Here is a 57,671-nt window from a genome sequence, read left to right as displayed (position 1 = left end):
GTCGTGCCGTAGATCGCCCAGGCATGAATGCCCCAGTTGAAATTCGAGGCCAGCAGTGCCTGTTCCGCCGCGATCGGAGCTGGGATCGTCTGGCTGGCGAGGTAATAGTGCGTGAGCGGTTCGGCGACGGCCCAGAACAACAGCCCGACGCCCATGCCGGCGGCGAACAGCATCGCGATCCATGTTGGCGTCGAGTATTCGGGCCTGTCCTCATCCGCGCCAAGACGGATGTCGCCGAATTTGGTAACGGTCAGGCCGAGGCAGAACAGCAGCATGATCGTGACCGACAGCATCACGAACCAGCCGCGGCTGATGAAATACTGATCGACGATGTCCTTGGCAATCGCCTGCAGGCTGGCAGGGTCGGCCACGCCCCAGATACCGATGACGGCGCAAAGAACGATCGAGGCTGCGAGGAGAACACGGGAATCGTTCATGAAGGCTCATCCTGACTACATTGCAACTAGGCTAATGGGCAAGTGAGCAGACTGCAATCTTGCTACAAACGACAAAGCGCAGACGAACATGTGGTTCGCCTGCGCTTAATGAGAGCTTGACGGCCTTATTCAGCCGCGTCTTTCACGGCCATCGGGTTGTTCGGGTGCGTGGTCCAGTTGGCGTAGTCCTTCTCGACCGGCTTCTTGGTGCGCGGGTCAATGCTGCCTGCGGCCATCGGTTCCATGGTGATGCAGTTCTCCACCGGACAGACATTGACACACAGGTTGCAGCCGACGCATTCCTCGTCGATCACTTCGAAGCGGCGCTCGCCGTTGACCATGCTTGTGATCGCCTGGTGCGAGGTGTCCTCGCAGGCAATATGGCAACGGCCGCACTGGATGCAGAGATCCTGATCGATCTTGGCCTTGGCGATGTAGTTCAGGTTGAGATACTGCCAGTCCGAAACGTTGGGAACCGCGCTGCCGACGAACTGGTCGACGGAAGTATACCCCTTCCGGTCCATCCAGTCGCTGAGGCCTTCGATCATGTCTTCCACGACCTTGAAGCCGTAGGTCATGGCCGCCGTGCAGACCTGAACGGACCCGGCGCCGAGCGCCATGAACTCGGCCGCGTCCTTCCACTCGGTCACGCCTCCGATGCCGGAAATCGGAAGACCGTGTGTTTCGGGATCGCGCGCAATCTCGGCAACCATGTTGAGCGCGATCGGCTTGACCGCCGGGCCGCAGTAGCCGCCATGCGCGCCCTTGCCGTCGACCGACGGCGACGGCGCCATTTCGTCGAGATCGACACCCATGATCGAGTTGATGGTGTTGATCAGCGAGACCGCGTCCGCTCCGCCTTCCTTGGCGGCGCGCGCCGGTTTGCGCACATCGGTGACATTCGGTGTCAGCTTCACGATGCAGGGCATGCGCGAGTGCTTTTTGACCCAGCGCGTCACCATCTCGATATATTCCGGCACCTGGCCGACGGCGGAGCCCATGCCGCGTTCGCTCATTCCGTGCGGGCAGCCGAAATTGAGCTCCACTCCGTCGGCTTCCGTCTCTTCGACGCGCCTGAGGATGTCGATCCAGTTCTGCTCCTCGCAGGGGACCATCAGCGAAACCACGAGAGCCCGGTCCGGCCAGTCGCGCTTGACCCGCTTGATTTCCTGAAGGTTGACCTCCAGGGGGCGGTCCGTGATCAGTTCGATATTGTTGAGGCCGATCAATTGTCGGTCCTTGCCGTGAATGGCCCCGTAACGCGGGCCATTGACATTGACCACTGCCGGGTCTTCCCCGAGCGTCTTCCAGACAACGCCACCCCAGCCGGCCTTGAAGGCGCGGACAACATTGTATTCCTTGTCCGTCGGCGGCGCAGAGGCCAGCCAGAACGGGTTGGGCGATTTGATTCCGATGAAATCTGTACGAAGGTCAGCCATTTTGCCTCTCCCCTAAATCCGAAACGCGGCGCGTTGCTTACGCGCTCAAGGCGGCGTTGATGCTTTCCGCGGCGATTTTTCCGTCTTCGACGGCGGTAACCGTGAGGTCTTCACCACCGAGCACGCAGTCACCGCCGGCCCAGACGTCGCCAAGGCTTGTCTTGCGGTCCGCACCGACAACGATCCGGCCCTTTTCAAGCGAAAGCGAGGCGTCGAGGTCGTCATGGACAAGCATCTGCCCAACAGCCTTGAACACCATGTCGGCGCGAAGCGACACGATCTCTCCCGTTCCCTGAAGCGATCCGTCTTCGCCGGGTTTCGTGCGCTCAAGCTCGATCGAATTGATATGTCCGTTTTCGGTCGAAAGCGCGTGTGGCTGGGCGTTGGTGAGGATCTTGACGCCCGATGTCTGTGCAAGGTCCTGCTCGAATTTCGACGCGTTCATGCGGTCCTGGCCGCGCCGGTAAACGATCGTCACGTCCTCTGCGCCCAGAAGTTTCTTTTGAACCGCAATATCGACCGCTGTCATACCCCCGCCGATCACCACGATGTGCCGCCCGACCGGAAGCTTGCCGAGTTCTTCCGCCTGTCGGATGTCGGAGATGTAGTCGACCGCGTTCAGAACGCCGCCATGGTCCTCGTTCTCCTTGCCGAGCGCATTGACGCCGCCGAGACCGATTGCCAGGAAAACGGCGTCATGGGTTGCCCGCAGTTCGGCAAGTTCGAGATTGTCGCCGAGACGCATGCCGGTTTTCAGCTCGATGCCACCGATCGTGAGAATGAAGTCGACTTCTCGCGCGGCGAAATTGTCAACCGACTTGTAGGACGCGATTCCATACTCGTTCAGCCCTCCGGCCTTGTCGCGGGCATCGAAGAGCGTGACATCGTGGCCATGGACGGCCAGCCTGTGTGCGCAGGACAGACCTGCCGGGCCTGCGCCCACGACGGCAACCTTCTTGCCTGTCGAAGCGGCGCGCGTGAACGGCGTCTCGTCGTGTCCGGACATGTAGTGATCCGTCGCATAACGCTGAAGCTGTCCGATCTTCACCGGCTTGCCTTCCGCAACCTCGCGCACGCAAACCTGCTCGCAGAGGGTCTCCGTCGGACAGACACGGGCACACATGCCGCCGAGGATATTCTGCTCGAAGATCGTCTTGGCCGAACCGTCCGGGTTTCCGGTCGATATCTGGCGGATGAACTGGGGGATGTCGATGCTTGTCGGGCACGCCTGCATGCAGGGCGCGTCGTAGCAGAAATAGCAGCGGTCGGCTTCGACCTGCGCTTCGTGCGGTTCAAGCAGCGGATGAAGGTCGCTGAAATTCTCCGCATATGCATCCTGGTGCAGGCGTCCGGCGGCAATATCCGGGCCGGCTTTGGTCTGGGTCATTTCGATCTCCGGAAGGTTGGCGATCACATATCGGTTTGGCCTCCTTCTTTTGAGGAAGCTCTAGGGGTATTGGGCAAAAATTTGAACAGTTAGTCAAATTTTTTTTAGAACAATTAAAAACTTGAAGGAAAAAGTCAGAAATAAAGCGCTTTAGTCGCAGGAAGTTAGGCCAAAAAATCAGCCTGCACAAATATATGGCACTGCGCCGGATTGAGTAGGAAAATCAGAGCCGAAATCACAAATTCCGGCTCACGCCGACGAGATCGGGTGCCGCAGCGGTTGCGACGCATTGATGTTGCGCCGGTTCGAAACCATTTGCGACGCCGCGGCAAGACGGGAAGGCAGAACACGGACGGTGATGACCAGCAGGCTCAAAGGCCAGAACACGGACACGAAGAACACCTTGGCGAGGCGGATATGCGTATCCTGGAAATCGTCCAGCAAATCCGATGTCGAAAGGATCAGAAACAGGAGTGTTACCGCGCCATAGAGAATGGCACCGGCCATAAAACCGATGATCATTTTGCTACCCACTTTCGGCTGAGACAGGATCGCGATCCGGGTTCTTGCCCACCGACCGGCCCACCGACCGGACTGCGATGATCCGCCCACCACTTTGCACCCGCTGACAATAACGCGGATCGGGACGCGCGCGTTGCGCGGACGTTTGTTCACGCAACTGATTCTGGTTTGTTCACAGGAAAGGCCGGTTTATTACAGCGGCGGGCCGAGAAACTCGACTTGCCAGTATCGGCTGAAGGCATTGAGCGCATCAGTGTCCGGATGCCCGTCTTTCATCACTTCGCCAAGACCTTTGAAAAAGCCTGTTGCATCAAGCGCCGGACAGATGACGATGAACTGCCGGGCCGGTTCGCCGCTGTCATTGCGGAAAGCGTGGGCGCTGCCGCCCGGGATTGTCACGAAATCCCCTGCCTCGGCGTAAAACCGTTTTCCGTCTATTTCATAGAGATACCGGCCCTCAAGCACGCGGAAGATTTCCGTTTCAGGATGACGGTGAAGCGGGGGGCCGTATCCCGGGGCGTTTTCGGTTTCGATGATGCTCATCGCACCGTTGCTCTGACCTGGCTCCATGCGAACCGTGAGTTTCAGTCCGATCTCAGGGATGGACAGAACGGGCTGTCGAGCACCGAGATCGTCAAATCTGGAATGGAGAAAACTGAAGTCCATCAGTGATTCCTCTGGCCGTTTTGTTTGCCGTTTCCTACTCCGGGTACCAGAGCCGGGCCTTTTCGGCACCGCGTTCGATGATGACATGACCATTGGCAAAGACACGGTAGGCATGGCTCCAGTCGCCGTCCGGCCACTTGATGCGGATATTCGCCCTTTCCGCAACGCCCAGGCCGAACTGAACGAATCCCATCTGCCCGGACGCGTGCCCGCCTCCGACCTGGATGTCCTTCACCATTGTGCGATTGCCCGTTTTCACGCTGATCTTCGCACCAACGGCGCGGGTGTTGGCCGCGCCCGGCTGCCGCACGTCAACGGCAAGCCAGTTACCGAGCGGCCGCGGACTGGCTTCCGTTCCCTGCCCGAGATTGCGGAACAGGCTGACGGGTGCGGCGCGATTGACCACCACGAGATCGAGCAGACCATCTGAATTGAAGTCGGCAAGCCCGGCGCCGCGTCCCCTGCGGTCCAGTCCGATGCCGGAAAGACCGCCAGCTTCCACGAATTTTCCGTTCCACTGACCGATGAGCAAATTGTCCGGATCGAAAGCCGCGAAATCCGGCATTGCCTCCACATTGCCCTTGGCGATGTAGAGATCCCAGAGACCGTCATTGTTGACGTCCTGAAATTCTGAATGCCAGCCGGTCGAGGGTTTAAGGTCCTCGCCCGCATAGGGACGGTGCGCGGTGACACCCAGATCAAAGGCGATATCCTGGTAAACAGGGACGGTTTCGTCCGTTTCCACATCCAGTTTCTGGAGCTTGGTATCGCCCATGCTGGTAAGCGCGTATTCGGGAAAGCCGTCCACGTCCAGATCGACGGACGCGATGCCCATGCCCCAGATCTTCAGGTGCTGCCAGCCGTCTGTTTTGCGATAGGGGCGTGGTGGCCGTTTGGCGGGAACGGCCCAAAGCTGTTCCTGGCCGCCGCGATAGTAGTGACGATCGTTGGAGACCCGCAGCGAAGGTTCTCCGGACCGGTTCCAGTCGGTGAAAAGGATCGAAAGCGCGCAATAACCGGGCGAAAGCCGCACGGGTTCCGGGTAGGAAAGCGCACCGTTGCCTCCGAGTTCCGGGCGGAACAGGAAATTGTCGTGACAGGTGCCCCAGGGCGCGCCGGGTTGTGAGCGATCCACATAGTTGCCGAAAGCGAGCGTCGGATAATCCAGATCCGCCTCATAGGTCGCCGAAAAGGCGGTTGTCCACGCGCGCCCGCCCTGAAATGAAAGGCTGCGGTTTGCAACTTCAAAGGTGCAGTCGCCCTTGCCCTTCAGGAGCAGGTTTTCCCCAAGCCGCAGCACAACCAGATCGAGAACGTCATCATTGTCGAGATCCAGCGGATAGGCGCCGAGAACCTTTGTCATGCTCTTGCGGTCAACGGACGTATCGACTGGCGAGAATTGCAGGGCACCGCCGGTCGGACTCCGGTTTTCGAACAACTGCGCCGGATTTTTTCCGCCGGCCAGAAACAGGTCGGGTCGCCGGTCGCCGTTGCAGTCGAAGATCGCGGAGCCACCACCGACGAAATACTCCCATGCGCCGTCGTAGCTGTGATCGATGCCTGCGCTCTGCGCTTCTTCTGCAAACTGCGGAACTGGGGCTGCGGATTCCGGCATGTCGTCCGCGTTCGAAGGGAGCGTCACCACCGTGCAGGCAGCGAGTGCCAGAAAGGCCGGGTGTTTCTGGGCAGCGCGTATCATGGCGCAATCTCCAGGCTTCGCAGGAAGGCGATGACCGATTGCCGTTCGCTTTCCGCAAGACCGGCATAGGCGTCGCGGCTGGCCTTTGCCGTCCCGCCATGCGCGCGGATGGCCTCGTCGAGCGTGGTCAGGTCACCGCGGTGTCCATAGGGCGCTGTGCTGCCGATGCCCCAAAGCTCAGCCGTGATAAAGACGTCCCTTGCAACGAACCTCTGTGCCAGCAGTTCGTTACCGAACGTGTCGTTTTGCGCATCCGCGATCCTGTGGCGTTTCAGGTCGCCAAAGAGAGGGACCAGGACGCGGCCCGTTTCGTCCCTTGGCAGCGCCTGCACCCAGTCAAGCGTCGCAAGATCGAGCGCAAGGGGTTGCTCGAGGTCGCTCTGGCGGAGTGTCCCGGCTGTGTCAAACGGACCGGGATCATGGAAAACCAGCGAGTCGAGCGGCAGGGAAGGCCTGTGGCACGACACGCAGCCGATCTCGCCGAACAGTCGCTCACCTTTTGCGCCGGCGCTTTTCCAAACGTCGGGCAGATCTTGCCTGCGCGTGGGAGCCGGTAGCGTTGCCTGCCATGCCACGAGCGCGGAAATCTGTCCGGCGGACATTTCAGCGGCAAAGCCGTCAGCGTCGAAATCGTCGGTTCCGGTCCACATCGGACCGAACCGCTCGGTCGGCTGAATCCCGTGGTGGGCATTCATGGCGTTGACGGTGAACTGGCGCAGCGATGCGAACACGCCCTTCTGGCTGAAGGGCCGGATTGTGAGGTCGTCGTCGACGCCGTCGAGCTTGGAAACGTCCAGCGTGCCGTCGGGAAATGCGGTGATGCTCCCGAACGAAACATCCTTCGATGTGAGCGAAACCGTTTCCGGCTCGCCGGTGGACCGTGCGGCGTTCAATGCGTCCCGTCGTTGCTTGCGAAGCTCGGTGGTCATTTCCCTGGCCAGCAGCTCGATCAGCCCGGCACCCTGGATCGCGTTGGTATTGCGCTCGTTTGAAAATTGCGGGTCGATCGTGTCGAAATCGGCGCTTTCGAAGCCCTCCGACACGAACACATTGGCGGTGAAGGATCCGGCACCGCCGACAACCGGTTCGTTGTGGCACGAGGCGCACGCATTGGCGTCAGGTCCCGCGAGCCGCTGGAAAGTGAGGTGCGACCGGCGGCGGACCTTTGTCGGTACGATGGCCCCGGTTGCATCCGGCCGGCCGGCCCCGTCAAGGCTGGTGAACTTGGCCGAGAAAAGATGTTCTCCGAGCGGCTGGAGCACCGGAATGGGGTCCTGGCCGGACGCCGCCAGCTGATTGATGTCGATATCCTCCTGGATCGCCTTCTCGCTCCAGGGCGGAAGATCCGGGTCGGCAATCGCTGGCATCTGCCAAACCGTTCCGGCAAGGGCGGCTGTCAAGGCAAGTCTCGAAAGGCCTGTCACGCCGATAGCTCCTCGCTGTCTGCACGCCCGACAGGATTCGTGCGGGTTGACGCCGCGCCGAGAAAATCCTTGTCCAGACGTTCCATCGATTGTGCGATCAGGCCGCTTCGAATGAAGTCCTCGTTCCAGGGCATGACATCAAGTGAAAAATTGTTCCTGAGGTCGGCGACGAGTGCCTCCTCGAGCCCTTCCCACATGGATTTTTCCATGTAGGAGAAGGCGCGGACGGCAGCGCCGGTGAGCACCAGCCGTTTGGGATCGATCATGGCGATGACCCGGGCAATCCCGTATCCAAGCACACGGCCTGCTTCCTGAAACGCCTTGAGAGCATCCTGATCGCCGGAACCGGCGCGCTCCAGAAGGTGCGCAAGGCCGCGTACTCCCGCCTTGATGCTGACAGGGTCCGTGTCTTCCGGAAGATGGCTCGCGGCCCGGACCAGAGCGTAGTCCGAGAGGTAGGCTTCCAGGCAGCCGCGTTTGCCGCAGCGGCAAAGCGCGCCGCCCGGAATGTGGTTCGCGTGCCCGAATTCAGCGGCGGTGCCGCTTGCTCCGGAGAACAGCTGGTTGTTGAGATAGAGCCCCATGCCGACACCGTAGTCCAGCATGATCACCGCGAAGGTACCGCTGTATCGATTGGGGTCGGACCAGTGCAGTGCCTCCGTTATCATGTTGGTGTCATTGGAGATATAACATTCGGCACCAAATGCATCCTGCAGCGGCGCGACGACGGGAATTCCGCGTCCGGCAAAGGCCGGGCTCCACGCAACCTGTCCCGTTTCCGTTTCAACCACCCCCTGCGCCGCGACACCGATCTCGCAGACATGCGAGGGATCGACACCCGCCTCATCGAGGAAGCTGCGGATCGCCGAAATGATGGTTTGCGGAAAACTGTCAGCGTCTGCCACCGTGCTGTCGAACTTGATGCGCCTGTCCAGGACAACCTCACCGGCAAAATTGACCAGCGAAAGATCGATATTGTTGACCGACAGGCGGGCACAGACGATAAAAACGGCGCCCGGAGACAGCTTCAGGAGAGTTCTCGGACGCCCGCGCGCCTGAGGCGCTTTGGGCTCTTCGCTCTCCAGACTGACAATCAGTCCCTGATCCAGAAGATCGGAGGTGATTGCCGTTACGGTTGCGGGGCTCAGACGCGTGATCTGGCCGAGATCAATCCGTGCCATCGGTCCGCTTCTGCGCAGCGCCTGGAGTACGATACTTCGGTTTTGCCGCCGGATCTGGTCCCGGTCCGCCTTGCGTGTCATGCTCGCTCAGCTCTTCCTAAGATGTTTCCTCTGCACCGGGTTTCTCCCGGTTTTTCTCTGTTTCGAGGACAATTTATAGCCTGTTCGAACAGAGTTTTGCAAAACCATGTTGACAGGAGCGACGCTTTCCTGCAACTTTTTTTCGGACACCAAAAAAAATAACAACAAGGCTGTCCCATTTGCGGCACTGCAACAAAGTGCCGACTGACAAAGTGCATTTTTCGGTGCGGCTGACACGCAGGCCGCGCCAACTGGAGGAAACATCGCAATGCGTAAAATTACCACTTTGCTGGCGGGCGCTCTGCTGTCCGCGACCGCTCTGACCGCCGCCCAGGCAGACGACATTGTTGTTGGCGTGAGCTGGTCGAATTTCCAGGAAGAACGCTGGAAGACGGATGAAGCAGCCATCAAGGGCGCTCTGGAAGCGGCCGGTGCGAAATACATTTCTGCCGATGCGCAGAGCTCTTCCGCGAAGCAGCTCTCCGACGTTGAAGCACTGATCGCACAAGGGGCTACGGCTCTGATCATCCTCGCACAGGACGCCCAGGCGATCGGCCCGGCTGTTCAGGCTGCCGCCGATGAAGGCATCCCGGTTGTCGGCTACGACCGTCTGATCGACGACTCGCGCGCCTTCTACCTGACATTCGACAACGTTGAAGTCGGCCGTATGCAGGCTGCAGCTGTTCTTGCGGCTCAGCCGAAGGGCAGTTACGTCATGATCAAGGGCTCCCCGACCGATCCGAACGCGGATTTCCTCCGCGGCGGTCAGCAGGAAGTCCTTCAGGCAGCGCTTGATTCCGGCGACATCAAGATCGTTGGCGAGGCCTACACCGACGGCTGGCTGCCGGCGAACGCTCAGCGCAACATGGAACAGATCCTGACGGCAAACGACAACAACGTCGATGCCGTGGTCGCATCCAACGACGGCACCGCCGGCGGCGTCGTCGCGGCGCTGACCGCACAGGGCATGGATGGCATTCCGGTGTCCGGCCAGGACGGTGACCATGCAGCCCTGAACCGTGTTGCCAAGGGCACGCAGACCGTTTCAGTCTGGAAGGACGCGCGTGAACTCGGCAAGGCTGCCGGTGAAATCGCCGTCGCTCTTGCTGGTGGCTCGGAAATGTCGGCCGTGGATGGCGCCGGCAGCTGGACGTCTCCCGGCGGGACGGAGCTGACCGCGAAGTTCCTGGCACCGCTTCCGATCACCAAGGACAACCTGAGCGCCGTTGTCAACGCAGGCTGGATTTCCAAGGACGATCTGTGCCAGGGCGTGTCCGGCGGTCCGGCTCCCTGTAACTGATAGACTTGCCGAAAACGCGGCCCCGGACGTAAGATCGGGGCCGCAGCAAAACGGGTGCATCAAGGCACCACGGGCAGACCACCCGGCAAACAGCGAAACGGTCTCCAAGCAGGAGTTACCCTGATGTCCGACACCGCTCTGCCCGGCTCAAAACGCCCGGCGGCCCGAAACTTGTTTGCGGCACTGCAGCTCGACACGAGACTACTGGGAATGATCGGGGCGTTTGTCGTCCTGTGCCTCATCTTCAACGTGTTCACAGACGGCCGCTTCCTGACGCCGCGAAACATCTTCAATCTGACGATCCAGACCGTCTCCGTCGCGATCATGGCGACAGGCATGGTGTTCGTCATCGTGACCCGCCACATCGATCTGTCGGTCGGTTCCCTTCTGGCGACCGTTGCCGCCGTCATGGCCGTGGTGCAGACGGATCTTCTCGCACATCCGGATGTGCTCGGACTTGGTCATCCGGCGATCTGGGTGCTCGCGCTGATAGCCGGTATCTGTGTCGGTGTCGCGATCGGAGCCTTCCAGGGCTGGATGATCGGCTACCTCGGCATTCCGGCGTTCATCGTGACACTCGGCGGGCTGCTGGTCTGGCGGAACGTGGCCTGGTTCATCACCTCCGGACAGACGATCGGGCCTTTGAACGAGACATTTACAATGCTTGGCGGCATTGGCGGAACCATGGGCGAGAGCGCGTCCTGGATCTTCGGGCTTCTCGCGGTCGGTATCGTGTTGTGGCTGCAGGTCGCTTCGCGCCGACGCCGCGCCTCGCATGGCTTTCCGGTCAAACCCGTATGGGCCGAACTTGCCCTCGGAGCAATCTCGACGGTGGCCATACTCGGGTTTGTGGCGATCCTGAATGCCTATCACATACCGCCCGCACGGCTGAAACGGATGTTCGAGGCCGTTGGCGAGACCATGCCCGAAGGGCTCGAGGTCGGTTACGGTATTCCCTATTCGGTCGTGCTTCTGATCCTCGTGGCGGTTGCCATGACGGTGGTTGCACGCCGGACGCGCCTTGGCCGCTATATCTTCGCAACGGGCGGCAATCCGGACGCGGCAGAGCTGTCGGGCATCAACACGCGTTTCCTGACGGTCAAGATTTTTGCGATCATGGGCGGCCTGTGTGCGCTTGCCGGGGCCGTCGCCTCTGCCCGTCTCGGCTTTTCGACAAACGACATCGGCACGCTCGACGAACTTCGCGTGATTGCGGCAGCGGTGATCGGCGGAACGGCACTCGCCGGCGGCGTCGGCACGATCTACGGCGCTATCCTCGGGGCCCTGATCATGCAGTCGCTGCAATCCGGCATGGCGATGGTGGGCGTTGACGCCCCACTGCAGAACATCGTGGTCGGCGTCGTTCTGGTCGTGGCCGTCCTGGTCGATATCATCTACCGCAAGCGTACGGGAGAGTAAGACATGGCAACACCTCTCGTAGAAATGAAGGACATGTGCATCTCATTTGGCGGGGTGCACGCAGTCGATCACGTCACGGTGGATCTTTTCCCGGGTGAAGTCGTCGGGCTTCTGGGCCACAACGGCGCCGGCAAGTCGACCCTGATCAAGATCCTCTCCGGAGCCTACAAGGCCGACAGCGGCCAGATACTGATCAACGGCGAGGAAGCGCATATTCACTCACCGCGGGATGCGCGCTCCTACAACATCGAGACGATCTACCAGACGCTCGCTCTGGCGGACAATCTCGATGCGGCGTCAAACCTCTTCCTCGGCCGTGAGCTGACGACTCCGTTCGGCTTTGTGGATGACGATGCCATGGAAGCGGAAACCCGCAAGATCATGGGCAAGCTCAACCCCAACTTCAAGAAGTTCCACGCGCCGGTGAAGGCACTGTCCGGCGGTCAGCGCCAGTCGGTTGCCATCGCGCGTGCGGTCTATTTCAACGCCAAGATCCTGATCATGGACGAACCGACCGCAGCGCTCGGCGTGCATGAGACGCAAATGGTGGCGGAACTGATCGAGGAGTTGAAGAAGCAGGGGCTCGGCATCTTCCTGATCAGCCACGACATCCATGACGTCTTCGCGCTCTGCGACCGGCTTGCGGTGATGAAAAACGGCCAGTTGGTCGGCAGCGCGAAGACGACTGATGTTACCGACGACGATGTCCTGGGCATGATCATCCTCGGCAAGTGCCCTCCCGGTGCAACACCGGGCCCGGGTGCTCTTGTGGAAGAAGAGGCGGCAAGCTAAACCGGACAGGCCTGCGCGCAAAAGTGCGCAGGCCGGTTGCATTCATGTATTTTCGAGCCGTGACCTCACGTTGGGGACCGGCTTTCCTTTGGGCGAATTCTGAGGAACGCACCTCATGTTTATCGGTCTCGACATCGGCACAAGTTCCGTCAAAGCCATTCTGCTCGGCGAGGATCAATCCCTGATCGCTTCGGCGACCGCTGACCTGACGGTGCAGCGTCCGCATCCCGGCTGGTCCGAGCAGGACCCGGACAGTTGGTGGCAGGCGTGCGAAAACGTGCTCGATGCCTTGAAGGTCGAGGCACCGAAGGCGCTCGCAGCGGTTAAGGGCATTGGGCTCTCCGGGCACATGCACGGAGCAACGCTGCTTGACGGCGAAGGCCGGCCCTTGCGTCCCTGTATCCTCTGGAACGATGGCCGTTCCGGTAAACAGTGTGAAGAACTCACGCGCAGCGAACCGAAATTCCAGACGCTCGGCGGCAATCTTGTCATGCCCGGTTTTACGGCTCCCAAGCTGCAATGGGTCCGCGAAAACGAACCCGAGACCTTCGGCAAGACGAAAATGGTGCTCCTTCCGAAGGACTATGTGCGCTTCAAGCTGACCGGCGATTTCGCCGGTGACATGTCCGACAGCGCCGGAACGTTGTGGCTGGATGTGGCGCGGCGCGACTGGTGCGACGAACTGCTCGCGGCAACCGGTCTCGACCGGAGCAAGATGCCCCGGCTCGTGGAAGGCTCCGAAAGCTCCGGAACCCTGAAGCCAAATCTCAGCGCGCGCTGGGGATTTGAGACACCGCCGGTTGTTGCAGGCGGTGGCGGTGACAACGCGGCATCGGCCTGCGGTGTCGGCGCGGTCGATCCGGGGTCCGCATTCGTTTCACTCGGAACCTCGGGCGTGTTGTTCGTGACCAATGACCGGTTCTCCCCGAATGTGGATGGCGCGGTTCATGCCTTTTGTCATGCTGTGCCTCAAACCTGGCACCAGATGGGTGTGATCCTGTCTGCCACGGACAGCCTTAACTGGCTGGCCGGGATCCTGAAGAAATCACCCGGAGAGCTGACCCAGGCGCTCGGGCGCGTGACCGAGCCCTCTGCAGTGTCGTTTCTTCCCTACCTTGGCGGCGAACGCACGCCGCACAACGATGTCGACATCCGCGCCGGTTTCGCCGGCATCTCCCACGAGACCGATGATGCCGTGCTGACCCATGCCGTTCTCGATGGGGTGGCCTTTGCGCTGAAGGACTGTCTGGAAGCGCTCAGCGTCGCAGGCACAAGGATTGACCGGGTGCTCGCCGTCGGTGGCGGGTCGCGGTCGCACACCTGGCTGGAGATCATCGCCAGCCTTTTGAATGTGACCGTTGATGTTCCTGTGGACGGTGATTTCGGTGCTTCGCTGGGGGCTGCGCGCCTTGGGCAGGCCGCCGCGCTCGGATCAACGGACGGGATCTTCGGCAAACCGGCGCTTTCTACAAGCATCGATCCGGTTCCATCCCTGAGCGGACACTATGCCGAGGCCTACGGGCGCTGGCGCAAACTTTATCCGGCATTCAAGCAAGCCGGCTTCTGAGGAGCAAGACATGAGCACTGGGTTCTTTGGCGATCTGCAGCCTATTCAATATTCCGGACCAGACAGCCGCGATCCGCTGACCTACCGGCACTACGACAAGGACGAAGTCGTTCTCGGCAAGCGGATGGAAGACCATCTGCGCCTGGCCGTCTGCTACTGGCATAATTTCTGCTGGCCGGGCGGCGACCCGTTCGGTGGGGAAACCTTCATGCGTCCGTGGATGGCCCCGGGCGGGGACCCGATGGAACAGGCGCGGTTCAAGGCCGATGTCGCCTTCGAAATGTTCCGGATCCTCGGAATGCCGTTCTTCACCTTCCATGACCGCGATATTGCGCCGGAAGGCGCGACGCTGGCCGAAAGCAATGCCAACGTGAACGCGATTGCCGATATCTTCGAAACCAAGATGGCCGACAGCGGCATCGGGCTTCTGTGGGGAACGGCGAACATGTTCTCCAACCGCCGCTTCATGGGCGGTGCTGCGACCAATCCGGACCCCGACGTCTTTGCCTATGCCGCAGCGCAGGTGAAAAACGCCATGGACGTCACCTACCGTCTGAAGGGTCAGAACTACGTGCTCTGGGGTGGCCGTGAGGGCTATGAAACACTCCTCAATACCAACGCGAAGCAGGAACTTGACCAGCTTGGCCGTTTCCTCAACATGGTCGTGGAATACAAGCACAAGATCGGTTTCACCGGCACCATCCTGATTGAGCCGAAGCCGCAGGAACCGAGCAAGCACCAGTACGACTACGATGTCGCGACAGTCTACGGGTTCCTCCAGGCCTATGGGCTTGAAAACGAGGTCAAGATGAACATCGAGCAGGGCCATGCCATCCTGGCAGGCCATTCCTTCGAGCATGAACTGCACATGGCGCGCTCGTTCGGTATTCTCGGGTCCGTCGACATGAACCGGAATGACTACCAGTGCGGCTGGGACACCGATCATTTCGGCATGAACGTGCCCGAGCTGGCACTGGCCTATTACGAGATCCTGATGGGCGGCGGCTTCACCACCGGCGGCACCAACTTCGATGCCAAGCTCCGCCGGCAGTCGCTTGACCCGGTCGACCTGATCCAGGCCCATGTCGGATCGGCGGACGCGATCGCACGCGGCCTGAAGGCGGCGGCGGCAATGATCGAGGACGGACGGCTGAAGGGTTTCGTCGATGATCGCTACCAGGGTTGGAAAAAACCGGAGAACGCGGAAATACTGAACGGCGGGTCCTCACTCGAGGCCCTGGCGGACCGCGTCCATGCTGCCGACCTTGAACCGCAACCCAAGTCCGGCCGCCAGGAATATCTGGAAAGTCTCGTGAACCTGTTCGTCTGAGATTTCGCGTGACCCCGGTTCGCCGTGGATGCGGCAACCGGGGCGACACCGGGAGCGATCGGCAAAAGCACAGCCGGCCTGTGAAACAGCCGATCAACGGCTATCAGCTTCCCTGTAAACTGCGTCGGGCATCGGCGTGAGATTACCGATCGCTCTTATGTTTCGCCAGGGTTCAATTATCCAGTGCGCTGATTGGTTATGCCGGTTTCGGGTCAGCCGGGCTTCGGTGCTTGCTGTAGATCGATTGCGCAAATTTGCCTGCCGGCCTGTTCCGCAGTTCCCTCACCACGGCTTGAAGGTCTGCCGGGACCTCCTCCAGAGCAGGAAGGTTCCCGCGGTAGCCCTCCAGCAGCAGTGCGGGCGCCGCGGATGCGGCGAAGGCGATGTCGAGAAAGGTGAACCTTTCCCCGGCAAGATAGGGCCGGCCGTCCGACAGAGTTGCTTCGGTTCGATCAAATCCGGCCCGGATGTGATGCAGTCCTTCAGCGGCGCCCTTCGCGCTGAGTTTCAGGCCCGCGAACAGCCCGCGTTTGACCAGTCCGAAAAGCAACCTTGCAAGCAACCTCTCCAGGTATGGGGTTCCGGTCGTGAAGCTGCGCATCACGAGCTTACGGTCTTGCAGAAGGTTGAAGTACATGTATTTCACGACGCCCTTCCTGCGAAACTCCTGACGGTAATAGGTCACTTCCTCGTCGAACCAATGCGACGCTGTCTCTTCTGGAAGGAGTTGCTTTTCTCGTGCGACGCGCTCGTCGAAATACGCGACGATTTCTGTCTCTGATCGAAGCTTTCTTCCGTCGACCAGAACCAGGGGCCTGTTGTTGTTGCCGGTAAGCCGCAGCCAGAGTGCGACGACATGGAATACGGGAACGTGCAATTCCTCCTTCAGCGGAAGGTTCCAGTGATCGAAACACCAGCGGGAGACTTCCGTGCTGACTGCTGGAGCAAGATTGACGAGTTTGGCCGGTTTCATGTCAACTGGCATCGAACTTGAGGGACATTTGAGCGGGAAACGGGGTGCCGGCCGTGTCGATTCCCTCGCTCCCGTCACCGTAGCGGAGGTTTTTCTGCCGCAGCAGCGGTTTGAGAATGCACGGGATGACAGACCTGTTTATGGCGGCCCCGAAACAGGTATGCATGCCATAGCCCCAGGACATGTAGATGTCATCCGATCTGCCGGTGTCGAATTTGCCAGGCGAATTGATCGCGAGCCGATCAAATGCCGCCGACAGACTGGCTGCGAACACCATCGTTCCTTCTGGAATGGTGCGCTGCCTCAATGTGCCTCTGGACAAGACCACCGGGCGAATGGCGCGGCGGTAGATAAACGGCTGGTGTGGATTGAAGCGCAAGGCCTCAAGACAGATCTTTTCCAGCAGGTTGTCATCCGATGATGCTGCGGCTTCCTGGGCAAGACGAAGCGATTCGGGCCGGTGCAAAAGCTCTTCCAATACAAGCGCCGAGGCCTTGGACAGCGTCGGGACGGCTCCGATCATCAATCCGATCAGATTGTTGCGTATGCCGCGGTCACTCATGCCGGGAGTGCCTGCCTTCTGAAGTGCCAGGCACCGATTGAGGACATCGTCGACCTCGACCGGATTCTGCTTGCGGCTCGCAATCCGGTCATCGAGATATTCCCGGAACCGTGGCATGATCGCCTTTGCGCGTTCCCCCAGATCGGCGTCCGCCCCCAGATCGACAAACAGGTACCAGAACAGGGTGGTTGTCCAGTCGATGATGTCGGGTTTCGAAGGACCTGGCATGCCGAAATAATGATCCACCAGATCTGAGGACACGACAAGCCCCACATCCTGGACGAGGTCGACGGTGCCATCGCATGCATCAACGGCGGTGGTCGCCACTTCCAGTGCTCTCGGCCGGACCAGCTCGGCAACATCCGTTGTTCTCATTGCAAGGCGCATGGCGGAGGTGTCGCGCGTGTAGTCCCAGGAGGGCTGCATGCCAAGAAAGAAATTATCACCGTCAGTGATCTCGCGCATGCGCGGACCATAGACAACCTCAAAATCAACGTCGTTGGACAGGACGTCGATCACGTCCTGCCGACGTGTCACGAGCGCTGTTCCGGTGTTGTCATAGGATTTGATGAGTTGACGTTTCAGCACCAGTGTCGGCAGAAACACCCGCAAAACGTCGAAGACGGTCCGTTGTCCCGGCGCTGTAAGCAGCTTTTCGGTCAATCGCGAAACCAAGGTGCCTTCGGAGCCGAAAAGAGCAGTTGCGCCGATCCGGACCAGATTGGCCAGGCTCAGAATACTGTAGAAGAGGTTCTCGACACGGATCAGCAGCGCCATGAAGAGATTGGCGACCAGATGCATTGCCTTGGCCTACCTAGGTTGGGTCAACCACACCGTCTGCAAGCATCTGCAACGCGGTGATCGACGGTATGAAGAAATATTCTCCGCCTCGCGGTTCGACGAACGTCTTGAGACTATCGCAGACATAAGTCGTTTCACCGCGGCCGGGATCGCCGGGTATGGTGAAGCGCTTGTGCTTGGAATGGTCGCCGACAAGCGGACAGGTATTGTTGCCAGCCTGAAAATCCAGGCCGTATTGCACCCATTGTTGCTGGACGAACTCGAATTGTCTGAACAGGTTCGCGCAGATAACCATCATCGCGATGCCCTGCTCGGTGTCATCGTTGCCCGTGTCCGGTTTTGAGCCGCCATAGGGCAGGCCACGGCGAAGTATGCGCCTGCGTTTGTTGAGCGACGTGTTGCTGTTCTTGTTGTTTTCGGGCGCAGTGGCGGGATTCGTGTCGTTGAGAGGATCCAGATAGTCACGCGTGTTCACGCGCCTGAGGTGGGATTGCCCGGGGCAATCGCGGCCGCCGATATCGGTCGCGAACTTGAAGTCCGAAGCATGCAGCGTTTTCAGGTAGTCGACCTGGGCCTTGTAGGCTTTGCCGGGGTCGGGGTCATCCATTTTGTATTGGGCGCGAACCTTGTCCCAGTCGGCAAGCGTCGGGGCCTTGGAAAGAGGAACACCGTCGGGCCAGCGCCCCACGAATTTGGCCTTCAGAACGTCCTCGGCCCGATCTGCAGGCGTTCCGGTCACAGACGCGAATTTCTTTGCCTCTTCTTCGAAATAGGAACGGTAGCTGGCGACATTCTGGTGCAGCTTGCGATAGGCCATGAAGGTGCCGTTCTTGGAGAACTCCGGCGGCCGTGGTGCCGGGGGCAGAGCCTGGCTTTCGTCGACGTGGCCCAGAAGAAACTCGCCGGTGGCCAGCGGTTCCCAGCCCTTTTCTTCCGTCATCCACTTGCCGCGGCCGATGACCTTGTCTTTGAGTTGCGCGTCCTCATACTGACCCTCGAACACCGGATCGCCGATCCCGTCGGCCAGACCGAAGTGTTCGGTGGGTACCGGGTAAAGGACCGGATTTTCCTCCGACCCGAAGTTTTGAAACAGGGTCGAGGCTTCTTGATACTCCTGGTCACCATTTTTGCCGTTGGTGGGCAGAATTCTGATGTCTCCTTTCTCCGAGCTGTCATGCGTTTCTTGAAACGCCTTGTTGGCCTCATTGCAGGCCTCTTTGAGGAAATGGGTCATTTCCTCCAGCACGTTCCTGCCGGTTGGGCTGCCGTTGTCGTCGAGCGCATCGACAGGATCTTCGGTTGCTTCTTTCACACGGGCATTGATCGAGATCCAGATGTGGACATCCTCGGATCCGAAACGGGACCGGTTCTCTTTCCAGATCGGATCCCATTGGGCCATCCATTCGGGCGGCGGTCGGTTTTCTGTGTTGGATTCGTTTGCTTCATCCATGGCATCGCTCGGCCGGTCGCCGAGCACGAAAGCACGTTTCCGCATGCCGTCGATGAATTCGCTTGGCATGCTGCTGAGCGTGCGCGTCGGTACGTCCAGCATGAGCATGCCCATGAAGGAAATCCCGATATTCATTGTCGACGCCGGTCGCAGGGGAGTGCCGTTTTCATCTTTGTCCCACCGCCGGGCCGAGGTGATCCTGGGCAGAACGTTTCTGAGAAAATGCCGTCCTGCAAAGGCGCTTCCGGTGTTCAGGAAAAAATAGCGGGCCTTTGGGAAACCGAATTTGCCATAGGCACGCAATACGTTGCCCTGAATGTCATCAAGATCAAGATACTGGGTCATTTAACAATTTCCATTATGACTTGATTACACCTGGAGACTGTGTGGTCTCGGGGTCCAACACGTCGCCGGGCTTGTGGCTGTCGAGAAATTTGCCAAAGGATTTGTGCAGGTCGGTGTCGCTCACACCCTGGTTGTCTACGACGAAGTCGGAGAACTTCTGCTGCAGGTAAAGGCCCTTGAGAACGGACGGTAAGTCACTGTCCTTGGCCGCGGGCCAGGCGGTTTGCCCACGGTTCAGGACGAACCGGTAGGCAAGATACGTAATCACGGCAAATGCGAGAAATGCGACGATCGCGGTCGCCAGCGTCGGCAAGCCGATAACCACATCAAATCTCAGAATCCATGCCAGGAAAAACACGATCGACGCGACAAGGGGCACGCCAATGCCGATGATCGGAGGCCACTTGGGCAGCGTGTAAAGTGACGGCGGATCGATGTAATAGTCGTTGAAGGACATCCAGGTATCGATCTGGCACTTGCCGATATACGCGGCGAAGTCCGCCGGCGTCTTGACTTTTTCGGCATCAAAGTCCTGACAGTTCTCGTAGACCTTTAAGAGTTCCGCCGAGCCCTGCTTCCACATTTCCTTCAGATAGTCATCACGGATTTCGTCCTGCTCCTCTTCCGTCAGCGTCTCGGGAAGCGGCTCTCCGGGTCGTGTGACCGCATCGAAATCGACGACGAACATCAGGTAGGGACAAGGCAGTTGGTCGACGCTCTGGGGGACCAGGGGATCTACGCTGGACAGCGGATTGGCCGAGCGGCGCCCGTTGTAAACCGCGTCTTCAAGGATCACGAACCGGCAAAGGTGCGTCCTGAGCGATTTGGAGAATGGTGAGTTGACCCCGATTGCCTGCGTCGCCGGGCTTTGAAGCGCTGTCGCCATGATCGACAGAGCCCTTTGCGCGCGCTTCAGAAAGCTCTCGCGGGGATCGCCGCCGTATTTCTTCCACTCCTCCGGAGGCAAATCGGCAGGTGATCCGACGCGAATGGGGGCAAGCGTGGACAGGAAATAGTGGCCGCCATCAAAATTCGGCATTTCAGCCCTCCTGTCTCTGCATTTCCGCCTGGCGTGATTGGTTTTCCTTCTCGAACTCCCTGGCCATTGCCTTGACCTGTTCCATCCGGTTCAGGTCTGCGATCTCGGTCGACAGGCTGGCAACGGGAGCAAAACCCGGGTCACCCAGAAAACTCTGAACCTCAATCAGATGCTTTCTGTAGGCCTTTGCAAATTGTGCCGGATCCGCGCCACTCTCGTGGACTTCCTTGAGTTTCAGAAGTGCACGTCTGACTTTCAGCCCAGCCTTCACATCCCGCTGCGCAGCGCCAGGGGTCGCGTTGTAATAGTAGTTCGTGTCGATCTGATTGTGTGTGATGTAGTTCTTGAACTGCATGATCGGGATTGACTGCGGGTACTTGACCGCCGTGTACCAGAAAAGATCAAGACCATTGGGAATGCCGTCGGAAAAGGCGTCGATGTACTGGTCCCATGTTCCGTTGAAATTCGAGCAGAAGATCATGTAGTCCTGCTTGATGTTCTGCTTTCGTGCCTTCAGCTTTTCATCAAAGACCGGCCATTGGTCGGGTTTCACGAAAAACCATCTGGCAAAATGGATCAGCGACAAGCCGAGTAGGCCCTGGAGTGTCTCCGGGAGGCATCGCGATACCATGAAAATCAGCTTGTTTATCCAGGTTGGCCGTACCCTGATGTACGGGGGAACCGCCCTGAAGCGAAGTCCGGGATCGCTCGGGGTAATCACGTTCATCGCATAGGCTTTGCCAGCAATGTTCGACATATGCCCTCCCTCGAAAATGTAATAAATCAAAATATGCAACTAAATTAAGCATCGTTTCTGACAGGAAAAAGATCAAGAAGAAATGTTATTTTGCTCTCTCAGAGCATCATGTAGTGCGCGAAAGTTGGCTAAATCCGCGCATGCTTCCAAGTTTCATGTATTGTTTTCAACAATTTAACAAAAATACACCTATAAATTGTATATAGAGGTGTATGCCCAAATATCAGGCCAAGTCAATTATTTGAACCTGCGAGTTTGCGGGATTGATTGCAATGGTTTGATGCAAGGACGTAAAAAGAGGCTTTTTCTCGAAATATGTCGCTATTTCATTTCGGTGAAAAGTGAAAAGTACTGTCATTCCCCTACGACAATAACGCTAAGTTCGATTTTCAGGCAGCGGGTGGCTTTTGCCGGCCTTGCTCACGTCTGCATCTTTCCGAGCAGTAGCGCACGTCTTCCCAGTCCCGCTCCCATTTCTTTCGCCACGTGAACGGACGCCCGCAGGCGGGGCACGTTTTCTGGGGCAAGTCGGATTTCTTTCGCATTTTCATGAAGGGTTCTCGAACAGGTCCCCCTGGCCGGGTGCGTGCGCCGTGCGCGCGCGGCGGCGCGTGCGTTCCTGGCCGCGCATGGGTATGCCGCTTTTTCTGCTGCCGTGTCTTTCCTGGATGTCCGCCGCCTTGCCGCGAAAGGACTGTCCCTTCCTGATGGCCCAGACCTTCTCGCGCGCTTCTTTCGCGGCGCTCAGGTGATCGACGATCGGAAACGGGTAGGTTTTCCCGAGGATCTTTCGGGCGCCCTCCGCCTTCCAGGGCTCGTGTATGTGCTGGCCGTCCAGGTCCGCGAGTTCCGGGACCCACTGGCGCACGAACGTGCCGTCGGGGTCCTGGTCCAGGCCCTGTTTCACCGGATTGTAGATGCGGATCGTGTTGATGCCGGTTGTGCCCGATTGCATTTGTACCTGGGGCCAGTGAATGCCGGGCTCATAGTCCGTGAAATGCCGAGCCAGGTGTTCCCCGGGTGCGCGCCAGTCGAGCCAGAGGTGATAGCTTGAAACCGCGATCAGCATGGCGCGCATGCGGAAATTCATCCAGCCGGTCGCCGCGAGGCAGCGCATACAGGCGTCGACGAATGGCAGACCGGTTTCACCTGCCTGCCAGGCTTGGAGGCGGTCCGGATCAGGCATGGACGGGCGCAGACCGTCATAGGCACCATGAAGGTTCTGGTACTCCAGGCGGGCCTCGTCTTCGAGCTTCTGCATGAAATGGCAATGCCAGTGCAGGCGGCCGGTGAACGAGCGCATGGACCCTTGCCAGGTGCTTCGGCCCGTAAACTGTTTTTCCTTCAACTCGCCTTGCCGCGCCCAGGCGGCCTGTGCAGCCTCGCGCATTGAAAGTGTTCCGAAAGTCAGATGGGGCGACAGTCTGGAACAGGCATCGAAGGCGCGCACCGGTGTCGACATGGCGGCGCGGTAGGTCTTGCCGCGCGAAAACAGAAAGCTCTCAAGCGTGGACAGCGCATTTGTTCTGCCGCCCGTTTGACGTCCCGGGCAGGGATCATGGGCAAGTCCAAGCTCCCGGGGACCCGGCGGGTGACCGGGGTCAATTCCTGCAAGCGGCTCCAACTGCGGCGCTTCAACCGGCGCGTCGGCCATGAACCCGTCCCATTTCCGGGCCCAGCCGTCGCGCGTCTTCAGACCGCGCAGGACGCCGGTCTGCCGGCACTCGGTCCATGCAATCCCCCTTGTCCGGCACCAGGCGGCAACGCGCTTGTCGCGGTCGTATGTCCAGGCATTGCCGGTTTCTTCGTGGGACCACAGACCTGCGATCGGCCTTTTCCTGGAGAGCCCTTCAAGAATGTCGATCACGTCTCCGGTTCGGATGATCAGCGGCTGGCCAAGATGGGCAAGCTCCTGGCGAAGCTCCTGCAGACACTCCAAGAGGAATGAGAAATGCCGCGCGGAGGCATCAGGTTGCTGCCAGAATTCCGGTTCGAATACATAGATGGGAAGAACGGGCCCGCCGCGCAGGCTGGCGCGCTTGAGCGCAGCGTGATCCTGCACGCGAAGATCTTTTTTGAACCAGACAATCTGCACAGCTGCGCCCACGGCAAGGTCCGCTTGAAACTGGGTTGCGACAAGTTTCTTACGCGCGATATCGATAACGGATCGCAGCCTGTTACACCGTTGCGGAGAACACGGTCAAAGCCCTTCGAAAAAGCGCCTGCCGTCCGGATCGGAAAGGTCATGCAACCGGTTTGCGGCGTGTCGGGCAAAGCGATGGGTCACCGACTTGCGCGTCGCTGCGGCGAGCTTGTGTTCCGGCGCATCGCGGAGGATCTCGGCGCCAAACCCGTCGGAAACGATGAGGCCGGCCTCTTCCGGAAAGATTTCAAGCGGTACGTCGGGGTGGGTCGCGAAGAACAGGCGGTCGCAATGCTGCCGGTAGTCGGACCACTTGTTGTCTGCACGAAAGTCGGCGATCGAAGACTTGACCTCGACGATCCAAAGCTCGTGTTTCGGGCCGATCGCGAGCAGGTCGGCCCGCCGCGAGGATGCAAGCGTGACTTCGGACAGGCAGGCAAAATCAAGCTGGCGCATCAGCCGTGCCGTGCCACGCCAGACCTTGAGAGCCGTTTCGGATTGGCGCCCGTCGACAAGTGGATCGTCCAGTTGAAGGCGCCCCGCAGCTTTTTGCGTTTCCCGTGTCATTGGAGATTTGTTCCATCTTTGTTCGCATATTGCAAGGGCTGTGTTTCAAACACGTCGTGACAGGGCAATTTGACTGTTTCCGGATCTGGGCCGCGTAGGTATGCTGGTAACGCCAGGCCAGGAGGGGGAATGCGCTTAATTCTGATTTGTCAGGGAGTTCTGCTCGCTGCACTGTTTGCTTTGCCGTCATCGACCGGTTTTGCCGCCAAAGGAGATTTGAAGGTTCAGGTGCCGAAGTCCGCGCCCTTGCTTAGGGGCCGGGCGCTGGAGCTGCGTTTCGCGGACTTCGCCCAAGGAATTTGGGTCCGGGACCTGAACGATTGTCCCACGCCGAGCATCGACCGAAGCGCGCCGGGCAGCGCGCTGGCCATCTATCGCGGCTTGTGGGAAATGCCGGATCGGATCTGTCAGGTCTACGGCGCTGAGCTCGGGGTGAGGGATACCCAGCGGGCGGCGATCAACTGTCTTCTGAACAGCGGAGCGGAGTCGATCGAATTGGTCACCGTGCAGCCGCGCGGAACGGGCGGTCTCATGGTTCAGGAAGGAGAACGTCCCCCGGTCCATTTCCGCTTCTGCAAGAAGATCACGCCGGTTTTGAAAGCGGCTGACGAATAGTCCTCCACGGCGTTAGGTCACCGGCTCAGACTGGACATGATCGGTCGCGTTTCTCCGGGTCGCCGCGCTTTGTGCTGCCGGAGGATCAAGCGCACTCAGGGCGTCATACTGGCTCAGAAACACCTGCCCCGTCAGTTGTTCGGGGAAATCGGAGCGTTTCAGGCGGTCCATGACGGGTCCCTTGACTTCTGACAGATGAAACTTGACCCCGGCATCCGAGAGCCGATGATTGATGTCCTCAAGGCTTTCGAGCGCACTTGCGTCGATCGCGTTCACGGCCGGGCACATCAGGACGACGTGTTCAGTCTTGTCGCGCTCGGCGACGAGCGCATGGATCCGGTCTTCCAGGTAGCGTGTATTGGCAAAAAAGAGGCTCTCGTCGACCCGGATCGTCAGGACCTTGTCCCCCGTCACGACCTTGTGCCGGTCGATATTCCGAAAATGCTCTGACCCGGGAACCATTCCGACGATCGCCATGTGCGGCCGGCTGCTTCGATAAAGATGAAGCGCGATCGACAGCGCCACCCCGCAGACGACGCCCGGTTCCACGCCGAAGAACAGCGTGACGAGTATGGTGCCTGCCATGGCTGAAAAATCGCTCCGTGAGTATCGAAATGTTCGTCTGACGGCACCAAAATCCACAAGGGACAGCACCGCGACGATGATGGTTGCTGCAAGCGTCGCCTGCGGTAGATGCGTCAAGAGCGGCGTCAGGAAAAGGGTTGCAAATGCAATCCCGAGTGCGGTGAACGCACCGGCTGCAGGTGTTGCCGCTCCGGCGTCGAAATTGACGACTGAACGTGCGAACCCACCTGTTACCGGATACCCTCCGGAAATCGCCGAGGCGATATTTGCTGACCCCAGGCCGATCAGTTCCTGGTCGGGTTCGATCCGTTGGCGTTTCTTTACGGCAAGCGTTTGTGCGACGGAAACCGACTCCACGAAACCGATGACGGAAATCAGCAGGGCCGGGCCGGCGAGCGCCAGCCAGAGGTCGCTGTCGAAAGACGGCAGCTGCGGCGTCGGCAATCCGGACGGAATGTCGCCGACGACGCGCAGTCCGTGATCACTCAGGTGCCATGCGCTCGAAAGAGCCGTTGTGAAAACGACCGCGGCGACGGGACCGGCCTTGGTCAGGACGTCGGCCAGGAACGGGTTTAGCCGGAGGCCGAGCAGAAGGTTTTTCAGGCCCTTGCGCGTCCAGAACAAGAACGCAGTCGCACCTGTGCCGAAGCACACCGTGATCCAGTTGACTTCATTCATGTGCTCAGCGAGCGATAGAATGATTTCGTAGAGCGTGTGGCCATGCGCCGGGACGCCGAGAATGTGCTTCAGCTGGCTTGCCGCGATCAGGAGACCGGAAGCGGTGATGAAGCCCGATATGACCGGGTGACTGAGGAGATTGGCCAGGAAGCCGAGACGCAAGAGCCCCATGGCGATGAGCATCAAGCCGGAGAGGAACGCCAGCACAATCGCAGCACCGAGATATTCGGGTGTCCCCTGCTGCGCGAACTCGCCGACCGCCGAGGCCGTCATGAGCGACACCACGGCGACGGGCCCGACCGCGAGGGCGCGGCTGGTGCCGAAGAGCGCATAGGCGACCAGCGGCAGGATCGAGGCATAGAGGCCAACCTCCGGCGGCAGGCCTGCAAGCAAAGCATAGGCAAGCGATTGAGGGATCAGCATGATCGTGACGATCACCGCTGCCACCAGGTCACTTGTCGCCGCTTCTCTCGTGTAGGATTTGCCCCATTCGAGTATGGGCAGGAAATGCGTTAGCCGGATCATTGACTGGCCTTGAAGGGGACATGCGACGCGTTCGGTCTTGCCCTGTTTGTGCTGCAGGCCCGGCCCCTAGAGCGCGTTCACCGGCACCTTAAGGAAGGTCTTGCCGTCCTTTTCTGCCGGCGGCAGCTTGCCGGCGCGCATGTTGACCTGCAGCGACGGGATGATCAGCTTTGGCATGTCCAGCTGCGCGTCCCGTTTCGTCCTGAACTTGACGAACTCTTCCCGGGTTTTGCCGCCGCCGACATGAATGTTGTGGGCCTTTTCTTCGCCAACGGTGGTCTCCCATTGGATATCGCGTCCGTTTGGTCCGTAGTCGTGACACATGAACAGGCGCATCTCGTCAGGCAGGGCCAGCACCTTCTGGATTGATTCGTAAAGCTCCGCTGCATCGCCGCCCGGAAAATCGGCACGCGCCGATCCGCCATCGGGCATGAACAGTGTGTCGCCGACGAAAGCCGCGTTGCCCATCACATGCACCATGCAGGCAGGCGTATGACCGGGCGTATACATGGCAAATGCCGTCATGTTGCCGATCCGGTAGGTATCGCCATCCTGGAACAGCCGGTCGAACTGGCTGCCGTCGCGCTGAAACTCCGTGCCCTCGTTGAACACCTTGCCGAAAGTTTCCTGCACGATCGTGATCTTGTCTCCGATGCCCAGTTTTCCCCCCAGCCTTTGCTGAATGTAGGGCGCACCGGAAAGATGGTCGGCGTGCACGTGCGTTTCGATGAGCCATTCCAGATCGAGCTTGTTGGCTTTTACATACGCAATCATCCGATCTGCATGATCGTAGGTGATGCGGCCGGCGGCATAGTCGATATCCATGACGCTGTCGACGATCGCGCATGCGCTCGAAGACGGATCCTTGACCACATAGCTGATCGTGTTTGTTGCCGGATCGAAAAATGCCTTCATGTCGGGCTTTATTTCCATGTCGACAGGATAGTTCGAACGGGACATGTCACTCTCCATCAAGGCGGTTGAACCGCGCGGTTGTCATGCGCCGGCGGGTTGCTCGCTGGACACCATCCGCGAGGTCCACTTCGCTGCAAGCATGCCGGCGACAATCGCGGCAGCGGTGAGAAGCGGCTCGGTCAGGCCGAGACCGAGAACCGGAACAAGCCCCCCCGGGCAGAAACCGCTCATGCCCCAACCGATTCCGAAGACCGCTGATCCTCCAATGAGCTTCATGTCGAGGTCCAGCCTGGTCGGCAGGGAAAACCCCGTCGCGAGCAGTGGGTGGTCCATCCTGAAAACCAGCCGGTAGCCGATCGCGGTCACCAGCAGCGCGCCGCCCATGACGAACGCAAGGCTTGGGTCCCAGGTTCCGGCAACGTCAAAGAAATTCAGGACCTTGGCCGGATTGCCCATGCCGGAAACCAGGATCCCGGTGCCGAAAACAAGGCCGATGGCGAATGCGGAAAGAACCTTGAACATGTCAGCCTCCAATCACGTGACGGATCAGGAATACCGTGCCGCCCGCTGTCACCATGAAGGTGAGCGTTGCAACGATCGAGCGGATGGAAAGGCGGGACATGCCGCAGACACCGTGTCCGCTGGTACAGCCGGACCCGAAGGTCACACCGGCCCCGATGAGAAAGCCGCCGGCAATCAGGAGCGCGGGCGATGACGGAATGCTGATTTGCGGCAGCTGTCCGGACAGTTCGAGGAAAATCAAGGGGCTGAGTACCATTCCGGCGACAAAGGCCGCACGCCAGGCCCAGTCCTGGTTCAGCCTGAGTGTCAGAAGTCCGGCGACCGTTCCGCTGATGCCGGCAATGCGGCCGAGCGTTGCCATCAATGCAACGGCGGCAAACCCGATCAGGATGCCGCCTGCCAGGCTTTGGAAAGGCGTGAATTCAGTCATGTTCGATTCCTATAATCTTATATTTTCGAATATATGAATATAATGCTCAATCTGCAAGCCCTTTCTGAATTCTGCAGTTGAAATCTGATGTCTCGGAGCGGATATGACCGTCTTGGTATCTTGTGCCCTGGCGACGTGCTGCCGGCCGGCCGTCAGATCCGATGTCTATTGGCTTGCATCACCTGCCTCGGTCTCTGGCTTGACCGGGCGATCCGTGTTGAGGAGGCCCAACACGATTTTCGTGCCGTCCGCCAGTGTTTTTGCCACGGCGTCTGGGATCAGGAGCGCCGGGTTCTCTGAATCGGGAGGAGAGTAGCGATCGGTTCTTGGACCCGAAAACTCGCCCATCGGTCTCAGAATGTCCTCGTGAACGACACTTCCCAGGAACAGCGGCTGCAGTCGGCCGTCGTCGACAATCTGATACCGGCTTGGCCAGAGCCGCAGCACCCAGCGCCCGCCTTTTTCCTCTTCCGGATCTTTGTGGATGAGAACAAGATCGGGTTGCCGGCCATTCTGGGTTCTCGGCAGGATCGGCAGCGAGTCGGGTGGTGTCTGTCCTTCGACAAAGCCACCCGCCGTTGTCAGGTTCCATTTCGGCGGAAGCTGCCAGCCGTCCCGCTCGGCGACCTTGGCAAACGCATCCAGGGATCCCGCATACTGGATCACGAGCGGTTCTTCCCGGTCGCCGTTGAGTTCGACGCGCCGGTCCGGAAGGGTCCTCCATTCCCGGTCGCGCCATGCGGACGCGGTCAGCATCTCCGTGTGGACCCGCGGCTGGTAGGTCACGAGAGCCTGGTTGAAAGCCGACCAGATATGCCAGCCGCCAAACACCGTCAGGGTCGTAACGACAAGGGCCGCGAGTGTCGTGCGGCCGATTTTCTCGTTGTGGATCGGACCGAAAACAAAGGCGAATGCGGACACCATCGCCGTTCCGAAAAGAAGGCCGGCCAGCACGTCCGACATCCAGTGCGCGCCAAGATAGATCCGTGAAAACCCGATTGTAATGACCAGGGTCGCGGACACGGTGAAGACCGTCGCCTTGAGCCAGCGATTGAGATCATGCGCGATCAGAACCGCGCAGATCCCGAACAGGACAGCCGTCAGTGTGGCGTGACCGCTCGGAAAACTGTAGGCATCGGCTCCGGCGTAAAGTTCGATCGGGCGCGAGCGGTGCAGGATCAGCTTGAACAGCGGCACGAACATTGCCGTTCCGGCCATGGCGATGATGAAGCCGATGCCCCGCCGCCACGCTTTGCGGACAAAGAGATAGGCCGCGACGACGACCGTCACCGCCGCGACGACGATCCCGTCTCCCAGCATGGTGAAGAAGACCATGATCTTGTCGCCGGCCGTGGATCGCACGCTGTCGAAGAAATTCAGGATCGCAAGATCCGCGCGCACCATGGGTTCGCCCGGCGACACCTCGCCGACAATCCAGAAGAACGCCGGCATGGTGATCAGCAACAAGACGGTGGACGCGAGCATGCCTGCGGACCGCGGATGGGCGGGATCGAAGTTCTTGGCAATCCATTGCGAGGCCCGGTCCGGCCGTTTCGCGAACCAGGAGACGATCACCGCATGTGCATTGGGGAACAGCGGCAGGATGATCAGGATCAGCCAGCGTCCCAGCATCACGATAAGAAAGATGATCAGAAGCAGCGCGCCGAGAACGAAGGCAAGCCGGCCGCTGATCTGTCCAATGGCATTCAGGGCGGATCCGGCAATGATGCCCGGGCCCATATGGGCAATCGTCCAGGCAAATGCGGACGTGACGTTGACCACAGAGAACCGGGTGAAATTCATGCCTGCCATGCCGGCAATTCCGGGCACGACGGATTTCACGCCCGGAACAAAGCGACCGAAAAACACGCTCTTGCCGCCGTGGCGCTCGAAGAATTTTTCGCCGCTGACGATCATGTGCTCGTACTTGTTCAGCGGCCACATGCTCTTGATCCTGTCCTTGAACCGGTAACCGATCCAGTAGGAGATGGCATCGCCTGCGGTCGCCCCGAGCGTTGTCCAGATAAACAGAGGCACGGGATCAAGCTTGCCGAGACCGACCAGGGTACCTGCACCGACCAGCACGACTGTTGTCGGGACGAAAAGCCCGATGATGAAAAGCGCTTCCCCCATGGCGGCGAGAAAACAGATCAGGCCCGCCAGCCCCGGGTTTTCGGCAATGAAGGTCAGAACGGGGTCTATAAAGTCTGTCACGGACGCCTGTCAGTCTGACTGAAAATCAACATCTAAAAGCTAGCATGTTTTTTCCGGTTCAATTCCAGCACGGAATCACGCACGGAAAAACATCTGCAGTCTCATATAAGCGCCGCACCTTTCAACCAACAGGAAAAAGTGCCCTGCCGGGATTTGGCGCGGGATTGATCTGCGCCATGGTCTTTTTGTGTTGGCTGGGACAAGATGCACTCAGCACGCCTTTTCAGGAGCCGCCGATGTTCGAATCTGCCCGCTTGCCGCAAAAAATGACCAAGAAGGAATTCAAGAAGCTGGAACCTGAATTGAGGGAACAGCTTCTCGCAGCCCAACTTCCGATGATCGAAAAGCAGCCTTTTTCGACACTGATCCTGGTGGACGGACTGGACGGCGCGGGCAAGGGCGAGGCCGTCGCCCGGCTTTATGGCTGGATGGATGCCCGGCATCTCGTGTGCAATGCCTATGGCGAACCCACCGATGAAGCTCGTCTGCGTCCGCCGCTTTGGCGCTACTGGCGCGACCTGCCCGCAAAGGGCGAAACGGCAATCGTGTTCGGAAGCTGGTATCAGACCGTTTTGAGAGACTGGATTTACAAGAAAATCGATGACGACGCCTTCGAAAAGGCCCTTGTGCGCATTCGCAGGTTCGAGGAGATGCTGTCCAAAGAGGACATCCTCATCCTGAAATTCTGGTTCTACCTGCCGAAGGACATTCAGAAGGAACGTCTGAAAAACATCGAGAAGAAAAACAGTGCACGCCATGTTCTGGCGGACTGGGCGGCCCTGAAACATCACAAGAAGGCGAGCGAAGCCGGTGAAAAGATTGTGCTGGAAACCAGCAAGGGATATGCGCCCTGGTTCGTCATACCCTCGCAGGATGCAGAGTATCGCGATGCAGCCCTGGCGCAGACGGTTGCCCGCAACATGAGCCTGAAACTGGATGACGGCGAAGCGCAATCGGTTGCAGCACCACCGGTTGTTGGCGGTCTGCAGAAAGAGTCAGCCGTCGACAACATCGATCTCACCGCGTCTCTCGACAAACCCGAATACGAGAAAAAGCGCCGGGAATACCAGGACCGTCTGTCCGGACTTTCGGACCGCAAGTCCATGTCGAAGACTGGCGTGGTGCTTGTGTTTCAGGGCAACGATGCAGCGGGCAAGGGCGGAGCGATCCGGCGTGTGATCCGGCCACTCGACCCCCGCATTTACAAGGTGCATCCGATCTCGGCCCCGTCGGACGAGGAAAAGGCACGGCCATACCTTTGGCGTTTCTGGCGCCGCGTGCCGCGCAAGGGGCATTTCGCCTTCTTCGACAGGTCCTGGTACGAACGGGTCCTCGTTGAAAGGGTCGAGGGTTTTGCCGGGCACGATGACTGGCTCCGGGCTTACAACGAAATCAACGAATTCGAGCAGGAACTCACCGATTTCGGCTACATCGTGTGCAAGTTCTGGCTTGCGATTTCAGAGGACGAGCAGCTCAGGCGCTTCAAGGCCAGGGAAGACACGGCCTACAAGCAGCACAAGATCACGGACGAGGATTGGCGCAACCGGCTGAAATGGGACCAGTATGCGATCGCCGCCGGAGACATGGTTGACCGGACTTCGACACACTATGCGCCCTGGACGCTGGTCTCATCCGAAAACAAGCGCCATGCGCGCATCGAGGTTCTCAGAACGATTTGCGAGCGTCTGGAGGAAAAGCTCTAGAGCGCACCGGCAAGATAGTCTATGGCCGCCTGAACACCGCCCTTGCCATATGGAATTTCAAGCCGTTCGAAGCCGAGTTCGATGGCCGACAGTGTTCCCAGAAGCATGACCGCGTTCACATGACCCATATGGGCTATGCGGACGCCCTTGCCCGAAATCTCGCCGATCGTCCCGCCGATCGTGACGCCGCAGACGGTTTTGGTGAACTCGCGCAGAGCGTCGGCATGCCCATTTTCCAGCCGGACGACAGAGACGCTGTTGGAGCGCGCGTGCGGTTCACTGATGTTGAAGTTGACAGCACCACCTTCCGACCATCGGGCAATGGCCCTGCGCGTTGCCTCGCCGAGAAGGGCATGCCGGTGCCATGCCTGTTCGAGCCCCTCGTCGAAGAGTATCTCCGCAGCCTTTTGAAACGCGTAGAGAAGGTGCTCCGGCGGTGTGCCGCAATACTTCTGATAATGCTCCGGGCCCTTCCGGAACGTCCAGTCGGTGTAGTTGGTTCTGAGGTCTGCCGTCTCGTGAGCCTTGTCCGCTTTCGGTCCGGCCGCAACGAACGACAGGCCCGGCGGGCACATCAGGCCCTTTTGCGAACCGGTCAGGGCCACGTCGACACCCCAGGCATCCATCTCGAACGGCATGCATCCGAGCGATGCGATCGTGTCAACCATGAAAAGGGCGGGATGTCCCGCAGCATCAATGGCTTTCCTGAGGGCCGCGATATCGTTCCAGACACCGGAAGCCGTGTCGACCTGAACAACAAGGATGGCCGAAATTTCGTGGTTGATGTCCTGCCTGAGCCGGGCTTCCAGTTTTCCCGGGTCGACGCTGCGATCCCAGGCTCCTTCCAGAATTTCAGCCTCGAGACCGGTGATTTCCGCGGCTTCGCCCCAGCCAAGCGCAAATCTTCCGGACTCCAGAACGAGAATTTTGTCGCCCCGTTTGAGCGTGTTGCACAGCGCGGCGTCCCACGCCCCGTGGCCATTGGCGGCATAGATATAGGTTCTGCCCTCGGTGCGGAAGAGCCGCTTGAGACTGTGCAGGCAATAGTCTGTCGTTTCGAGCAGCGGGCCTTCGTAGATGTCGACAGCAGGCCGGTGCATTGCCCTGAGCACCTCCTCCGGAACGTTGGTCGGACCGGGAATCATCAGAAATTCTTTGCCGTGGCGAAGTGGCATTCGGTTTCCTTTTGCGAAAAGCGGGTTGTGCCGGCTGATGCCGCTATGTCGAAACCCGGTGGCAGGGCAACTGTCAGAAAATTGCCTGCTCCCGCGCAAACGTCAAGAGAGCTGCTCCCGATCGTGTCCTCGGATCGGATGGATCTTGCGTGCCAGTGCTGTGTTGTCGGCTCGCGAGCGCGTCTGCGGAAGTCTTCTGTCCATCAAAACGACATCAGATAGGGTTATGTTAACGGCGTATGGTGTAGTGGTTTTGGTCGCAGCCGGGCTGGAATTGCGTTTTTTCGCAAGGCAGTCGTCGCGCGGTCATAAGGAAAATGTCTTGTTTCCGTTAAGTAATGTCTTCAAGTTAACGGTGACTTGGTTTCGTCGGTTAGGCGTTGCAGCATGATTTTGGTCGAAGAAGGACAGAGCCCGCTGATCCTGTGCCTGCCTCATAGCGGCACGGACATTCCGAAACCTGTGTCTGCAAGGTTCAATGCAACCGGGCGCCTGCAGGCTGATCTTTCCTGGCGTCTGGAGAGGCTTTTCAGCTTCAGTGCAGACCTTGGTCTGACCGTTCTGAGGTCATCGATTTCCCGCTATGTGATTAACGCGGACAGGAATCCGGCAACGCCGCTGGCATCTGCCACAGATCCTCTTGCCGCGCTGTGTCCTGTAACGACCCTTGACGGAAAACCGATATACCAGGACGGCGAGGAGCCCGGGCCGACCGAGATCGAGCAGCGCGTGCTGCTGTTTCATACCCCGTACCACAAGGCCCTTCGGCAGCAGATAGACCGGCTGATGCGCAAGCACGGCGCGGTCATCTTCATCGACTGCCAGTCGATGCGCTCCAACATAAAGGGCGTGACGGGCAAGGGGTTGCCCGAGTTGAATATCGGCAGCGCCGACGGAGCGTCCTGCGATGCCGATCTGCGCAATCTGTTCGTTGGAACGCTGAGCGGATTGAAAGGACTTGAGCTTGGTGTCGACACCCATACCAGGGGGGGCTTCCTGATCAATTCTTTCGGCAGACCCGAGCGCGGTGTCAACGGAGTGACCCTTCTGCTCGCGCAGCGCGCCTACCTGCGTCATGAATCGCCGCCGTTCGAACCGGACAAGGCAGGAATGACGCGGCTGCAGGAGGTGCTGACGGACTGTTTTTCCAGCCTGATCGACTGGGCGGAAGAAACGGGACGCGAAAGAAAACGCAATTCGGTTGAGGCACGGCCTGGTCCGGCCGCTCCGGAAGAAGCATCCGGATCGAGCGTCACCAACGACGGCGACGCAACCGTTTCTGATGCCGGTGATGATGCGGCTGTCGTGGAAGCAGACCACCGGTCTTCCGATGAATCCGGCGCGGAGCCGCCGCAGACCGAGCCGGACAGCGGATCTGGCCCGCCGGCGAAGCAGGAAGCTTCACCCGGAAACGAAAAGCCGATTACGCTGCTCGTTGCCGAGTGAGTTTTCGGACGCTTAAGCGCGACAACACTGCCTGAAACGAAAAGCGCGGGAATTGCCCGCGCCTTGTCTGTTCCGATCCGCGATCAAAAGAAGGCCTGAAGCCCGGTCTGTGCCCGTCCGAGGATCAGCGCGTGGATGTCATGCGTGCCCTCGTAGGTATTCACGGTTTCAAGGTTCTGGCTGTGGCGCATGACATGGTATTCTTCCTGGATGCCGTTGCCGCCATGCATGTCCCGCGCCTGGCGAGCGATATCGAGCGCCTTGCCGCAGTTGTTGCGCTTGATGATCGAGATCATTTCCGGCAACACCTGCCCGGCATCGAACAGCTGGCCGACCCGCAGGGCCGCCTGCAGACCAAGAGCGATCTCAGTCTGCATGTCTGCGAGTTTTTTCTGGAACAACTGGGTCTGCGCGAGAGGCCGCCCGAACTGTTCGCGCTCCAGCCCGTACTGGCGCGCACGAGTCCAGCAGTCTTCCGCGGCACCCATGGTGCCCCAGGCAATGCCGTAGCGGGCGCGGTTGAGACAGCCGAACGGACCTTTCAGACCCGACACGTTTGGGAGAAGGGCATCTTCGCCGACTTCCACGTCATCCATGACGATCTCGCCTGTGATCGATGCGCGCAGAGAGAGCTTGCCGCCGACCTTGGGTGCGCTCAGGCCCTTCATGCCCTTGTCGAGCACGAAACCCCGGATGGCCCCGTCATGCGCTTCGGACTTCGCCCACACCACGAAGACATCCGCAATCGGGGCATTTGAGATCCACATCTTGCTGCCGGTCAGCCGGTAGCCGCCATCGGTCTTGACGGCGCGCGTGCGCATGCCCGCCGGATCGGAACCCGCATCGGGTTCTGTAAGGCCGAAACAGCCCACATATTCACCGCTTGCAAGCTTGGGCAGATATTTCTGCCGCTGTTCTTCCGAGCCGTAGGCGAAGATCGGATACATCACGAGGGACGATTGCACGCTCATCATGGAGCGGTACCCGGAATCGACGCGCTCGATTTCACGGGCAACGACGCCGTATGAGACATAGGACGCGCCTGCGCAGCCATAGTCTTCCGGCAGCGTGACGCCAAGCAGTCCGAGTTCGCCCATTTCGTTGAAGATCGCCCGGTCGGTGGTCTCCTCGCGATAGGCATCGATCACGCGTGGCAGCAGTTTATCCTGAGCATAGGCGCGTGCCGTATCCTGGATAAGCTGCTCGTCTTCCTGCAGTTGATCGCGAAGATGAAAGGGATCCTGCCAGTCGAAGGCTCCGCCCCCGGATGGGCTGGATTTGATCTGTACGGGTGCATTCATGGATCGTCTCCTGTGCCGGACACCGGCAATCGTGGCGATGACTGCGCGCAGTTTCTTTGATCGCGGTGCAGCCTGAGATCATTCTGATTTCGCCAGTGTGTCCCCTTTTGCGTTTGCGTAAAAGCGAAACCTGGTTCAACATTCATGACAAAATGGAATGAACCGGAAATTCGAATGAGACGTGCCTTCATCCCTTCCGCCGACACGCTGATCGCTTTTGAGTGCGCAGCGCGCCACTTGAGCTTCACGCGTGCAGCCGAAGAGCTTCACCTGACCCAGGGAGCGATCTCCAAACAGGTCCGGCATCTTGAAACCCGGCTGGGCGTGGAACTTTTCCGAAGGGTGCGACAGCGTATCGTCCTGACCGACGCCGGGCGCATCTACCTTCACGACATACGCGGCGCCCTGGAGCAGATGACATCGGCGACGCGGCAGGTGATGTCCTATGCGGGCAGTGCGGATGTTCTGAATCTGGCGGTGTTGCCGACCTTCGGAACGCGCTGGCTGGCGCCGCGCCTGGCAGAGTTCGGCCGAAAATATCCTGACGCGGGCCTCAATTTGAGTGTCCGTCTGCAGCCGTTCGACTTTGATGAAGAACCCTTCGACGGTGCCATCCATCACGGTGATCCTGTCTGGGCGGGTGCAATCGCGGAAAGACTGTTTGCGGAAGAAGTTATTCCGGTTGCCTCGCGCATCTTCAAGGAACGCCATGACATCCGCTCGCCGCAGGATCTGGCACGTGTTCCCCGTCTCCAGCTCGCAACACGGCCCCTGGCGTGGCGGCAGTGGTTTGATCTCGCCGGCGTTGAAACCGATACCGCCTTTCAAGGTGCGCGTTTCGAACAATTCGTCATGATTTCCGAAGCGGCGATCCATCACGCCGGCGCCGCCCTCATGCCGAAACTCTTTATCGAGGACGAGTTGGCGTCCGGCCGTCTCGTTCGCCTGTTCAACCTCTCACTCGATCAGCACACTGCCTACTATTTCGTCTATCCCGAAGGCAGGACGATGCGTCCGGTCGTGTCCGCGTTCCGGAAATGGTTGACGGAAGAGGCCGAAACCGCTCGGGTAAGACGGGAGACCATGCTTCCCGAATGAACCTTGGCCTGAACGGTTGCGACATGACTGGAAAAGAATGAGAAATTCAGACAAACAGCATCTCCGGGTGATCCTGAACGGCAAGTCGGCTGGCCGGAATGATGTCCGTGCGGCCATAAGCGCGGTGCGCGACATGGGTCACGACGTATCGGTTCGGGTGACTTACGAAGCGGGCGATACCACTCGTCTTGCAAGGGAAGCCCTTGCCGACCATAAACAGCAACGCATCGATACGCTGGTAAGCGGCGGTGGCGACGGCACGATCCATGAAGTGGTCGACACGGTGCTTCATGAACTCGGTGACAGAGACAGGCCACCCTTCGCATTTGCCGTTCTTCCGCTTGGAACCGCCAACGATTTTGCCCGGCATATCCGTTTGGATCCGGCGGATGTGTCCGCCTGTCTGCGCTTTGCTGCGCGTGCAAGCGCCAAACCCATGGACGTGGGCGAAGTCAACGGGTGCTGTTTCGTCAACATGGCGACCGGCGGCTTTGGCACGCAGGTGACGTCACAGACCGACCCCAACCTGAAACGGGTGCTCGGGGGGGCGGCCTATCTGTTCACCGGTCTGCACCGGTTTTCCGAATTGTCGGCCTGTGAAGGCCAGATCGAGGCGGAGGACTTTGTCTGGGAGGGGGCTTTCATCGCGCTTGCCATCGGCAACGGCCGCCGGGCCGGCGGCGGCATCCGCCTTTGCCCGCGTGCCAAACTCGATGACGGTCTGCTTGATCTCACGATCATTCCCTTTCCAAAGTCGGGAAAGGTGTCCGATCTGCTCTCGACGCTGCTGGAGAACGGTGTCGACGGCATGAAGCATGGCATTGTTCAGCGCAGGGCGAGAGACATTCGGATCCGGACGGCAAAACCGGTTCAGTTCAATCTCGATGGCGAGCCCATGAATGGACAGGACTGGAAGATTGGGATAAGGCAGCACCTTATTGACATGCGGCGATAACCGTGTCGCGACAGCCGCTGACCGCCAGAGAAGATCCCGACGCCCTCATGGACGAGTACCAGCTCAAGAACCTCCTGAAATTCGCCCCTGCGCGTCTTGGGATCGTCCGCAAAAAACACCTGTTCATTCACATTCCGAAGAACGGTGGAATGAGCATTCGTCATGATCCCCAGTTGAAGGATCGCATTGTGCTGGCCAACAGGCGGCGACTGGAGGGCAAGGGCTACGCCGACGGTCTGAAGAAGCATATGCAGCAAATGGGTGGCCAGCCCGGTTATGAACACGCCCGCTATCGGGACGTCGATATTTCGGTGCGAAAGGGCACCATCGCGTTTGCCATTATTCGAAATCCCTGGTCAAGGACAGTCTCGCGCTTCAAATTTGCCTTGCAGACACGGGCATCGGGCGGGCCGGATGCGCCCAAATACGACCGGAGCGGCTTTGAGGTGTTTCTGGAAGAACGCCATAGGTGGGGAGGCGAAGACTACTTCTGGCATCGCGCCATCCGGGGCTGGTATCCGCAGGTTGACTATCTGGTCGACGAGGAGAACCGGATTTCCATCGACGTGCTGCGCCAGGAACATCTGACCGAAGAGATGGGGCGCTACCTGTCGCTCGAGAGCGAACTGGAGCGGAGAAACGTGAGCAAGGTTACCGGTTCGGACTATCGTGATCTGTACACCGACAAGACGATACAGATCATCGCCGACTGGTACGCTGCCGACATTGAGCGGTTCGGCTTCGATTTTGACTCCGCAGCGGTGCGGAACACGCACTTCACCGATGGCCGGGCGCAGGCGGACAGCGTCCTATGACGCAGATCCCCATCGACAAACGTCTGGACACCGCATTTGCGTCGCCGGACGTCCACGATCTGACGATCCCCGGCGACGGGGTGGTTGCGGTGATCCTTGCCTATAATGAGGCACTCCGGTTTCCGTATTTTCTGGAGCATTACCGGAAGCTCGGCATCGCCCACTTCATCGTCATCGAAAACAACTCGACGGATGGCACCCGCGCCTTGTTGTCCGAGTGCGCCGACGTCAGTGTCATCGGAACGGAAAAACCCTACAGGGATCACAAGTCGGACTGGCGGCAGCTGATCTGTGAGCGCTACCTGGAAGATCGCTGGGTGATCTTCCCCGACGTCGATGAACTTTTTGTCTATCCGGGCTGGCCGGACCGGTCGATCGGCGATCTGGTGCGAGACCTTGACGGAAGCCGATACCGGGCCCTGTTTTGCCCCATGGTCGACATGTATCCGAAAGGGCCGCTGAAGGACCTGACATACACGGCAGGCGACAGCTTCCTGGACACCAGCCCCTATTTCGACGGAACCGGCTACCGCTATTGCCCGCTCAAGGGAAGTCACCGGAAACGCTACAAGACACCGTCGCGTCACGTCTTCGGCGGAACGCGTGAGCGTCTGTTCCATCAGGATGCCAAGCGTCGTGCGAGCGCTTTCGACCGTGCATTGATCAATCGCTTCTTTTCAATCCGCTCGAATGCGCCGGAAACGTCTACCGGCCGTTTCATCGATCACCTGGTGTTCAAACTGGTCAAGAATGCGCTTCCCGACACGGCAGCTGTTCAGAGCAAAATCCCCCTGATCAAGTGGCGGAGTGATTACAGGTTTTCAGGTGGTGTTCACGGCATCGACAAAGGGATTCGCGTCGCTCCCGATTGGGGCACCCTGCTGCACTTCAAGTATCTCGACGACTTTCAAAGCAAGGTCACTGAGGCGATCGCGCGCAAGCAGCACACGGACGATGCGGGTCACTATCGCGACTACAATGCGCAGATGGCCCTTCTGATGGAAGAAGGACTGTTCGGGTCCTGCAGCAAGAAGTTCACCGGGACGGAGAGCTTGCTCGAATTCGGTCTGATGAAACACGTTGGAGACAGCATTTCGCTACGCTGATCGGTCTAGTCACCTGAATCTGAAGTTCGACTCATTTTGCAGCGATCTTCGAACGAACTTCAAATTCACCGCACTAGCGCTCGGAAATCAACTTTCCGAACTCCTCGACATAGATTTCCGTCTTGCGCATGTGGTCAAAATTCTGCTTGGCGTAGGCGAGGGCTGCCTCGGATACCTCGGGAAGCTTTTGCGGGTTTGCCTCGATATCCGCAATTGTCCGGGCCCAGTCTTGCGGCGTGTTGGCCGACAGGAAACCCGTTTTGCCGTGCGTGACATAAGCATTCATCGGACTGACGTCGGAAACCAGGACAGGCAGTCCGATGCTCATGGATTCCACGATGGTCTTTCCAAGGCCTTCGTAGTCCGCGCAGTGGCACAGCAGATCATGGTCGGCGAGCCGGCTCCAAAGAACGTCTTGCGCAAGGAACGGGCAGAACTCGACGCGCTCCTCCAGTCCAAGCCGGGCCACTTTCTCTTTGGATTCGCCCAGCTTCTTGCCTTCCCCGATAAAGGTCAGTGAAACCTTGCTGTGCGCGCCCAGCAACGACATGGCATCGATCAGGATATCCTGGCGTTTGTGGTAATCCGCAAACCGTGATGCCATGACCAGTTTGAGCGGCGCCCCGGCCGTATAGGTCCTCGGGGGTACGTTTGCCTCTGCCTTTGTTCCCACGTCGAGGACGAAGGACCTCTTGAAATCGACATCCATGTCCAACTCGTTCAACTTCTGCCGGACCATCGTCTCCAGGTTGTCGTGAATGAAATTGACGCAGTCGATGGAATTGAAGGCCTTTTGATATCGTGCTTTCCGGTTGGGGCGCTTCAGAATGTCGTCATGCCAGGCCAGCCCCGCCATGCGCATTACCACGCGAAGGCGCGGGGAGTACTTTCGCGCGAGCAGCGCAAGCTGCAGGTTCCGGAGTTCGAAGAAGCAATACAGGATGTTGATCTTGTTTATGAGGATGACAGTCAGCAAGGCAAGGACCCTGCTTTGCCTGCTGCTCACAAATCGCGAGAAGAAGAGCGTGTTGTAGCCGTGAAGCCGGACACCTTTCTCGCGTGCTCGCTCGATATCACCCTTCGCCGCTGTCTCGCACAGATAAACGACGTTGTGTCCGAGGGCGCTCATGTTTTCCGCCATCAGACGGCACGAGGTCTCCGCTCCCCCGCCGAACGGCTTGTCGCTATAGGGATTTTTTGACGTTAGGAACAATATGTTCATGTGGTTTTGCTCCTGACGTGGATTGAGGGGCACCGGGCTCCGGGTCGCGCCTTGCGCGTGGCGTTTTCCCTCTTACTGGCGCAGTGAGGTGCACGCTCACGCCTTGTGGATCTTGCCGTCGAACAGACCGTTGCGGTTGCAGACATTGCGCGTATCCACGATCAGTCTTGCATGCTCCACAATCAGGGCCCAGTCGATTGCATCGTGGTCAGTTGATATGAGGACCGCGTCGAAGGATTGCAGCGTTTCGGGTGTCAGATCCACGGATTTCATGCCGCGCATGTGCGGATAGGACCGGGTCTGCGGAACCTCGGCAATATGGGGATCGTGGTACTCGACATTGGCCGAGCGCGCCGCGAGAAGATCGATAAGCTTCAATGAGGGGCTCTCCCGCATGTCATCGACATTCTTCTTGTAGGCCATGCCGACCACCAGGATATTCGAGCCGTTCAGGCCGCGCGAAAAACTGCCGTCCAGCGCACTGGCGAGCTTGTTGATGACGTGATGCGGCATCGCCGTGTTGATCTCGCCGGCGAGCTCGATGAACCGGGCCGCGACCTCGTATTCGCGTGCTTTCCATGTGAGGTAGAACGGATCGATCGGGATACAGTGTCCGCCGAGACCCGGGCCGGGATAGAACGGCATGAAACCGAACGGCTTGGTCTTCGCCGCGTCGATGACGTCCCAGATGTCGATGTCCATCTTGTCGTAGATGAGCTTCAACTCATTGACGAGCGCGATGTTGACGCTCCTGAAAATGTTCTCTGTGAGTTTGACAGCCTCGGCGGTTGCGGCGCTCACAACGGGGACGACCTCGGAGATCAGGGTGCCATAGAGAGCGCCGACAAGTGCCCGGGATGCGGCGTCGTCCGCACCGACGATTTTCGGGATGGACCTTGTCTGGTACTCGGTGTTGCCCGGATCTTCGCGCTCTGGCGAATAGGCCAGGAAAAAATCGTCGCCACAGACAAGCCCGGCTTTTTCAAGGATCGGTTTTACGAGTTCCTTCGTTGTTCCCGGCCAAGTCGTGGATTCCAGTACGACGAGTTGTCCCTTGCGCAGGCACAGCGCGATTGCCTCGGCGCTGCGTTCCACGTAGACGAGATCCGGTTCGCGTTGCTTGCTCAATGGCGTCGGAACCGCGATCAGGATCGCGTCCGGTTTGCCGAGTTCCGAGAAATCATCCGTCGCCCGGAATTTGCCGGCCGATACGGCGGCTTCGATGACCTTGTCGTCGATATGCTCGATCCCGGACCGGCCCTTGTTGAGATCGGCGACGCGCGCACCGTTGATATCAAAGCCGAGGACATCAAAGCCTTGTTGCACTGCCGTCAGCGCGAGCGGAAGCCCGACATACCCGAGACCGACGATCCCGATCGTATAGTTTCGGTCCGCAATGCGGGTCAGCAGGTTGGTAATTTCGGGCGGGAATTCCTGTGAGGGCGTCGACAAGGTAACCTCAAATACAGCCAATTTCGTCGAATGAGATGAGTGAGGCGTTGTTTGCCACACCCTGTCTCAATTGCAAGTCTTATTCGATACGGCCCTGCCACTGCGGCTTGCCGGCTGGCCGCACAAATCCTGTCTCGCGTGTGCATCCAGCCTGTGGTCACCTGTCACGAAGAGATATCTGTCCGCTGTTTCAAATGCGCGATCAAATCCGTGGAGACCGAGTGCATGGCACCCCCAAACTCCGCTCTCTGGTATGTCTCGTCGTCCGCAAGTCCCGGGTAGAGGCCTGTCTGGCTCGGGTTCTGATATCCGGGGAACGTATAGTCCACAAACCTTTGCTTCAGATAGGCCATGACCGTATCTGCATCGGCCGTGTCCTCCTGAAGAAGATCTTCGAACGAGTCAACGTTCGAAAAATCTGCAATGTTCGGGCAGCCCGAAAACCAGCTGTGTCCAAATATCAGCGCGTTTTTGCCGATCAGGGCGGCTTCGAGGGCAGCGGTTCCGGTAATGGTGGCCGTTATCGCCGCAGTTCTGATGAGACTTGCAGAAGAAACTTCCTCGTTGTCGGCCAGTTCGACACCGCGAATGGACCTGATTGCGTGATAGATCGTCTGGCTTCGGCCCAGATGCCCGCGGTTTGAACTGTAGAGCTGGGAAGGGTGCTCACGGACATAAATCGAATGGCTTTGCGGCAGCTTGTCTCTCAAAGCGGCAAGCGCGCGTATCTGATCGGTATGGTCCAGACCGTCAGGATTGGTCGTTCGTTCCGGCTCGTATTGCAGGGCGAAATAGACGAAAGGTCTTTCAAGATCGAGCCCTTTGGTGGTCAGATCAGACAGTGTGCCCTGCAGGCCGGACAGAAACGCCCGTTTTGCCTGCTCTTTCCGATATCCCTCCGTGACGGAGAAATACTTGGACGGTTTCAGCAGACGCCGGAGCTTCCCGCGCGTGTGTTTCCTGGCATAGGAAAGGAAACGCGTGTCCGCTGACGCATCTTTCGCTTTCTGGGCCTGCATGTAGGACGGTTCCCAGGCCTCCGTTGTCCGCGCCGTGACGGTGTTGGCATATTGCGTGACGAAGCTCCACATTCTCGCGTCGACGGTTTCGTCACGAGGCCCGGTATAGGGGATGATGGCGTCGTTGAGGCCCTCGCGCAGATAAAGCCCGCCTGACAGCGGAAACCACCCGAACGAGTACGCCGGAACACCGTATATCCTGCAGAGTTCGAAAAGAATGTAAGACGTGTATGCGTGAGGAGACTCAATGGTAAGGAAAAAATCGGGCCGAAGCCGGTTTATCTTTTCTATCCCCCAAAGCGCCGCCGCATGAAAAGCAGCTTCACGATCCACCCTTGACCAGGTCTTGTCCGGGTCGATGCGATCCATCATCTTCAGCGCATTGTCCTTGACGCGATGCAGGTCCGGGGACTCGAAAAAGGACAGGTTGTCAGTGGATGAAGCCGCGAGTTGCAGATGCGGCGCGTAGCGCAATCCGTCGAAGTCCGCGACTTCGCAATCCGGGAAGGCATCTTGTGCGCCGGCTTCCAGTCTCGGGTCGCCGATCCACAGGCAGGGACGCGCGACATTGGTCCGCGAAAGCCCGATTGCCAGGTCAAGCCAGAGTTGACGGCCGGGCATCGAGAAGAAGTATTTCAGCATGACCGGGCTCCCTTCGACAGGGGACATGTCAAACCCGGTGGCGGAATGTCGGAGCAAAGCGGCGTGAGGGTCCGATCCGATGCTTTGTGCGGTCGAATTGGGTCCGGCACTGTCATGCAAATTTCCAAAGCGGCAGCACCGACGACAACGACGATTGATTTGAGGCGACAAAAAGCGCGCACTCGTTCCGATCGCGCATATGACTGTTGAGGGCGTCGATGTAACTGCCGACGGTGTTCTTGGAGTGGGACGTATCCATCATCGTGTGGATATTGTGCTCATGCGGTCCCGGCAAGGCGTATTTCGCGCGCGCGTCCGCATAGTCTTCAATGTCGAAAAAGTGCTGTCCGGCGGTCACATCGTTCATGTCGATTCCGCAAAGGACGATCTTCGTGTAGCCCATTGCATATCCGAAGGAGGTCAGCAGACCCAGGCTGCCGCGCCACTTGACGAAATATGGCGGTATGTGGTCGTGCTTGAAGAAACCCAGATTGGCGGTGAACTCGATCAGTTTGTCCGGGTCTATTTCACACTTTGAATGAATCGGAAATTCATTCATGAAATAGGTGCTTTCCTTGTCGAAAACGCTTTCGATGATCGGCACGTACTTGTCGGCATGCGCGCCAAGCAGACTGCCTCTCAGCATGAAGGGAACATCCCGGTATTGCGCCCTCCGGTCGCTCAGGAGATCCGAGATGTTCTTTTCCCGGTTGGGAGGGAACTGAAACAGATAGAAGCTGGGCACGAAATCGTGGATCATCCACCAGTTGAAACCGACGGAATCGTGTGTGCCGATCATCTCGAGGTCGTCGGAAGTCAGTTCGTTGATACTGGGCCCGCTGCCCAGGATGAACAGGGTATCGGAGGTTTTCCGTTTCGTGAATTCCCGGGTGATCGGCTTGACGCCGATGCTGGAAAGCCGATCCGATGTGGACTTGATATTGTTCAGTTCCTGAACGGTGTATTGAAACGTGTCCACCGTTTTGGTCTTCGGCTTGGAGCGGCGGAATAAGCGCATCATGTCCTTGTCCCGGAAACTTCGGCTTCCGTGTCCTGCAAGAGTGCCTCAGTCGGTGTTCATTTCGATGGCGTCGAGTTTCACGGGCGTGTTGGCGTCCACAGCCTCGCGGACCTTCTTTCCAAGGATGGCGTCGAGGTGTTTGGGCGCGGCGCCGTAGCCCGGGCGCACCGAGCGAACCGCGTCGGGAGTTATGGTCTCGCCTGCTGAAAGAGATTTCACGAAATAGAGCGATCGCCGGAACTGCACATTTCCGCGTTCGCTTGATTTGCCTCCGTAGGCGACGCGGCCAAGGGCGGTCCAGGCCGTCTTCGCGTCCCTGCACAAGGCTGCAAATTCTGTCGGTTCAAGCGAAAAGCTGTCGTCAGGGCCGCCACCCGTCCGGTCGAGCGTGATGTGCTTCTCGATGATGGAGGCCCCGAGTGCGACCGAAGCGATTGCCGTCGTGTTGTCGAGCGTATGGTCGGAGAGGCCGATCGGCACATCGAACCTGGAAATCATGTCGGTGAGGGTTGCCAGATTGTAGTCCGACGGCGGTGCCGGGTATCCTGAGACGCAGAGCAGCAAGGCGAGATCCTCACATCCACCGTCTTTGGCGGCGGTCACCGCCTCCTGTATTTCCTGGAGGTTGGCCATGCCGGTGGAAATGATCATGGGCTTGCCCTTCGATGCAACATAGCGGATCAGGGGCAGGTCAATGGCCTCGAAAGAGGCGATCTTGAAGGCCGGGGCACCGAGATCCTGCAACAGGTCGACGGCAGTGAAGTCGAATGGTGAGGAGAAAATGCTGATGCCGCGGTCGGTCGCGTGCGCAAACAGCTTCTCGTGCCACTCCCAGGGTGTGTGCGCCCAGTCATACAGTTCATAGAGACTGCGTCCTTTCCAGGGACCGTCGCCGATCTGAAATTCCGGAGCATCGCTCTTCAACGTGATTGTATCGGGACGATACGTCTGGATCTTGACTGCGTCCGCTCCTGCATCCTTGGCGATGTCGATGATCGACAGCGCGTTTTGAAGATTGCCGTTGTGATTGGCAGACAGTTCCGCGATCACATACGGAGCGTTTCCATGGCCGATGTTTCGATCGTTGATAGCAAAGGACATCAAACACCCTGAATCGTGAGTTGGTAGGTTGCAAACGGGCCGTCTTGCGAGTGCGGCCGGAAACCGGCGTTTGTAAACGCCCTGATCGATGCGTGATTGTCTACGTTGATTTTCGCTCTTAGTTTTCCGACACGCATGCCGATCGCATAGTTTTCAGCCTTTTGCAGCACTTTTGTACCAATTCCCTGACCTTGTGCAAGCCTGTCCAGGCAGATGCTGATTTCGGCGCCGTTGTCCGGGGTTTTGTCGAAACGCAGGTAGCCCAACCCGCAGCCGCCGATCATACAAATCAACATTTGGCGCTGCGGATCGGCAAGTGCGGTCTCGAACCATTTGTAATGCTGCTGGTATGTCGGCCTGTCGTTGCTGAGGAAGAAGCTCTCGTCCTGGATGGCATTGCGCCAGTCGAACACCCGCCTGGCATCGCCGATCGTGGCAGGTCGCAGATCCAGATCTCCGGTCAGCAACTGGGAAACCACGCGCCAGCTTCCGTCTCCGTCGCAGATTGCAGCAGCGCTTTCAGACATTTCCGTTCTGAATGCAACGGAAGCCAAACGGTCAAGCGCCTCGGCGAGGACGTTTGACCGGAGACTGTCGGCGACAAGCGAGGCCCCAGACCGGGACACGACGCGCGCGACCTCCGACTGGTTCTGAGCCAGGACAACGATAATGGAGGGCAGTCCGAGGCAACATCTCTCCCAGGTTGACGTGCCCCCAGCGCCGATTGCGATGTCGGCCTCTGACATCAGGTCTGCCATGTTGCCGACATCACACAACACATCGCAGCTGAACGGGACGTTTGCGGCAGTTTCCCGCACCGTCTCAAGGTTCGGCGCATGTCGTCCGAGGACCACGGTAACGCGGGTTTCTTCGGGCAACCCGGCCTCTGCGAGACTTGTGAGGATGCCGGTTGTGGCGTTGTCCAGGTCGACCCCGCCCATCGTCACCAATATGTTGCGAACGGCCGGCCGGTTGCGGCCCAGAAGCGCTGTTGGGCGGGCATTGGAGAACTCCTCCCGCAACAGCGAATACCGTGTACCGGCCAGGATCTTGCAATTGGCCGGTACAAGATCTCTGTAATCCTCTTCCGATCGTCCGGCTGTCTGGTCAAGCAGCAGGTCAGCGCAGTGTCTGCGGTCCGCAAGGTCGTCAATGACGAGCAGCCTGCAATCGGCATTCGACCGAAGCTCCCGCTCCCAACGTTCATCAAAAGCGTAGTGATCCAGCACGATCCAGTCTGGTTGGAAGGCCGCGACAGCGGCCTGGCACTCGGCGGCGTCCACCTGCCAGGAGACACCCGCCCAGGCGGCATGCGCCGGACCGGAGGATGTTTCAAATCCAGGCTCGGGAACAGGCAGGCGTTTCACCTGAAAGCCGAGCGCTTCAATTTGCTCCGCCAGATGTCCCTGAAGGTCTCGTGTCACGAACAGGCATTCGCAGCCGGCGTGTCGCAAGGTGCTGGCCAGGGTCAGGCAGCGCATGACATGCCCCGTTCCGATTTGCAGGGAGGCATCCGCCCTGAACGCAACTTTCAGCGGCGTCACCAAGAGGTCCAGCCCCCGTCCACCGCCAGATCGGCTCCGGTGATGTAGGAAGACGCCGGCGACAGCAGAAACACGACGGGCCCTGCGAGTTCGTGCGGTTGTCCGGTCCGTTTCATGGGGCATTTGCCCGCAATCTTGCCGACGAGTTCGGGGGCGTCGGCCTGCACCTTCGGCGAGGGAAAGGGTCCCGGAGACAGCGTGTTCACCCGAATGTTCTCGGCGGCAAACTCACAGGCTGCGTAACGGGTGAACTGGCCGAGCGCCGCTTTGGCTGCGCCATAAAAGGGCGGATTGCTGGAGGATTTGCCGGCGTAAATGGCGATGTCGGGGCTCACGTTTCCGTACATTGATCCGATATTGACAACAGACGCCTCTCCGGCCGATGCCGCAGCATGTCTCAGGTTCGGCAGCAGCGACTGAACAAGTCTCTGAGCGGAAATCACGGCGACTTCATAAGCGTCGCGCCATGCGTCCGGCGACGCGGTTTCGACGCTGCCCGCGCCTCCGCTGTAGGCGTTGTTGACAAGACCATGCACGGGAGCGTCCGCTGCGTGGGCTACGAGACGGTCAATGCCGTTCTCATCCGTCAGATCGCAGGCAAAGAACCTGGCGTTGATGCCCGCCTTCGCAAGTTCTGAGACAAGTTTCTCACCTTGCTGTTCCTGCCTTGCCGTAAGCAGGACTTCCGCACCGGCCGCGCCGAGGCCGTGTGCAATGGCGGTGCCCAGATGTCCCGTTGCTCCAGTGAGCAATACCGTTTTGCCGTTTAGTGAAAATGTTCCTGCAGGGGTCATTCGAACGGCCGTTTCCATTTTGCGGGGTCGAGGGTCTGCTCCGGAACGACAGGTCTCGTGTCCCCAATGAGCCTGAGCTGTTCGTCGCTCAAGGTGGAAGTATTGAACAGCGCGATGGTTTCAAGCAACTGGGATTGCGACGCGCTGCCGACAACGACGGCGTCGGCCCAATCCTGCGCGCGCGCCCAGGCGAAACACAGGTCGGCAACAGAACTCCGCCCCGTCTGCTTCCGCATTGCGCCGAGCCACTCCACGATGGGCTTGGCATCGCTGACATGCGCGCGCGCCCACAGGGTCGGGTCTCCGGTTGTCAAAAGACCCTGCAACAGGGAAGACCGGACATGCACGGTGATCGTTCTGAGTGACCGCGCCGCCCGCAGGGCGCCGAGCGCGTCCTCCCAGCGATGATCGAGCGGGTTGGCCGGGATCTGCAAATGTTCCACGTCTTCGAAAGTCAACGCCTTGAGCAATTCGTCCGGGTTTTGAACAGAGACACCGAGGCGCGCAATCTGTCCCCCGTGTTTCAGTTTCAGGAGATGCTTCCAGACAATTCCGCCATGTGCGTCGAGATGTTCGGCCCGGTGGAGCAGCAGCGTGCCGAGCGTCTCGGTACCGAGATTGACGATTGATCTCAGAACGCTGTTTTCCACGAGTGGGCCGATGGCTTCCGGTGCAACGCTCGGATCAAGCGCGCTGAGCTTGGTCACGACCTCGATGTCGTTGTCGGCAGAGCCTTTTCGAAAGCGTCCGATGATCTGCTCGCTCAGCCCGTAGTCCCGCGCAGTGTCAACGCACTTGAGGCCGTTCTCGACCGCGCAATTGAGCAACTCGAGCGATCGGCTCTCGGAAAACGCCGTGTCGTTGGTGACCCCGTAAGCCATGCCCAATTGGGCGCCGCCGAGCACAAGATCGGGTATCGCGGGTGGTTCGGTCTCCGTCTCCCCGAGTAAACCGACGAGATCGATCCATGAAACGCCGGCAGGATCGGGAAAGGTCCGGAACAGGCTTGCGATCTTCAGGTAGTCCGAAATCGTGTCGACGGTTACCGATCGGGTGTCCAGGTTTCTTGGAGCATGTGCGGTGTAGAGAGCATCGTCGCCCTGGGACCTGATCCAGGCAGTGACGTGCTCCCGGTCAAAACTGGAACGCGCCGATGCCGCCGCCTGCTTCAGGAGGCCGGCCCGGGTGACTTCAAGACTGACGCCATGGGGCAACCCGGAACCTTCGCCATTCGTTCGGATGTAATTCAGCCCCTCGGATACAAAATGGTTTACGACTTCGTCGATCAGCGCGCCGTCGGGCACGGGATTGTCTGCTGTCAGCCGAACAACGGGTGTGTCATCGGAAAGATCAGCCACGATGCGCGCAAATCGCCCGAGCACATCTTCCAAAGACCCCCGGACGGTCGGGATGCCGTAGTCGGCCGCACAGGCGCACAGAAGATCGTCGCTTGGATCGTCCGATGTCGCGATGAGGACGTGCCGTCCGGTATTCGCGGCACGCTGCGCAACGAGGATCGCCATCGGAATGCCGTTGATCGGCAGGAGCACTTTTCCCGGCAACCGGCGTGAGGATGTTCGCGCCTGGATGATGATCTGGGTCACCGGGGAATCTCGCGCGCGATCACCTCCGCAATATAGTCCTGCTGTGCATGCGTCAGATCGGGATAGAGCGGGATCGAGACCGCACAGCGATAGTATTGCTCGGATTTCGGAAAGTCGCCCGGATTGAACCCGAGATCGCGGTAATAGGGTTGAAGGTGAACCGGGATGTAGTGGACGTTCACGCCGATATCGTTGCTGCGCAGGCTGTTGAAAAAGCGTGTCCTTGCATCTTCCGCCTGGCTTTCAAGCTGAATGACATAGAGATGATAGGATGAGCGGCAATTCTCGCGGCAGACAGGCAGCGTCAAAGGAAGGTCTTTGAGCAACGTGTGGTAACGGTCGGCCAACGAGTTCCGGCTCTCGACGAAGGCATCGAGGCGATCCATTTGGCTCAGACCCAGCGCGGCCTGCAACTCGGTCATCCGATAATTGTACCCGAGTTCCAGTTGCTGATAGTACCACGGGCCATCTGATTCGCCGCGCATCAGGCCCGGATCCCGGGTCACACCATGGCTTCGAAACCGCCGCATCCTTTCAGCGAGTTCGGCGTCGTTCGTGAGGGCCATGCCGCCTTCGGCCGACGTTATGATCTTCACCGGGTGAAAGCTGAAAACGGTGATGTCCGAATAGGTGCAGCAGCCGACCGGCTGATCCTCGTAGGAGGCTCCGATCGCATGGCTTGCGTCTTCGACAATCTTGACGCCGTAGCGCCTTGCAAGGCTCGACAGACGTCTCATGTCAGGTGATTGCCCGCACATATGCACCGGGGCGACTATCTTCGGCAGCCTTCCGGATTTTTCTGCGGCAATCAGTTTTTCTTCAAGCGCATCCGGGCACATGTTGAAGGTTGCCGGATCGATGTCCACGAAATCGACATCGGCGCCAAGATATCTCGCGCAATTGGCTGTTGCGACAAAGGTAATCGGCGTGGTCCAGAGCAGGTCGCCCGGTCCGAGCCCGAGCGCCGCGACGGCCGAATGCAAGGACGACGTGGCAGAATTGGCCGCAACGGCGAACGCCGCACCGACTTTGTGCGTGACTGCCTTCTCAAAGTCCGGGAGCACGCTTCCCTGCGTCAGAAAGTCGGATTTGAGCACGCCGACCACGGCGTCGATATCGTCCTGGCTAACGCTCTGGCGGCCGTAGGGTATCATCAGATCGCGCCTATTTTTCCGCGGTTTGCGTCAATCCACGACGCCAGGGCTTCTTCGCTCATCCAGTCGGGATTGTTGTCGCTGGAATAGACGAAATCTTCTGCGACCTTGCGGCCGTCCTTGATGCGTTCGCTTGTCGTGTCCCAGTTGTGAATGCTGGGCAGGATCTTGTAGTGGTGATCGTATTCGTATGTGTGCAATGCGTCTTCGGCGCCAACCATCTGCTCGTGCAGCTTTTCGCCCGGTCGGATTCCGACAACTCTGGTCTTGGCTTCCGGTGCGATCACCCTCGCGATGTCCGTAACCTTCATGGAAGGGATCTTCTTCACATAGATTTCGCCGCCGACCATGTCTTCGAAAGCATGCCAGACCAGTTCCACACCCTGGTCGAGCGTGATCATGAAGCGTGTCATGCGCGGATCGGTGATCGGCAGCACACCTTCGTTCCTGATTGACATGAAGAAGGGGATCACCGAGCCCCGCGATCCCATGACGTTGCCGTAGCGCACGACGGAAAATCTGGTGCCGTCGCCGCCTGCATAGGAATTCCCGGCAACAAACAGCTTGTCGGAGGCGAGCTTGGTGGCCCCGTACAGATTGACCGGACTGGACGCCTTGTCTGTTGAGAGCGCCACCACGCGCTTCACGCCGTTGTCGATCGCGGCATCAATCACATTCATGGCGCCGTTGATATTCGTTTTCACGCATTCGAACGGATTGTATTCCGCAGTCGGCACGATCTTGCTGGCTGCCGCGTGAACGACGTAGTCGACGCCGTTCATGGCCCGATAGAGTCTCTCCCGGTCGCGGACGTCGCCAATGAAGAAGCGCACCCTGGAATCGTTCTGGAACAGCTTGGCCATTTCCCACTGTTTCATTTCGTCCCGCGACAGGATCATGATCTTGTTGGGATTGTGCTGTTCGAGGGTGAGGCGGACGAACGCGTGGCCGAAGGAGCCCGTCCCGCCGGTTAGCAGAATGTTTTTACCTTCGAACAACAAGGGGTCTTTCAGCATTTTGAGCGGGGCCTAACTCTTAGTCTGCGGTCCAATTCGGGCTGTGCCAAACACACCGGAGGCACGGGACGATCTTTCCTGGGAAGATTACGCGATTTAAAGGCATTGACTATGGTTGTCTAGCAAGACGCGCAGTCGGCTCAGAAGATAACCACGGCACCGCCCGGAAAAAACAGCAGCGTATCCGTATTTGGCCCGGATCTCAGCTGTTTTTCCTTTGTACCCTGGCGGCAGTGCGTTGCAGGAAAACTTGAACCGTGTCAACAACAAGCGGCCAGATCGGCCTGCCGGAATGGCGGACAGACGGGACGTCCAACGTTTGGTCTCGACTTTGGGTCCGTTGAAAAGTTAAACGTTGTGTCGCGACATGCGCGACAGGCTGAACGTGGGTGAAAGGCCTGTGGTGCGAAGCTCCGGTCGAGACTTGCGTGCCGGAGAGGGAATGGAGAAGGCCCCTGAGTACTGTGGGCCCTGTTGATGCAATTCCGCGGTTCAAGCGCTCGGTGAACCGCAGATTGTCAATTGATTGAAGCAAATACAAAAATGACCAACTCGATAGTATCGCACAAACGATGAGCATAGCTTACCGGCCTGAAATCGATGGCCTTCGGGCACTCGCCGTTTCCTCCGTTTTGTTCTCACACGCGAAGTTCGAAGCATTTTCGGGCGGGTTCGTCGGTGTCGATATTTTCTTCGTGATCAGCGGCTTCCTGATAACCAGCATTCTGTTGCGGGATCATGCGGCAGGGAACTTTTCATTCTTCGATTTCTACGTGAAGCGCATGCGCCGGCTGTTGCCGGCCCTGTTTGTGGTCTTGTTCTTTTGCTTTCTGTTCTCATACGCGTTTCTGCCTGTCGAACGGCTGCGGGATTTCGCTCGAACAACGATCACTGTTGTTCTCTTCTTCTCCAATTTTCATTTCATGGGTCAGGGCGGCTATTTTGACCTTGGGGACAAGTTCCAGCCCCTGCTGCACACGTGGAGCCTTGGGATCGAGGAGCAGTTCTATATTGTCTACCCGATATTCTTTGTTCTGCTTCTGGCGTGGTCGCGAAGGGCCCTTGTCACCGGTCTGATCATCGTCTTCGTGGCGAGCATCGTCCTTGCCCAGTATCTTTCGGCAGTAGACGCGCGGGTGAATTACTTCCTGCCGTTCACAAGGGCCTGGGAGCTTGCTGCCGGTTGCCTTCTTGCGACCGTCAGCACTGCATTGCTGGGCCGCGTCCCCCGCATCTGGCGTGAAGCCGCAGCCCTGTCCGGTGTCGTTGCCATAGGCGTTTCCGTTACACTGCTGACACCCGAGTTTGCCTATCCGAGTTTTTGGACGTTGATACCGGTTGCGGGCACCGTACTGGTTCTGGCGATGGCCGACGGGCAGACCCTCGTCGGAAAACTTCTGTCGATGAGGCCCCTCGTTTTTCTGGGGCTGGTCAGCTACAGCCTTTACTTGTGGCACCAACCGGTCTTTGTGTATTCCGGCTTCGTTTTTGGTGCTGAGAACATCTCACATCTGGGATACGCCGCGCTCATCTTGTTGTGCGTCCTGCTTGCGACCGTCTCCTACATTCTTGTCGAGACTCCGGTTCGCCGGCGGCGTTTTGCCAGGGGAGCGCCTCAGCTTGTCGCCGTCTGTGTCTCAGCCGCGCTGGTGTTTGTTGTGTCTTCGCGTCTGACCGTCATCCATGGAAAACAGGCCTTGCCATTCCGGTCGGCCGCCGTGATCGACATGGATACGCGTCTCAGGAGGAATTTCGGCGTCTCGACGGACTGCGGCCGTTGGCGGGATGGCGCGGAATATTGCAGGACCTCGCCCACGCCGACGATAGCGGTCTGGGGAGACTCACATGCCCGACATGCTGCCAGTGCCGTTCTGGCTGCAAACCCGGATGCATCCATCATTCAGTTTTCCGGCAGCGGTTGCCCGGCACTGCTTGAACTTGCCAGCGCACGAAGAGGTGCCGACTGGGCCCGCAACTGCCTTGCGTTCAACCGCAGTGTCATGGACTGGTTGGACAACAATGAAACCGTGGAACATGTTGTTCTCGCTTCCGCTTTGCTTGACTTCAAGGGAGGCCAGCAGGTCCTGAACGGCGAAGACAGCGTGATCCGATCCGATTCCCGCATGATTGCATCCGGATTGACCGGGCTGGTTGACTGGATCCGCGCGCGCGACATGGAGCCCTTCCTTTACTCGTTCACGCCGACGAACGGCATCAATATCGGCTATTGCTACTACCGGATCGTGCTCTTCGGCAGGGAGCCGACGCATTGCGATATGGACACTGAAGATATGTTGCGGTCCGCCGGCGATCGTATCGAGATTTTCAAGGCCGCAAGTGCTGGCGTGAATTCCCTTTATTTGCCGGACCTTCTGTGTTCTGAAACAGGTTGCGGCATGATGCCGGAGGGCACGTTTCTCTATAATGACGGCCATCACCTGTCCTATGAAGGGGCCGCGCATGTGGGCAAGGCGTCAGACCTCTACAAACGGGTCAAGGGAGAGATCACCGCGCCCCGGTAAGGCGCGCGGCAGGCGAGGTGCTCGAACGAACCGGATCCCGGTGCACCTTCACGCGGTTCGCCGGTCGCGTTGGCCATCCCGTTCGGCCTCTTTTTCCGCAGTGCGCTGACCTGGGAGACTGAGCATATTTTCTAGCCCTCGGTTGGATAATGAGCTATTGCAGCCGTGAAACGAGTGCATCTGGCACGGTGTTCGTGAACACGGCTCTCCAGACTCGCTGCTATGTCCAAACTCCCACCGGAGACAAATGCGATGGGTACACCGCCGATCGACCCCGGAAAATCAACAGTTCTGTTTCCGAAAGACGCTCAGCGGATTGGCTCGGTGCGCGATTACTACGATCTCGTTTCCGAACTGGGGCTGCGGTTCCGGAACGCGCTGCGCAACCGTCGAAAGTCTTCCGATCCTTCAGACGTCACGGAAAATTACAACAGCAGTTGGGGAAAGGTGCTCCGGCAGGAAAAATGGCTGGGACATGAGAGCCTGTCTGAGTTCCTGAACCCGCGGGGCGATCAACAGATCATCTCGACATTGGACAGCCAGTGGATGATCGTGCCGAGGCGGTCTTATCTGGATTTTCGGCTGGATCATCTGAAAAGTACGCTGATGTCGTTTGTGAAACCCTTTTCGGACCCGGTCACAGTCGCCGAACTTGGATGCGGCTGGGGCCGGAACATTTTCGGGCTCAAGAGTGTGGACTTCCCATTTCCACTCAGAGGATTTGAATTGACCCCCGAAGGCGTTGAAGCGGCAAACAGGATCGCACGCCATTTCAATGTGCCGGATGTTCGTTTCGATCAGGCCAACTTGCTCGAGGATGACATCGAGATCGCCGATGACGTTGTCTACACCTATCACTGTCTGGAACAGATAAAGTACGGGACCGAAGATGTGCTGCGCCGTATCCTGGCTTGCAGGCCCAGGCGGGTAGTCCACTTCGAGCCGGTCGTCGAGCTGCTCAATCCATATAAGCCGAGAGACTTTGTGAACCTCGCCTACAATCGTGTGGTCCGGTACCAGAATTCGCTCTTGTCGAGCTTGGAAAAACTGGAAGCCGAAGGGGCTGTGCGGATCTTGCACGTTTCCAGGGAAGGCTTTTACCAACTCCCGATCCAGGAAACCTGTTGCGTGGTCTGGGAGCCCGCATAGGCACGCCCGATGCGCGGTCGCCGGATTGTTTGCGACGGCAGCCCTGCTCGTTGTCGTTACTGCCCAGACACTTGGCTTTCAATCTGGTCGGTAATCCACCGATTGGCAGGCAGGGCAAGATGATCGCTGCCCTGAAACAGGAAGACGCCGTTCCTGAGACTGGAGCAGGTATCGCGCTCCTGCGAACAGGTAAAATCGCGAGGGTTGATCGATATCAGTGAGGGACTTTGGTTGGACATTCCGATGAGCAGGTCGTCGATTTTCCGGTTTCGTTGAACGACTGGCCCCCGCGGTATTTCCAGCTCTTTTTCCAGCTGTTCCAGATTGGAAACCTGTGCCGAAATCAGCTTCGCCCTGACATTTGGATCCCAGCCATTGACGTGCGTCGGCAGGACCACAACAACCGAGCCGCGGAGCTGCTCGAGCGCCTGAACCGATTTCTCGAGTGATCGGAGAAAATTTGCTTCGTGATCAGGCGAATTGAATTCGCCGTCTTCTGACATGTAAAGGCGGCGTGTTCTTACGCCAGGTCCGCCAACAGTGTTGTCGAAATCGTGGCCGAAAAGATACAATGGCAGCCGTGCACTCAGGACGATCACCGTGTCTTCATCTGCATATTGCTGCAGGAACGCCAGTCGCCGGGACTGATACTCCGCCGTGCATTTTTCACTGACCTCGCCGTCGCCGTAATAGGCGGTAAGTCCGAGCAAAAACGGGCAGCCGCTGGCCGTCAGGTCCGCGAGCTCCGAGTAGAGCGGTTTCCGCTCATAAATGGCCTCCGAAAGCACCCGTGCGTGACTGTCGCCCAGGACCACCAGCTTCAGGGGTCCGCTTTCCGGCGTACGCGCACCTGGCAGGATGCACACATCGCCATCGAGTTCGGGAAAGGAACAGTTTCGTTCGGCAACGACGATGCCCCTGAAAACTTTTGGGATCTCGATTGTCTGGCCTGCGACAACAACGGTCTGATCGTCCGCATTTCTGGCGCGGACCGCGAGGCCTTCGGAGGCAAACGAAAGGACGACGATCCCGAGCGCCGAAAGAATGGCGGTGACGTTTTTGCCCAGAATGACGCCGTTCTTGAACGGCCTTTCGATGAGCCGCCATGACAGGAACCCCGCGATGAAACTCACGGCGATGAGCAGGAAGAGGCTATCCCACGACAGCGTCTCTACCGAGCGCATGCGTGCAAAGGCGAAGAGGGGCTGATGCCAGAGATAAATGCTGTAGCTGGCAAGGCCAACCGGAACAAGAAACCGGTTGTTCAGCAGCAAGATCACCGAAGTTTTTTGCGCGCCTATCAGACAAATTCCCATTGCGCCCAGTGTCGGTGCCAGTGCGTAGGGTCCCGGGAACGGCGTCGCTTCGCTATAGGCAAAGACAGGAACGGCAATCAGCACAATACACGACCCAAGCACCAACTCCCGCTGAACCCTGGACAATGTCGGGGTCCGATTTTGCTGAACG

Annotated in this window: 48 protein-coding genes (2 of these 48 cut by a window edge); 14 read left to right on the top strand and 34 right to left on the bottom strand. The window is 58.9% G+C overall.

Annotated features, from left to right (window positions below):
- From RDA78_RS04965 to RDA78_RS04930, 8 genes are all read right to left on the bottom strand, one after another.
- Window positions 1–437, bottom strand: partial view of a BCCT family transporter gene (locus RDA78_RS04965; protein ID WP_434054249.1) — the start only. The gene continues 1,075 nt to the left of window position 1, outside the view; only the first 437 of its 1,512 coding nucleotides appear in the window; its start codon is at window positions 435–437; its stop codon lies off the left edge, out of view.
- A 125-nt stretch (window positions 438–562) separates the two neighbouring features.
- On the bottom strand, window positions 563–1,876 hold the full coding sequence (gene preA, locus RDA78_RS04960) for an NAD-dependent dihydropyrimidine dehydrogenase subunit PreA (RefSeq protein WP_434054248.1): 1,314 nt from the start codon (window positions 1,874–1,876) through the stop codon (window positions 563–565).
- A gap of 37 nt (window positions 1,877–1,913) precedes the next feature.
- Window positions 1,914–3,263, bottom strand: a complete 1,350-nt coding sequence (locus RDA78_RS04955) for an NAD(P)-dependent oxidoreductase (protein WP_434054247.1) — start codon at window positions 3,261–3,263, stop codon at window positions 1,914–1,916.
- Window positions 3,264–3,512: 249 nt separating this feature from the next.
- Window positions 3,513–3,785, bottom strand: a complete 273-nt coding sequence (locus tag RDA78_RS04950; RefSeq protein WP_434054246.1) for a hypothetical protein — start codon at window positions 3,783–3,785, stop codon at window positions 3,513–3,515.
- Window positions 3,786–3,977: 192 nt separating this feature from the next.
- Window positions 3,978–4,451, bottom strand: a complete 474-nt coding sequence (locus tag RDA78_RS04945; RefSeq protein WP_434054245.1) for a cupin domain-containing protein — start codon at window positions 4,449–4,451, stop codon at window positions 3,978–3,980.
- Window positions 4,452–4,485: 34 nt separating this feature from the next.
- On the bottom strand, window positions 4,486–6,150 hold the full coding sequence (locus RDA78_RS04940; protein WP_434054244.1) for a CRTAC1 family protein: 1,665 nt from the start codon (window positions 6,148–6,150) through the stop codon (window positions 4,486–4,488).
- Window positions 6,147–7,574, bottom strand: coding sequence for a di-heme oxidoredictase family protein (locus RDA78_RS04935; protein ID WP_434054243.1), 1,428 nt, complete (start codon window positions 7,572–7,574; stop codon window positions 6,147–6,149). The genes RDA78_RS04940 and RDA78_RS04935 overlap by 4 nt, the downstream gene beginning before the upstream one ends.
- Window positions 7,571–8,836, bottom strand: coding sequence for an ROK family protein (locus RDA78_RS04930; protein ID WP_434054242.1), 1,266 nt, complete (start codon window positions 8,834–8,836; stop codon window positions 7,571–7,573). Before RDA78_RS04930 ends, RDA78_RS04935 begins: the two co-directional genes overlap by 4 nt.
- A 268-nt stretch (window positions 8,837–9,104) precedes the next feature.
- On the opposite strand from RDA78_RS04930, the gene xylF reads away from it, so the two are divergent.
- The 5 genes from xylF (at window position 9,105) to xylA (ending at window position 15,244) form a co-directional block, all read left to right on the top strand.
- Complete coding sequence (gene xylF, locus RDA78_RS04925; protein WP_434054241.1) at window positions 9,105–10,136, top strand: D-xylose ABC transporter substrate-binding protein; 1,032 nt, start codon at window positions 9,105–9,107, stop codon at window positions 10,134–10,136.
- Window positions 10,137–10,259: 123 nt separating this feature from the next.
- On the top strand, window positions 10,260–11,555 hold the full coding sequence (locus RDA78_RS04920; protein ID WP_434054240.1) for a sugar ABC transporter permease: 1,296 nt from the start codon (window positions 10,260–10,262) through the stop codon (window positions 11,553–11,555).
- Between the two features lie 24 nt (window positions 11,556–11,579).
- Window positions 11,580–12,347: an ATP-binding cassette domain-containing protein gene (locus tag RDA78_RS04915; protein ID WP_434056102.1), complete on the top strand. Its 768-nt coding sequence runs from the start codon at window positions 11,580–11,582 to the stop codon at window positions 12,345–12,347.
- A gap of 115 nt (window positions 12,348–12,462) precedes the next feature.
- Window positions 12,463–13,914: a xylulokinase gene (xylB, locus tag RDA78_RS04910; protein ID WP_434054239.1), complete on the top strand. Its 1,452-nt coding sequence runs from the start codon at window positions 12,463–12,465 to the stop codon at window positions 13,912–13,914.
- 10 nt (window positions 13,915–13,924) lie between these two features.
- Window positions 13,925–15,244 carry a xylose isomerase gene (gene xylA, locus RDA78_RS04905; RefSeq protein WP_434054238.1) on the top strand — a complete coding sequence of 440 codons (1,320 nt, stop codon included), beginning with the start codon at window positions 13,925–13,927 and terminating at the stop codon, window positions 15,242–15,244.
- 196 nt (window positions 15,245–15,440) lie between these two features.
- Here xylA and RDA78_RS04900 read toward each other — a convergent pair whose 3' ends face one another.
- The 8 genes from RDA78_RS04900 to RDA78_RS04865 all read right to left on the bottom strand — a co-directional run bounded on the left by RDA78_RS04900 (window position 15,441) and on the right by RDA78_RS04865 (window position 23,881).
- Window positions 15,441–16,217: a hypothetical protein gene (locus RDA78_RS04900; RefSeq protein ID WP_434054237.1), complete on the bottom strand. Its 777-nt coding sequence runs from the start codon at window positions 16,215–16,217 to the stop codon at window positions 15,441–15,443.
- Window position 16,218: 1 nt separating this feature from the next.
- Window positions 16,219–17,580, bottom strand: a complete 1,362-nt coding sequence (locus tag RDA78_RS04895; RefSeq protein ID WP_434054236.1) for a cytochrome P450 — start codon at window positions 17,578–17,580, stop codon at window positions 16,219–16,221.
- A 13-nt stretch (window positions 17,581–17,593) separates the two neighbouring features.
- Window positions 17,594–19,375, bottom strand: coding sequence for a Dyp-type peroxidase (locus RDA78_RS04890; RefSeq protein WP_434054235.1), 1,782 nt, complete (start codon window positions 19,373–19,375; stop codon window positions 17,594–17,596).
- Window positions 19,376–19,388: 13 nt separating this feature from the next.
- Window positions 19,389–20,414 (bottom strand): hypothetical protein, encoded by a 1,026-nt coding sequence (locus RDA78_RS04885; RefSeq protein ID WP_434054234.1) that lies wholly within the window; start codon window positions 20,412–20,414, stop codon window positions 19,389–19,391.
- 1 nt (window position 20,415) lies between these two features.
- Window positions 20,416–21,171: a hypothetical protein gene (locus tag RDA78_RS04880; protein WP_434054233.1), complete on the bottom strand. Its 756-nt coding sequence runs from the start codon at window positions 21,169–21,171 to the stop codon at window positions 20,416–20,418.
- Window positions 21,172–21,560: 389 nt separating this feature from the next.
- Entirely contained in the window at window positions 21,561–21,716 is a 156-nt protein-coding gene (locus tag RDA78_RS04875; RefSeq protein WP_434056101.1) for a DUF2256 domain-containing protein, read from the bottom strand.
- Window positions 21,717–21,718: 2 nt separating this feature from the next.
- Window positions 21,719–23,278, bottom strand: a complete 1,560-nt coding sequence (locus RDA78_RS04870) for an FAD-binding domain-containing protein (RefSeq protein WP_434054232.1) — start codon at window positions 23,276–23,278, stop codon at window positions 21,719–21,721.
- A 93-nt stretch (window positions 23,279–23,371) separates the two neighbouring features.
- Window positions 23,372–23,881: an MmcB family DNA repair protein gene (locus RDA78_RS04865; protein ID WP_434054231.1), complete on the bottom strand. Its 510-nt coding sequence runs from the start codon at window positions 23,879–23,881 to the stop codon at window positions 23,372–23,374.
- A 129-nt stretch (window positions 23,882–24,010) separates the two neighbouring features.
- Here RDA78_RS04865 and RDA78_RS04860 point away from each other — a divergent pair, with 129 nt between their 5' ends.
- Window positions 24,011–24,496 (top strand): hypothetical protein, encoded by a 486-nt coding sequence (locus tag RDA78_RS04860; protein ID WP_434054230.1) that lies wholly within the window; start codon window positions 24,011–24,013, stop codon window positions 24,494–24,496.
- Window positions 24,497–24,508: 12 nt separating this feature from the next.
- Here the strand turns inward: RDA78_RS04860 and RDA78_RS04855 are convergent, their stop codons facing one another.
- The 5 genes from RDA78_RS04855 to RDA78_RS04835 form a co-directional block, all read right to left on the bottom strand.
- Window positions 24,509–26,284 (bottom strand): SulP family inorganic anion transporter, encoded by a 1,776-nt coding sequence (locus RDA78_RS04855; protein WP_434054229.1) that lies wholly within the window; start codon window positions 26,282–26,284, stop codon window positions 24,509–24,511.
- A gap of 66 nt (window positions 26,285–26,350) precedes the next feature.
- Window positions 26,351–27,244 (bottom strand): MBL fold metallo-hydrolase, encoded by an 894-nt coding sequence (locus RDA78_RS04850; RefSeq protein ID WP_434054228.1) that lies wholly within the window; start codon window positions 27,242–27,244, stop codon window positions 26,351–26,353.
- A gap of 36 nt (window positions 27,245–27,280) precedes the next feature.
- Window positions 27,281–27,721 carry a DUF6691 family protein gene (locus RDA78_RS04845; protein ID WP_434054227.1) on the bottom strand — a complete coding sequence of 147 codons (441 nt, stop codon included), beginning with the start codon at window positions 27,719–27,721 and terminating at the stop codon, window positions 27,281–27,283.
- A gap of 1 nt (window position 27,722) precedes the next feature.
- On the bottom strand, window positions 27,723–28,151 hold the full coding sequence (locus RDA78_RS04840) for a YeeE/YedE family protein (RefSeq protein WP_434054226.1): 429 nt from the start codon (window positions 28,149–28,151) through the stop codon (window positions 27,723–27,725).
- Window positions 28,152–28,316: 165 nt separating this feature from the next.
- Window positions 28,317–30,365 carry a VTT domain-containing protein gene (locus RDA78_RS04835; RefSeq protein ID WP_434054225.1) on the bottom strand — a complete coding sequence of 683 codons (2,049 nt, stop codon included), beginning with the start codon at window positions 30,363–30,365 and terminating at the stop codon, window positions 28,317–28,319.
- 236 nt (window positions 30,366–30,601) lie between these two features.
- On the opposite strand from RDA78_RS04835, the gene pap reads away from it, so the two are divergent.
- Complete coding sequence (gene pap, locus RDA78_RS04830; protein ID WP_434054224.1) at window positions 30,602–32,068, top strand: polyphosphate:AMP phosphotransferase; 1,467 nt, start codon at window positions 30,602–30,604, stop codon at window positions 32,066–32,068.
- Here pap and RDA78_RS04825 read toward each other — a convergent pair.
- A complete protein-coding gene (locus RDA78_RS04825) occupies window positions 32,065–33,243 on the bottom strand; it encodes a pyridoxal-phosphate-dependent aminotransferase family protein (protein ID WP_434054223.1) in 1,179 nt (392 codons plus the stop codon). The two genes, pap and RDA78_RS04825, sit on opposite strands and share 4 nt — an antisense overlap.
- A 387-nt stretch (window positions 33,244–33,630) precedes the next feature.
- Between RDA78_RS04825 and RDA78_RS04820 the strand changes: the two genes are divergently transcribed.
- A complete protein-coding gene (locus RDA78_RS04820; protein ID WP_434054222.1) occupies window positions 33,631–34,689 on the top strand; it encodes an N-formylglutamate amidohydrolase in 1,059 nt (352 codons plus the stop codon).
- An 83-nt stretch (window positions 34,690–34,772) separates the two neighbouring features.
- Here RDA78_RS04820 and RDA78_RS04815 read toward each other — a convergent pair whose 3' ends face one another.
- Window positions 34,773–35,990: an acyl-CoA dehydrogenase gene (locus tag RDA78_RS04815; RefSeq protein ID WP_434054221.1), complete on the bottom strand. Its 1,218-nt coding sequence runs from the start codon at window positions 35,988–35,990 to the stop codon at window positions 34,773–34,775.
- Window positions 35,991–36,164: 174 nt separating this feature from the next.
- Here RDA78_RS04815 and RDA78_RS04810 point away from each other — a divergent pair, with 174 nt between their 5' ends.
- Genes RDA78_RS04810 through RDA78_RS04795 form a run of 4 tightly spaced genes read left to right on the top strand, consistent with a single transcriptional unit; the run spans window position 36,165 to window position 39,964 of the window.
- Window positions 36,165–37,088, top strand: a complete 924-nt coding sequence (locus RDA78_RS04810; protein WP_434054220.1) for a LysR substrate-binding domain-containing protein — start codon at window positions 36,165–36,167, stop codon at window positions 37,086–37,088.
- Window positions 37,089–37,125: 37 nt separating this feature from the next.
- Window positions 37,126–38,043 (top strand): lipid kinase YegS, encoded by a 918-nt coding sequence (gene yegS / locus RDA78_RS04805; protein ID WP_434054219.1) that lies wholly within the window; start codon window positions 37,126–37,128, stop codon window positions 38,041–38,043.
- Window positions 38,044–38,045: 2 nt separating this feature from the next.
- A complete protein-coding gene (locus RDA78_RS04800; protein WP_434054218.1) occupies window positions 38,046–38,858 on the top strand; it encodes a hypothetical protein in 813 nt (270 codons plus the stop codon).
- Window positions 38,855–39,964, top strand: coding sequence for a glycosyltransferase family 2 protein (locus RDA78_RS04795; protein WP_434054217.1), 1,110 nt, complete (start codon window positions 38,855–38,857; stop codon window positions 39,962–39,964). The genes RDA78_RS04800 and RDA78_RS04795 overlap by 4 nt, the downstream gene beginning before the upstream one ends.
- A 73-nt stretch (window positions 39,965–40,037) precedes the next feature.
- Here RDA78_RS04795 and RDA78_RS04790 read toward each other — a convergent pair whose 3' ends face one another.
- The 10 genes from RDA78_RS04790 to pseB all read right to left on the bottom strand — a co-directional run bounded on the left by RDA78_RS04790 (window position 40,038) and on the right by pseB (window position 52,515).
- Entirely contained in the window at window positions 40,038–41,186 is a 1,149-nt protein-coding gene (locus RDA78_RS04790; RefSeq protein WP_434054216.1) for a glycosyltransferase family 4 protein, read from the bottom strand.
- Between the two features lie 96 nt (window positions 41,187–41,282).
- Window positions 41,283–42,638: a nucleotide sugar dehydrogenase gene (locus RDA78_RS04785; RefSeq protein ID WP_434054215.1), complete on the bottom strand. Its 1,356-nt coding sequence runs from the start codon at window positions 42,636–42,638 to the stop codon at window positions 41,283–41,285.
- 164 nt (window positions 42,639–42,802) lie between these two features.
- On the bottom strand, window positions 42,803–44,299 hold the full coding sequence (locus tag RDA78_RS04780) for a hypothetical protein (RefSeq protein ID WP_434054214.1): 1,497 nt from the start codon (window positions 44,297–44,299) through the stop codon (window positions 42,803–42,805).
- A 112-nt stretch (window positions 44,300–44,411) separates the two neighbouring features.
- Window positions 44,412–45,320 (bottom strand): hypothetical protein, encoded by a 909-nt coding sequence (locus tag RDA78_RS04775; RefSeq protein ID WP_434054213.1) that lies wholly within the window; start codon window positions 45,318–45,320, stop codon window positions 44,412–44,414.
- 45 nt (window positions 45,321–45,365) lie between these two features.
- Window positions 45,366–46,421 carry a pseudaminic acid synthase gene (gene pseI / locus RDA78_RS04770; RefSeq protein ID WP_434054212.1) on the bottom strand — a complete coding sequence of 352 codons (1,056 nt, stop codon included), beginning with the start codon at window positions 46,419–46,421 and terminating at the stop codon, window positions 45,366–45,368.
- Window positions 46,421–47,965 (bottom strand): UDP-2,4-diacetamido-2,4,6-trideoxy-beta-L-altropyranose hydrolase, encoded by a 1,545-nt coding sequence (gene pseG, locus RDA78_RS04765; protein ID WP_434054211.1) that lies wholly within the window; start codon window positions 47,963–47,965, stop codon window positions 46,421–46,423. Before pseG ends, pseI begins: the two co-directional genes overlap by 1 nt.
- The gene (locus RDA78_RS04760; RefSeq protein ID WP_434054210.1) at window positions 47,962–48,759 is read right to left on the bottom strand and encodes an SDR family NAD(P)-dependent oxidoreductase; all 798 of its coding nucleotides are present in this window, start codon (window positions 48,757–48,759) and stop codon (window positions 47,962–47,964) included. Before RDA78_RS04760 ends, pseG begins: the two co-directional genes overlap by 4 nt.
- On the bottom strand, window positions 48,756–50,363 hold the full coding sequence (locus tag RDA78_RS04755; RefSeq protein ID WP_434054209.1) for an aldo/keto reductase: 1,608 nt from the start codon (window positions 50,361–50,363) through the stop codon (window positions 48,756–48,758). The genes RDA78_RS04760 and RDA78_RS04755 overlap by 4 nt, the downstream gene beginning before the upstream one ends.
- Window positions 50,360–51,517 carry a UDP-4-amino-4,6-dideoxy-N-acetyl-beta-L-altrosamine transaminase gene (gene pseC / locus RDA78_RS04750; RefSeq protein ID WP_434054208.1) on the bottom strand — a complete coding sequence of 386 codons (1,158 nt, stop codon included), beginning with the start codon at window positions 51,515–51,517 and terminating at the stop codon, window positions 50,360–50,362. Before pseC ends, RDA78_RS04755 begins: the two co-directional genes overlap by 4 nt.
- A complete protein-coding gene (gene pseB, locus RDA78_RS04745; protein WP_434054207.1) occupies window positions 51,517–52,515 on the bottom strand; it encodes a UDP-N-acetylglucosamine 4,6-dehydratase (inverting) in 999 nt (332 codons plus the stop codon). The genes pseC and pseB overlap by 1 nt, the downstream gene beginning before the upstream one ends.
- 590 nt (window positions 52,516–53,105) lie before the next feature.
- Here pseB and RDA78_RS04740 point away from each other — a divergent pair.
- Complete coding sequence (locus tag RDA78_RS04740) at window positions 53,106–55,055, top strand: acyltransferase family protein (protein WP_434054206.1); 1,950 nt, start codon at window positions 53,106–53,108, stop codon at window positions 55,053–55,055.
- A gap of 252 nt (window positions 55,056–55,307) precedes the next feature.
- Window positions 55,308–56,204 (top strand): hypothetical protein, encoded by an 897-nt coding sequence (locus RDA78_RS04735; protein WP_434054205.1) that lies wholly within the window; start codon window positions 55,308–55,310, stop codon window positions 56,202–56,204.
- A 56-nt stretch (window positions 56,205–56,260) separates the two neighbouring features.
- Here the strand turns inward: RDA78_RS04735 and RDA78_RS04730 are convergent, their stop codons facing one another.
- Window positions 56,261–57,671, bottom strand: the 3' portion of a protein-coding gene (locus tag RDA78_RS04730) for an acyltransferase family protein (RefSeq protein ID WP_434054204.1). It continues 623 nt past the right edge of the window; only the last 1,411 of its 2,034 coding nucleotides appear in the window; its start codon lies off the right edge, out of view; it ends in the stop codon at window positions 56,261–56,263.

The organism is Roseibium sp., assembly GCF_051016195.1.
Lineage (GTDB): Bacteria > Pseudomonadota > Alphaproteobacteria > Rhizobiales > Stappiaceae > Roseibium.
Note: the sequence above shows the minus strand (reverse complement) of the source record. Positions and strands in the feature narration are given on the sequence as shown.

What these genes read in the sequence shown, in the direction of transcription:
- preA (WP_434054248.1), bottom strand. Translation starts at nt 1,876, where the DNA reads ATGGCTGACCTTCGTACAGATTTCATCGGAATCAAATCGCCCAACCCG.
- RDA78_RS04955 (WP_434054247.1), bottom strand. Translation starts at nt 3,263, where the DNA reads ATGACCCAGACCAAAGCCGGCCCGGATATTGCCGCCGGACGCCTGCAC.
- RDA78_RS04950 (WP_434054246.1), bottom strand. Translation starts at nt 3,785, where the DNA reads ATGATCATCGGTTTTATGGCCGGTGCCATTCTCTATGGCGCGGTAACA.
- RDA78_RS04945 (WP_434054245.1), bottom strand. Translation starts at nt 4,451, where the DNA reads ATGGACTTCAGTTTTCTCCATTCCAGATTTGACGATCTCGGTGCTCGA.
- RDA78_RS04940 (WP_434054244.1), bottom strand. Translation starts at nt 6,150, where the DNA reads ATGATACGCGCTGCCCAGAAACACCCGGCCTTTCTGGCACTCGCTGCC.
- RDA78_RS04930 (WP_434054242.1), bottom strand. Translation starts at nt 8,836, where the DNA reads ATGACACGCAAGGCGGACCGGGACCAGATCCGGCGGCAAAACCGAAGT.
- xylF (WP_434054241.1), top strand. Translation starts at nt 9,105, where the DNA reads ATGCGTAAAATTACCACTTTGCTGGCGGGCGCTCTGCTGTCCGCGACC.
- RDA78_RS04920 (WP_434054240.1), top strand. Translation starts at nt 10,260, where the DNA reads ATGTCCGACACCGCTCTGCCCGGCTCAAAACGCCCGGCGGCCCGAAAC.
- RDA78_RS04915 (WP_434056102.1), top strand. Translation starts at nt 11,580, where the DNA reads ATGAAGGACATGTGCATCTCATTTGGCGGGGTGCACGCAGTCGATCAC.
- xylB (WP_434054239.1), top strand. Translation starts at nt 12,463, where the DNA reads ATGTTTATCGGTCTCGACATCGGCACAAGTTCCGTCAAAGCCATTCTG.
- xylA (WP_434054238.1), top strand. Translation starts at nt 13,925, where the DNA reads ATGAGCACTGGGTTCTTTGGCGATCTGCAGCCTATTCAATATTCCGGA.
- RDA78_RS04900 (WP_434054237.1), bottom strand. Translation starts at nt 16,217, where the DNA reads ATGAAACCGGCCAAACTCGTCAATCTTGCTCCAGCAGTCAGCACGGAA.
- RDA78_RS04895 (WP_434054236.1), bottom strand. Translation starts at nt 17,580, where the DNA reads ATGCATCTGGTCGCCAATCTCTTCATGGCGCTGCTGATCCGTGTCGAG.
- RDA78_RS04890 (WP_434054235.1), bottom strand. Translation starts at nt 19,375, where the DNA reads ATGACCCAGTATCTTGATCTTGATGACATTCAGGGCAACGTATTGCGT.
- RDA78_RS04885 (WP_434054234.1), bottom strand. Translation starts at nt 20,414, where the DNA reads ATGCCGAATTTTGATGGCGGCCACTATTTCCTGTCCACGCTTGCCCCC.
- RDA78_RS04880 (WP_434054233.1), bottom strand. Translation starts at nt 21,171, where the DNA reads ATGTCGAACATTGCTGGCAAAGCCTATGCGATGAACGTGATTACCCCG.
- RDA78_RS04875 (WP_434056101.1), bottom strand. Translation starts at nt 21,716, where the DNA reads ATGCGAAAGAAATCCGACTTGCCCCAGAAAACGTGCCCCGCCTGCGGG.
- RDA78_RS04865 (WP_434054231.1), bottom strand. Translation starts at nt 23,881, where the DNA reads ATGACACGGGAAACGCAAAAAGCTGCGGGGCGCCTTCAACTGGACGAT.
- RDA78_RS04860 (WP_434054230.1), top strand. Translation starts at nt 24,011, where the DNA reads ATGCGCTTAATTCTGATTTGTCAGGGAGTTCTGCTCGCTGCACTGTTT.
- RDA78_RS04855 (WP_434054229.1), bottom strand. Translation starts at nt 26,284, where the DNA reads ATGATCCGGCTAACGCATTTCCTGCCCATACTCGAATGGGGCAAATCC.
- RDA78_RS04850 (WP_434054228.1), bottom strand. Translation starts at nt 27,244, where the DNA reads ATGTCCCGTTCGAACTATCCTGTCGACATGGAAATAAAGCCCGACATG.
- RDA78_RS04845 (WP_434054227.1), bottom strand. Translation starts at nt 27,721, where the DNA reads ATGTTCAAGGTTCTTTCCGCATTCGCCATCGGCCTTGTTTTCGGCACC.
- RDA78_RS04840 (WP_434054226.1), bottom strand. Translation starts at nt 28,151, where the DNA reads ATGACTGAATTCACGCCTTTCCAAAGCCTGGCAGGCGGCATCCTGATC.
- pap (WP_434054224.1), top strand. Translation starts at nt 30,602, where the DNA reads ATGTTCGAATCTGCCCGCTTGCCGCAAAAAATGACCAAGAAGGAATTC.
- RDA78_RS04825 (WP_434054223.1), bottom strand. Translation starts at nt 33,243, where the DNA reads ATGCCACTTCGCCACGGCAAAGAATTTCTGATGATTCCCGGTCCGACC.
- RDA78_RS04820 (WP_434054222.1), top strand. Translation starts at nt 33,631, where the DNA reads ATGATTTTGGTCGAAGAAGGACAGAGCCCGCTGATCCTGTGCCTGCCT.
- RDA78_RS04815 (WP_434054221.1), bottom strand. Translation starts at nt 35,990, where the DNA reads ATGAATGCACCCGTACAGATCAAATCCAGCCCATCCGGGGGCGGAGCC.
- RDA78_RS04810 (WP_434054220.1), top strand. Translation starts at nt 36,165, where the DNA reads ATGAGACGTGCCTTCATCCCTTCCGCCGACACGCTGATCGCTTTTGAG.
- yegS (WP_434054219.1), top strand. Translation starts at nt 37,126, where the DNA reads ATGAGAAATTCAGACAAACAGCATCTCCGGGTGATCCTGAACGGCAAG.
- RDA78_RS04795 (WP_434054217.1), top strand. Translation starts at nt 38,855, where the DNA reads ATGACGCAGATCCCCATCGACAAACGTCTGGACACCGCATTTGCGTCG.
- RDA78_RS04790 (WP_434054216.1), bottom strand. Translation starts at nt 41,186, where the DNA reads ATGAACATATTGTTCCTAACGTCAAAAAATCCCTATAGCGACAAGCCG.
- RDA78_RS04780 (WP_434054214.1), bottom strand. Translation starts at nt 44,299, where the DNA reads ATGCTGAAATACTTCTTCTCGATGCCCGGCCGTCAACTCTGGCTTGAC.
- RDA78_RS04775 (WP_434054213.1), bottom strand. Translation starts at nt 45,320, where the DNA reads ATGATGCGCTTATTCCGCCGCTCCAAGCCGAAGACCAAAACGGTGGAC.
- pseI (WP_434054212.1), bottom strand. Translation starts at nt 46,421, where the DNA reads ATGTCCTTTGCTATCAACGATCGAAACATCGGCCATGGAAACGCTCCG.
- RDA78_RS04760 (WP_434054210.1), bottom strand. Translation starts at nt 48,759, where the DNA reads ATGACCCCTGCAGGAACATTTTCACTAAACGGCAAAACGGTATTGCTC.
- pseC (WP_434054208.1), bottom strand. Translation starts at nt 51,517, where the DNA reads ATGATACCCTACGGCCGCCAGAGCGTTAGCCAGGACGATATCGACGCC.
- RDA78_RS04740 (WP_434054206.1), top strand. Translation starts at nt 53,106, where the DNA reads ATGAGCATAGCTTACCGGCCTGAAATCGATGGCCTTCGGGCACTCGCC.
- RDA78_RS04735 (WP_434054205.1), top strand. Translation starts at nt 55,308, where the DNA reads ATGGGTACACCGCCGATCGACCCCGGAAAATCAACAGTTCTGTTTCCG.